Origin of the sequence: Photorhabdus thracensis, from assembly GCF_001010285.1 — a bacterium.
GTDB lineage: Bacteria > Pseudomonadota > Gammaproteobacteria > Enterobacterales > Enterobacteriaceae > Photorhabdus > Photorhabdus temperata.
In genome coordinates, this window is the sequence record NZ_CP011104.1 from 57672 (window position 1) to 115342 (window position 57671).

At 51.4% G+C, this 57671-nt stretch carries 16 protein-coding genes and 5 pseudogenes (2 of these 21 cut by a window edge); 5 read left to right on the top strand and 16 right to left on the bottom strand.

Annotated features, from left to right (window positions below; all coding sequences use genetic code 11):
• A protein-coding gene (locus VY86_RS00165) for an MFS transporter (RefSeq protein ID WP_082111290.1) crosses the window boundary here: on the bottom strand, nucleotides 1–324 show its 5' end (the start). Its footprint begins 819 nt before the window's first position; 324 of the gene's 1143 nt are visible here — the first part of the coding sequence; it begins with the start codon at nucleotides 322–324; its stop codon lies off the left edge, out of view.
• A gap of 249 nt (nucleotides 325–573) precedes the next feature.
• Here VY86_RS00165 and VY86_RS00170 point away from each other — a divergent pair, with 249 nt between their 5' ends.
• The gene (locus VY86_RS00170; RefSeq protein WP_046973484.1) at nucleotides 574–1485 is read left to right on the top strand and encodes a LysR family transcriptional regulator; all 912 of its coding nucleotides are present in this window, start codon (nucleotides 574–576) and stop codon (nucleotides 1483–1485) included.
• Nucleotides 1486–1789: 304 nt separating this feature from the next.
• Here the strand turns inward: VY86_RS00170 and VY86_RS00175 are convergent, their stop codons facing one another.
• The 9 genes and pseudogenes from VY86_RS00175 to VY86_RS23880 form a co-directional block, all read right to left on the bottom strand.
• Nucleotides 1790–2965, bottom strand: coding sequence for a MalY/PatB family protein (locus VY86_RS00175; RefSeq protein ID WP_046973485.1), 1176 nt, complete (start codon nucleotides 2963–2965; stop codon nucleotides 1790–1792).
• Nucleotides 2952–4407, bottom strand: a pseudogene (gene nhaC / locus VY86_RS00180) (Na+/H+ antiporter NhaC). Before nhaC ends, VY86_RS00175 begins: the two are co-directional and overlap by 14 nt.
• Before the next feature lie 125 nt (nucleotides 4408–4532).
• Complete coding sequence (locus tag VY86_RS00185) at nucleotides 4533–5534, bottom strand: LacI family DNA-binding transcriptional regulator (RefSeq protein ID WP_046973486.1); 1002 nt, start codon at nucleotides 5532–5534, stop codon at nucleotides 4533–4535.
• Nucleotides 5535–5769: 235 nt separating this feature from the next.
• Nucleotides 5770–6216, bottom strand: a complete 447-nt coding sequence (locus VY86_RS00190; protein WP_238591545.1) for a helix-turn-helix transcriptional regulator — start codon at nucleotides 6214–6216, stop codon at nucleotides 5770–5772.
• Nucleotides 6217–6339: 123 nt separating this feature from the next.
• On the bottom strand, nucleotides 6340–7371 hold the full coding sequence (locus tag VY86_RS00195) for an IS630 family transposase (protein WP_046976622.1): 1032 nt from the start codon (nucleotides 7369–7371) through the stop codon (nucleotides 6340–6342).
• 311 nt (nucleotides 7372–7682) lie between these two features.
• Nucleotides 7683–7946: a hypothetical protein gene (locus VY86_RS00200; RefSeq protein WP_046973487.1), complete on the bottom strand. Its 264-nt coding sequence runs from the start codon at nucleotides 7944–7946 to the stop codon at nucleotides 7683–7685.
• Nucleotides 7943–8557 carry a hypothetical protein gene (locus VY86_RS00205; RefSeq protein WP_238591546.1) on the bottom strand — a complete coding sequence of 205 codons (615 nt, stop codon included), beginning with the start codon at nucleotides 8555–8557 and terminating at the stop codon, nucleotides 7943–7945. The genes VY86_RS00200 and VY86_RS00205 overlap by 4 nt, the downstream gene beginning before the upstream one ends.
• Nucleotides 8550–8963, bottom strand: a complete 414-nt coding sequence (locus VY86_RS00210; RefSeq protein WP_052760743.1) for an Imm63 family immunity protein — start codon at nucleotides 8961–8963, stop codon at nucleotides 8550–8552. Before VY86_RS00210 ends, VY86_RS00205 begins: the two co-directional genes overlap by 8 nt.
• On the bottom strand, nucleotides 8947–9351 hold the full coding sequence (locus tag VY86_RS23880; protein WP_082111152.1) for a TNT domain-containing protein: 405 nt from the start codon (nucleotides 9349–9351) through the stop codon (nucleotides 8947–8949). The genes VY86_RS00210 and VY86_RS23880 overlap by 17 nt, the downstream gene beginning before the upstream one ends.
• Nucleotides 9352–9410: 59 nt before the next feature.
• On the opposite strand from VY86_RS23880, the gene VY86_RS00220 reads away from it, so the two are divergent.
• Nucleotides 9411–10442 (top strand): IS630 family transposase, encoded by a 1032-nt coding sequence (locus VY86_RS00220; protein ID WP_046976622.1) that lies wholly within the window; start codon nucleotides 9411–9413, stop codon nucleotides 10440–10442.
• A gap of 8 nt (nucleotides 10443–10450) precedes the next feature.
• Here the strand turns inward: VY86_RS00220 and VY86_RS00225 are convergent.
• Together VY86_RS00225 and VY86_RS00230 are read right to left on the bottom strand one after the other, a co-directional pair.
• Nucleotides 10451–11060: pseudogene (locus VY86_RS00225) on the bottom strand (transposase domain-containing protein); the annotation flags it as partial.
• 153 nt (nucleotides 11061–11213) lie between these two features.
• A pseudogene (locus VY86_RS00230) lies at nucleotides 11214–11417 on the bottom strand (IS630 family transposase); the annotation flags it as partial.
• 1172 nt (nucleotides 11418–12589) lie between these two features.
• Here VY86_RS00230 and VY86_RS00235 point away from each other — a divergent pair.
• From VY86_RS00235 to VY86_RS00245, 3 genes and pseudogenes are all read left to right on the top strand, one after another.
• Complete coding sequence (locus VY86_RS00235; protein WP_046973491.1) at nucleotides 12590–22531, top strand: non-ribosomal peptide synthetase; 9942 nt, start codon at nucleotides 12590–12592, stop codon at nucleotides 22529–22531.
• Nucleotides 22532–23138: 607 nt separating this feature from the next.
• Nucleotides 23139–24815, top strand: a complete 1677-nt coding sequence (locus VY86_RS00240; protein ID WP_046973492.1) for a ShlB/FhaC/HecB family hemolysin secretion/activation protein — start codon at nucleotides 23139–23141, stop codon at nucleotides 24813–24815.
• A 49-nt stretch (nucleotides 24816–24864) separates the two neighbouring features.
• A pseudogene (locus tag VY86_RS00245) lies at nucleotides 24865–30108 on the top strand (two-partner secretion domain-containing protein); the annotation flags it as partial.
• 12 nt (nucleotides 30109–30120) lie between these two features.
• Here VY86_RS00245 and VY86_RS00250 read toward each other — a convergent pair.
• From VY86_RS00250 to VY86_RS23885, 4 genes and pseudogenes are all read right to left on the bottom strand, one after another.
• Complete coding sequence (locus VY86_RS00250; protein WP_046973493.1) at nucleotides 30121–31503, bottom strand: IS4 family transposase; 1383 nt, start codon at nucleotides 31501–31503, stop codon at nucleotides 30121–30123.
• A 100-nt stretch (nucleotides 31504–31603) separates the two neighbouring features.
• Nucleotides 31604–36100: pseudogene (locus tag VY86_RS00255) on the bottom strand (two-partner secretion domain-containing protein); the annotation flags it as partial.
• A 49-nt stretch (nucleotides 36101–36149) separates the two neighbouring features.
• Entirely contained in the window at nucleotides 36150–37826 is a 1677-nt protein-coding gene (locus VY86_RS00260) for a ShlB/FhaC/HecB family hemolysin secretion/activation protein (RefSeq protein WP_046973494.1), read from the bottom strand.
• A 1040-nt stretch (nucleotides 37827–38866) separates the two neighbouring features.
• Nucleotides 38867–57671, bottom strand: partial view of a non-ribosomal peptide synthase/polyketide synthase gene (locus VY86_RS23885; protein ID WP_162200368.1) — the 3' portion only. The gene runs 13343 nt beyond the window's last position; the window shows 18805 of its 32148 coding nt (coding positions 13344–32148); the start codon falls outside the window, past its right edge; the stop codon is at nucleotides 38867–38869.

Genomic DNA, 57671 nt, shown 5'->3' on the forward strand with positions numbered 1-57671 from the left:
AGCAAAAGGAATCAGTACTTGCGCGACAACCGACAAGCCACCAACAACAACAGTGCCCAAGATGACAAAAGAGAGGCTGGGTGCAAACGCGGTGATCAACAAACCGAAGGCGGACAGAGCAGTCATAAGAACGATCAGACTGCGCCGCTCAATGATATCACCCAGCGGCACCAGCAAGATAAGCCCGGCGGCATAGCTTAATTGGGCTACAGTGACCACACTTCCAGCCGCAGCAGTAGACAAATTGAACTGTGAACCAATGCTGTGTAACAAAGGTTGAGCATAGTAATTGCTAGCCACAGAAAGACCGACTGCCACCGACATAAGCAGCACGATGAACGAAGTCAAACGTGGAGGCGCACTGTCCGGGGAAAACGAGAATTTCACAGGTTTTCCCCAGGAAAAAGCATTCATAATAATTTCTCATTTCTTTGAAATACTACTAACTTATTTTATTAGAGCCATGCTGGCAATTCATAATATTGGATTTTCATTATCTGGAAATCCTTATAATGCTGCCTTGAAATCCTTATAATGCCTTTTGTTTTTTAGGTAGTTTTATTAGGGGGAAAAGTGAAACGACATATTTCTCTTGATCAGCTCGACTTCCGGCTACTCAATGTTTTTATCACCATCTTTCGTGAACGACACGTGGGACGTGCCGCTGATACATTGGGGATGTCACAGCCGACTGTTTCAACACTGCTGGCCCGATTACGTCGAATTTCCGGTGATCCACTGTTTATTCGCAGTGCGCAAGGTATGCAACCTACTGTGCTGGCGCGTAATTGGGCTGAGCCAGTTGCATCAGCGCTGACCATGTTGGAATCAGCGCTCAATGCCCCATCAGATTTTGATGCTGCAACATCCCAGCGTACTTTCAGTGTATACATGACAGATGTCGGCCAAATGCTCATGCTTAACCGACTAATATCCCGGATTGAGACAACAGCTCCCGGTATACGCATCCGGACGATCGGTACCTGGGAAGGTACCCTGGCAGATCAGCTTGATGACAGAAGCATTGATATTGCCTTTGGCTGGATCCCTCAACTTAAGGCACGTAAAACCAGTTCACTGTTATTTAAGGATAGATATGTGGGAGTACATGATGCTGCCACTGCGCCTGCGCTACACCGTTATGCAGTGGCTTATGTTCCCAATTCAGCTCATCAGATTGTGCCTGAACGTTTTCAATTGCACGGCATCAAACCTGTGATCACCGTGCCAAACTTCTTTATGTTGCCGGAAGTGCTTACAGGGACGTCTATCACAGCGGTTGTTCCAGAACGGCTGGTTCGTCTTCTATCCCAACAAAGGAGCACAGCATTGCGCATTGTCGAACTCCCTTTCAAGTTGCCAATGATTAGCATCCGGGTACATTGGTCTGCTGGAACATGGCGAGATGAAGGTATTGACTGGCTGCGAAACCAAATAATAGCAAGCGTCAATGACTATCCTCCTATTAAGGACTTTCCGCCTTGATAAAATTATTTCGAAAAGATATTAAATATTTATAAAGATAAATTAATTTTCAATTATCAAAAAGTTCACTTTGATAATTACCTGTGAAATAAGCTTTCTATTCTAATAATGAAAGGATGTCTCAATCTCAAATGTAACTTCTCATATAAAAATCAATGAGAGGAAATGCATTACCTGAAACTTTTATTATGGAAAGCTTCAGGTATGATAATAGAATTAAAGCAGGGCTATTAACGCCCTACTTTGTTATCGAGTTTTGGCTAAAATATATAATCAGACCAAATTTCGTGGATACTTTTTTATTTTATGGCATTAGCTGAACTAAACCATTGATTGCTTTTTCAAGATATTGACGAGGGCAACCCAGATTTATCCGGATAAATCCTTTTCCCCTGTCGCCAAAACTCCATCCCATTGAAACGACTATTTTGGCTTTTTGTAGTAAGACCCGTTGCAAGGTGTCATCATCCAAATCTAAATCGCGACAATCCAGCCAGGCCAGGTATGTACCTTCTGCTTTTGTCATTCGGCACCAAGGAACCGCAGACAAAGCCTGCTCGAACCAGCAACGGTTTTCCGCCAGGTAATGTTGTAGCTCATCAAGCCATACATCTCCGTGTTGATATGCTGCTGTAGCCGCAGTCATAGATAGCGCATTGAATACATCCAGCCCATGCGCATTCAACCGATTGATAAAGGCACGTCGAAGTTCAGGATTGGGAATGATAAAATTTGATATACGGAGTGATGAAAGTCCAAATGCCTTACTTGTTGAGGTGGCGGCAATGACATTGCTATGCCATTCACTCCCCAGATGCAGTATTGAGGTAAATTTCCCCCACGGTAAAATTAAATCAGCCCAAATTTCATCAGAAATTACGGTCGTACCGTACCCTTTGCAGAGTGTCAATAGTCGGAGTAGTTCGTCACTATTCCAGCACCTACCCGTAGGGTTGTGTGGATTACATAACAATAGCAGAGGCGGTTTATGTTGCTCCAACATGTGTTCCAGATGATTATAATCAATCTTATAACCTTCCATACTTTCAAGAAGCGGGTTTTCAATCATCACCCTGCCATTCATAGTGATAATTTTGGCGAATGAACCATAATAGGGCCCTTGTACAATGACACCTTCCCCCGGTTTACTGAGCGTTTGTATCAGTAAAGCTAATCCAGGTATGACACCTTCTATCGACGTAAACCAATCACGGCATAAGGTCAATTTATGACGTCTTGAAAACCAGTCTATTGCGGCCTGGTAATAATGATCGTCACGTTCGCTATAACCAAAAATACCGTGGTCAGCCCGGGAGTGGAGTGCTTGAAGGACTTCTTTTGAGCATTGAAAATCGAAATCAGACACCCACATTGGAAGCAGGTCAGTCTTATCTAAGCGCAAGGAACGACCTAAAAAGTCCCACTTAATGGAGCTTGTATTGTGGCGATCGATTATCTGGTTGAAATCAGGCGATTTCACGTTGGGTTTCCTTTTTATTCAGGGAATTTTCCGGTGTGATCCTTGCAATACCAAAACCGGTAAAGCCGTAGATAAGAGCCAGGAAGACGGCAGCATAGCACTGGATAGCCCAGGGCAGTAGCTCAAGCGTGCTGACACCTAATGTAGTCGCCATATAAATGCCGGCAGCAGTCCAAGGGATCAACGGCTCTATGACGGTACAGCCATCTTCTATCGTTCGTGACAGGTTTTTATTATCCAGTCCCATGCGACAATAAGCCCCTTTGAACAGCTCCGCCGGGATAAGGAGAGCCAACTTTCCGTTGCAGGTGGCGCCCGTTACCAGAATAGTTGTTGCCAAAGTTGCAGCGATAAGTTGCCCGGTTGTGTGAACAACCTGTAGAAGCCGGTTAATGATGCAGGTCAAGGCGCCAGTGAGTGCTAAAGCGCCGGCGAACGCGAATGCACAAAATGCAAGCAGGATAGTACTCATCATCGATAACATCCCCCCCCCCGATTGAGCAGACGGGGAACATCGCTAACGGCTCCGACGATGTTATGTCCCTGATCAAAGAACATTGAGAGATTGAAGCCGTCTATCAACGCATTAAGGCCCTGTTTAAGGGTGAGCCCCTGGAAACCTATACCAAGTACAATAGCCAATGCACAAGCAGCCAGCATGACCGGAATCACCGGACGTTTTGTTATTGCTCCCCACAAAACCAGTATCGGTGGCAAAATTAACAATAAATTGAAGTGATACAGGCTTTCAAGTGATTGAATAATTTCTGTGACTTTTTCAGGTGTTGCCACGCTACCTGTTAAGCTTGTATGACCCGCAATAAAATAAACAATAGCGGCTAAAACAAAACCCGGAATAGTGGTATACATCAAATGTTGCACATGGCTGTAAAGATCAGTATCAGCAACGATGGCAGCGAAGTTAGTCGAGTCAGATAACGGTGAAATTTTATCACCGAAATATGCGCCTGAAACCACCGCGCCCGCCGCTGCCGCCAAAGACACATCAAGGCCAGCGGCGACTCCCATCAGAGCAACGCCCGCTGTTCCGGCTGCCCCCATGACGTACCGGTACAAACTGAGATAACGCTTGTGATAAAGAAAGCCGCAATCAGTATGTATTGAGGGCTAATCAGTTTTAACCCCCAATACATCATATAAGGTATGGTTCCGCTGAACATCCAGGTCCCAATTAACCCACCTACGCAAATCAGTATCATCATCACCGGCATCGCCTTGGCGAGCTTTGCTACAATCGCATCAATGATGTCATTCCAACGATAACCTTGCCAATATGCCAAGGCTGCTGTTATTCCTGCTGATATGAGCAATAAAGATTCAATGCGTAAATTCAGTTGACCATACCCAATCACCAACAGTAAAAGCATTGCGGCGATTGGCAGTATAGCGAGTCCCAAATTAAGCTTTTTCTTATCATCCATATAAAAACTCCAGTTTCAGATAGATTGTTGAAATAGAATAATGAATTTATTTCGAATGAGATGTAACAGAGATTACTTTTTTATGTAACTGGTTTCATGAGATGTGAAATATGAAATGCTTTTTATTACCTTATCGGAAAAACGGAATCTCTGATGACAAGTTCGGCTGAAAACATATTCATTTGTGGCGTTATTTCTTTTTGGGCACTGAGCTGTAACGCCAGATTAGCCGCCTGCTGAGCCATTCGTTCTATTGGGTTATGTACGGTGGTTAAGGGGGGATAAAGATATCGGGCCGGGACAATATCATCAAACCCAACAATCGACAGTTGTTCCGGTAATTTGATTTTCCGTTGATGTAAAGATCGCACCATACCGGCAGCCGTGACATCGTTAAATGTGACTGCCGCAGTAAAGTTGATGCCGCTGTCTAAGAGCTTTTCTGCTGCCAATTCCCCACCTTTTTCGTTGAATGGAACACTAATAACCCAATCGCCTGGTACGGTGATACCCGCATGAGTCATTGCAGCATGATATCCCTCCAGACGGAGCCTTCTATTATCAATCGGTAGATCTGCTGTTACACAAGCAATTTTTCGATGACCGTTTTGCAGAAGATAGTGGGTAGCAGCCTGAGAAGCACTGACATTATCTAACCAAATGCACCGGTTGGCGATGGCAGGGAAATATCGATTGATAATCACCAATCCTGGTGTATGCGCCGCATAACGTAATACGTCTACATCACTCATCGTACTAACATGCGCGACTATGGCTTCACATCCCTGGTTAATTAAAAAATCTAAGGCAGATTTCTCAAGTTCAGCTTGATATCCTCCACTACAAACCATCAACTTTACTTCTTCCTGCCTGGCAATTTTTTCAACCCCGCGTGCCAAAAGGGAAAAAAAAGGATCCGCCAGATTGCCAGTGAGTAAACCCAACATATTCCCGCATCGTTTTGCCAGGGCAAGTGCAGCAAAATTACGGCGATAATTGAGTTCACGCATAGCTTTTTCTACACGCTCACGAGTGCCTGGTTCGACATAAGCCGTGTTGTTGATAACGCGGCTGACAGTGGCTACCGATACTCCAGCTTGATACGCTACGTCTTTCATAGTGGTCATGCTCCCTCCTCAGCAGTTATATAAAATAAATCATATCTCAATGAATAGAATAAGAGCAGTTGGGAATACGAATTGGGTTTTCAATATACCCACGATAAAACGCTTAACAACCCAATCTACGACCTGGTTTTGAAAACCAGCTATGAAGCTGATTTACGTCACGGATTTATTCAGTGTCATATTCTGTCACCTACCCTGATTAAGTGACAGAACATATGGAACACAAGGATCATTCTTAATCCAACAAGAAATGGTTCATAGATTTAAAGTATTTTGGTGGAATATAGAGATCATAATTATTTTCTTCGAAAAATAGTTTCAATTCAATAATTGATCTGATTGATAATTTCTCATAGATACTTTCGAAATACTTTTCCACGGTACGGCATGAAATTTTCATTTCATTAGCAATGCATTGACTACTGATGCCACGGCAGAATAAAAAGATTACTGTCCATTCTTTTTCTGTCAATATATTATTAGGCGGTCTAAGCTTAACAGATATAATTGTATCATTTTTAATATAATGATGTACTGAAAAATGATTGATTTCTTTAATGTGACAAATTATGCCAATACATTGATTATTTTCATTCATTAACGGGTATTTTTCACAAAAATAGGGTTTAAGTTGTTGACTATTGCTTTGAAGATGAGCCCCAATAGATGATATTCGTTGCATAGTCTGTAAAACCTTACGCTCATGTTCTTCAAAAAGGTGAACAAGATGATTAAACGGTATCGGTAATTCTTTGGCCGTATATCCCGTGACATTAACGTGTTCAGGTAACTTATTTATACCCGCTTAACTTGAAGATGCAGTATTCATAACCTGGAAGTTGTCATTAATACGGCACGACAGGTTCCCGGCCAGTTCCGGTAATATTTCCGTAAAAAAGCGATGTATTGCCTGCTTGAACAAGGTCGTCGAGGCGAAATAATGGTTATTCCTGACTTGTTCATTCATCACCTTCCACAGCCTTTCTATCGGGTTCAGATTCGGGCTGTACGGTGGCAGGTAATGAAGCTCAATATTCATCACATAAGCCCAGTCTTTCACCAGCCTGCTTCGGTGGTAACCAGCTCCGTCAAGGATAATATGAACCTTCTGACTGACCGGATAGGTTTCACGCAGAGCAATGAAAAACTCTGCGATGTGATAACTGTCGATACGGTCATACTCACGTACTACCGTTTTACTAATATCAGCCAGATTAAGGGCCCCCATCAGGTTCAGACGGGTACGGCTTCCCGTGGTTTTCACCGCGGTTTTCTGGCCTTTTCGCATCCAGCCATAAGCCAGTTTCGTCCCCTGCGTGGGATGGACGCCATCAATGAACAGGATGGGCTCATGGTCTCCGGCTTCCTGCTTGAGTTTCCCGTAGGTTTCTATAAAGGCCCGCTGCTGTTCCGCGTTGAACTTGTGTGGCACGCCGGTCGGCTTTTTATAACTGAATCCCTGGTGGTGCAGCCATTTATTCATGCCGGGAACGGTGTAACGGATATCCCACGCTTCTTTGACAAGGCGGATAACCGCCTGTGTGGTGGGCAGAAGATTTGCGGTCAGATAGGCGATAAGTTCCTGAGTCTGTGTTTCGCTGAGATGGCTCTGAGAGCCGCCATTTTCGGGCTTGATTTTACGGTGATTAAGGTAATCGCTGATATGACGATGAACGGTCGTTTCATGAAGACGCAGGGCCTGAGCGATCATGACAGAACTCCAGCCCTCAGAGGCCAGGAGGACCGCTTTGATGCGATCACACTCTCTCTTATCACGGCAGGTGTGATGGAGATGTTCAAGTTCGGCTTTTTGTTCATCGGTAATGAATATTTTCATGACAGATACCATGAACCTCATTTGGGCGAAAATCAAGCAGTTTCAATGATTACGGGTATAGTTTAATAAATGCGTTATTTGCATATATTAAACGAAGTTTCTTATCTTTTACAAACCATGATTCATGACTTCTATCCCACATATTTGTTAACTGAGGGGTAATTTGACTCATATAGGACCTTCAATAATTATTGAATATGAAAGAGAAAAATATTTCAACAATCAGCAAAAGCAGCTATTCGTTCTATCGGGAACGATCCCCTTATAATTAGAAGTTATAGTATTGCTATAATCTCCAGAATTCTTACTTATTAAGAATCAGAAGGGGGAAATTTCTCTTTGCTTTCTTTTAGGTTAGCTAAAATCGATGCTCCAATACCTAAAGGTATCCCTCCTGCAATACCCACTTTAACCGCGTATATAACATCATTAAGACTAAAGTCTATTTCGCCAAATTGATAATACGCAATCATGCCGACGACAAATCTTATAAGTAAGGTTATAATAAATAACGATGCAATAGTCGATAGAGTCAGAAAAAACAATAAATATGGAAAAATAATCGTAGATTTCATTTCTTACTCCAGTTTTTATTTAACTTATCTTCTATTGTACTTCCCGCAACTTCAGAACTTATTGCACCAGAACCCGCACCAATGACTTCAGCAACAGCTCCTGATACTACAGGTTTAAATTTATCAGTAACTACTTTACCGGTCCCTGCACCAATTACAGGGGACAAAGGATCTTTCCCTTGCAATTTAGCGCCTACATACGCACCGGTAATACTCGCTATTTCTGTGAACCAGAATCCCTTGCCTTGCGTTACCGCCCCTGTTCCCGTGGCTATCAGTGCATCAGTCATGTTCACAGAACCATTTGTAAGCTGATTACTAATATTGGCTGTTCCACTGATTAGACCTCCAGCAAAAATACTTCCCACAGTTGCTCCTGATGGTAACAACAGTGGTGCTGCTACCGTGGACATTCCCGCTCCCCATGCTGTTATCAATCCTCTTACCGGATCTTGTCCTTCCGGGTGATCACCTTTGACATGTTTTGACAATGCCGCTGAAATCTCTTGAGAGGATTTACCTTCATTTAACATAGCGGTAGCCAGACTGGATGCTGACCGACCGTAATCCATCATTCCTTTGGGTAAGCTCAGGGCATTATTGTCAGCCACTATTGTCTATGTACGGCGATCTTTCTAATATTTCCTCAATTTTTTTCTTGGCTCTTAATTCCCATCTTTTATCTAATACACCTAATATTTCTAGTTCTTTTTCAAAGTAAGCCCTGCGAAAATCTTTACTTTCATCATTCCTGTTTTTTAATTCATATTCAGATGCCATTTGGCTAGCTACATTTTCCATTATCCAATATAGAAGCTCATTTAAATCTTCAGTTGTTTGCCTAAATATCTCATATCCTCTTTCAGAGTAAACAATATGATATTGATTATTATCAATAATGATATATGCAGAACCATCACCAACAGGCCCTGAATAAACTATTAACATTGATTTAGGTGCATTAATCTTAGCACCTAAAGACCATACTTTTTCCTGTATTTCATTTATGGTTAGCATTATTTACTTCCTTTACATATCCATTTTTTATAAGCCAGTCAACATTCACTCTCTCAGGAAAATTCGGTAATATCTGAATTCCTCCTCCAGGTTGATCAAATGCTGGCGCAATTTTACCTTGCAGTACCGGAAGTGGTTTAATCACTTCATATTCATGATATTTTTCTGCTTTAGAACCTGGAGACAATGCTCGTTTTTCATAAGGAACTCCTTTAGGAGATAAAAATGCGCCATTTGCACTACCATACCTATCTAGTCTAGTACCTACAGCTAAAACATCTTCTTTCGGAGGTTCAGCAAATCCTAATTTAGGTGGCCAATTCCATTCAGTATTAGACTTTCTAAATTTATCATAGGATGAGTATCCTCCCGATTCATTATCTGTTATATACCCGTAATCATTGAAACTGCTTGATTTTCGCCCAAATGAGGTTCATGGTATCTGTCATGAAAATATTCATTACCGATGAACAAAAAGCCGAACTTGAACATCTCCATCACACCTGCCGTGATAAGAGAGAGTGTGATCGCATCAAAGCGGTCCTCCTGGCCTCTGAGGGCTGGAGTTCTGTCATGATCGCTCAGGCCCTGCGTCTTCATGAAACGACCGTTCATCGTCATATCAGCGATTACCTTAATCACCGTAAAATCAAGCCCGAAAATGGCGGCTCTCAGAGCCATCTCAGCGAAACACAGACTCAGGAACTTATCGCCTATCTGACCGCAAATCTTCTGCCCACCACACAGGCGGTTATCCGCCTTGTCAAAGAAGCGTGGGATATCCGTTACACCGTTCCCGGCATGAATAAATGGCTGCACCACCAGGGATTCAGTTATAAAAAGCCGACCGGCGTGCCACACAAGTTCAACGCGGAACAGCAGCGGGCCTTTATAGAAACCTACGGGAAACTCAAGCAGGAAGCCGGAGACCATGAGCCCATCCTGTTCATTGATGGCGTCCATCCCACGCAGGGGACGAAACTGGCTTATGGCTGGATGCGAAAAGGCCAGAAAACCGCGGTGAAAACCACGGGAAGCCGTACCCGTCTGAACCTGATGGGGGCCCTTAATCTGGCTGATATTAGTAAAACGGTAGTACGCGAGTATGACCGTATCGACAGTTATCACATCGCAGAGTTTTTCATTGCTCTGCGTGAAACCTATCCGGTCAGTCAGAAGGTTCATATTATCCTTGACGGAGCTGGTTACCACCGAAGCAGGCTGGTGAAAGACTGGGCTTATGTGATGAATATTGAGCTTCATTACCTGCCACCGTACAGCCCGAATCTGAACCCGATAGAAAGGCTGTGGAAGGTGATGAATGAACAAGTCAGGAATAACCATTATTTCGCCTCGACGACCTTGTTCAAGCAGGCAATACATCGCTTTTTTACGGAAATATTACCGGAACTGGCCGGGAACCTGTCGTGCCGTATTAATGACAACTTCCAGGTTATGAATACTGCATCTTCAAGTTAAGCGGGTATATACAGTTCCCGGATACCTTCCAGCGCCTGTTTCGCTACCGGACTTTGGCTCGCTTTGTATTGGTCAAAGAATTTGCGGCGGGCGGCGGCCCAGCAACCCGCTTCGGTGATATCCGCCCGGGCATGGCAGGTGGTCACAATATTTGGCCACCACCACCTGAGCCAGCAACCCCGGCTCCGGAAGGCCCTTTTCAATCAGCCGGGCCGGCTGGGCTTGGGCATGAATTCGCTGGCAGGCTGCACAGCTGTACTGCGGACAGACATAACGCCGAACGACAAACGTCGCGGGGCGATATTCCAGCCGCTCACTGACTTCATCACGCAAAAAGCGCAGGGCATGACCGCAATCCGGGCAGCTCTTCGTCTCCGGCACCAGCCGGATATCTTCACGGGGTAAAATCGCCGGTAAAGGCTGACGTTTGGGGTGGGCCGGGGGCGCGTTTTCCTTGATATGCAGGCGTGACAGCTGGGTTTCCAGCACGGCGATATCGGTATCGGCATCTTCCTCAAACTGACTGCGTTTGGGACCGGCAGGCAGGGTTTCGCTGTGCGCGCCAAAACACCAGCGTTGCGCCTGTTTCAGGGCCTCTTCCAGCTGGCGAAGATAATCACATTCAGGCTACTGTGGCGCCATTGGGTCACATGTTGCTGTTTTTGTTCCGGGGTATATCGGCTACGGCTCATGGTTCCTCACAAGGTTAAGACAAAAACCTGGCGTGCACGAACCGAATGAGAGGAGCAAGGTGAGTTCACCGGACGTTTACGGTGTCACGATACGTTTTTGCTGTCCTTTTAAATACCCGTCAGCACCGATTTTTGGATTTAGCTCAATATCGGCTTCATCTTCATAAAAAATGGGATGTTTTGCCGAGCACGTTGACAACGCCTCGGTAATTTTCGCCATTTTTTCAGGGTATTCGGGATCGAGTAATTTAAGCGTCGGCGCTGCCCTTCGCCAAACGATCCCCATTTATCCAGCGATTGACGGAAGAACGACCGGCACAAAGGGTTCTGGCGACCTGTGACTGTGAGACAGACATCGTCCGTTTAGTGGTTTGGGATTTTTTGCATATTGATCAGATCGCAAAAATTGGACTGAGTTCCCTCCAAGTGATCTACTATTTTGAAAAATTATTTATAATAATAGCAATATATTTATTGATAGTAATGTATTTAAATTATCTTGATTCAATAATATCTTATTTTTATTGGGATAATGAGTGTTAATAAATATGAAAAACAGGTTAATATAATCGTTTATTTATTTTTAGGTATTTTTGAATTAATAAATGTTAAATGAATTGTTTATTTATACGATGCGAAATTAAATATCCATGAGTATCAGATAAATCACATTGTTTATTGATATAAAATAATCAACAATGAAGTTATTTAAATTTAAAATTGTTTTGCTGCGGTATGTGATATAATGGGATTTATATTTTATCATGATCTGATTATTACAAGGCAATATGTAATCAAGTTATTTTTAATTTTTTATTCCCTATTTTTTGGTATTTACGTTGCCGGCATTTTTTACTATTGAAAAATAATGTGTTATAAATTATTTTAATCTGATGTTATATTTTGTAAATATTTAATAAGTCTGATTTGGTATTGAAATATACGTTCATTATTAGATTGAAGGAGCTGTTTTTTAGGTGATAATTTGTTTAACTTGTTGATATTATTCTGGTAATTTCATGGTTTGTTTTTGTGATTACTTAATTTTTTTGAAATTATTTTAATTTGGTATTAATGGGAAAGGGATAGAGTATAACATTGATTGGGCATTTATGCATAATTGATGTAGTTGATGGTTCCATTTTAAATTATGGAGTTCAGCGTCAGACAATAAAAATTGCATAAAATTAATCGAATTTATCTAAAAACAGGGACGGAAATGGGATGTTTTATTCCGACTCATAAGATGAATTATTTATTCCTTTATCAGGGAAATTAGCGTCGAAGAATTGCTGATTATAGGGTTATTAGCCGGGCTATGGCATACCGCATCTGAGTGTTTTGAATTAATGTCAGACGTATCGGCTTCTATTTCTTGGGGGCAAAAACATGGGTGATGACTGTCAGAAATGACAGTTTTCAAAAATCTAACAGATTCGTTGAGGTATATGATAGATGAAAGATAACATTGCTAAAGTGGGAAATGTTCTTAAATCTGAATTCCTTTCTCAGACGTCAGAAAACATAATCGACTCAAATTATGCGTCACCACAGACTCAAAATACAAAGAATATCCTCCAGACCCTCACACCCAGTGAATTATTCTGGTATGAGCGCCTGACTGTTTTGCAACCATTCCAGTTACCCTTCGAAACCGCAGGAGAACAAGCGGAACCCAGATGGGCAATGAGTCTTTGGCAGCCCCCGTTACCAAAAAATGGGGAAGAGGATTCATTGCGGACACTGTTGCAGGCATTTGTGATCTATCTTGCGCGCTTGACTCAGCAGACTGAATTTCAAATCGGTTGGTGCGTGGATGAGGTAAAAGATAAATCAGCAGATTTGGCACCGGTGGTGCCTATGATCATCGAGGTGGCGTTTGATAAGCCGTGGGGGGCGATAGCTGGCTGGATTGATGACGAGCTTACCCTGCTGGCGCGGCACCGGACATTTAGTCGTGATCTCCTCGCCCGTGTTCCTTCATTGCAGGCTATTCCGGCGTTGGTAACCCGCCGGCCGTGGCAGATAGCTGTCTCGGTGATACAGGATGACAGAGAGGGCGATCAGGAGGCGCCCGGCGAATTGCTGACCCTCCAGGTGAATGCGCAGGGCGGTTTTCGCTGGATATACGATGCAAATCGTCTGAGCGGGGAAGTGGTTCAGCGAATGGGTGAGCACTTACAGATGTTGGTATTATCGAAAAGGGGGGATGATGAAATCCCTGTTTGGCAACTGAATTTACTGCCCGAGGCTGAACGTACATTATTGCTAGAGACCTGGAACGCCACGGAAAACCCGTATCCTGACCCGTTATGTATTCATCAGTTGTTTGAACAACAGGCAGAACAAACTCCGCAGGCGACGGCGCTGGTGTATCAGGAACACCCCCTCAGTTATGCGGAGCTGAACGCTCATGCCAATCGGTTAGCTCATCAACTGATTATGTTAGGTGTCACACCAGACCAACGGGTGGCGATTTGTGTGGCACGCTCCCCGGCGATGGTGGTGGGATTGTTAGCGGTGCTGAAAGCCGGTGGCGCTTATGTGCCGTTGGACCCAACCTACCCGGGGGAACGTCTGGCGTATATCCTGAATGATACCGCCCCGGCAGTGGTATTGGCTGATGCGACCGGCCGGGCGGCGCTGGGTGAAGAGGCGCTGGCGGAATTGACGGTACTTGACCCAAATACTCTGCCGGATCAGCCGGACAGTAATCCGCTGGTCCCGGCGTTGACGCCACAGCATCTGGCGTATGTGATTTACACTTCCGGCTCAACCGGGCAGCCGAAAGGCGTGATGGTAGAGCATCAGGCAATGTATCAGCGTCATCGGGGTTTTAATGATCTCTTTGCCGTCACGGCGCAAGACCGGGTGTTGCAATTTGCCTCTTTCGCTTTTGATGTTTCAATAGAAGAATTATTCTCGTCATTATGCAACGGCGCCACACTGGTGATGCGGGATGATAGCTGGCTGGCGTCGGTGCCGGAATTTATTGCCTTAGTCCGGCAAAGCCGTATCTCAGTGATGTCTCTGCCTGCGTTGTTCTGGTCAGAACTGATAGCCGGAGGCCATGAATTATCGCTGCCGGATTGCCTCAGGCTCGTCATCATTGGGGGAGAAGCGGTCAAAAAGAGCGCCATTCAGGATTGGTTTACGCGGGAAATCCATCGACCCCAACTATTGAACGCTTATGGTCCGACGGAAAATACCGTGACGGCGACTTGTAAGGAAATATTATCCCAGGCAGATGATAATTCTATCGGTCGGCCGGTTAAGAATACCTGCGTTTACCTGCTGGACAGATATGGTCAACCGGTCCCATTAGGCTGCATTGGTGAAATGTATATTGGCGGCGTTGGGGTGGCACGGGGTTATCTTAACCGGCCGGAATTGAGCGCGGAACGTTTTATAGCGGATCCCTTTAGCCCGGTAGCGGGTGCGCGGATGTATCGCTCTGGGGATTTGGCCCGTTACTTGCCGAACGGTGATCTGGAATTCCTGGGCCGTAACGACGAGCAGGTTAAAATCCGCGGCTTCCGGATTGAGCCGGGGGAGATTGAAACCCGTTTGATGGAACACCCGGCAGTGCAAGAGGCAGTGGTGTTGGCGCTGGATGGTGGGCAGGACAAACGTTTGGTCGCCTATGTGGCAGCGCAGGCACATGAGGGGTTGGCTGTCAGTTTGCGTGAACATCTGAGTGCGGTTTTACCTGACTATATGGTCCCGGCAGCTTTTGTGCGTCTGGATACCTTCCCACAGACCCCTAGTGGTAAGTTGGATCGCCGGGCATTACCGGCACCGGGGGAGGATGATTTTGCCCGGCAGATTTACGAAGCGCCACAAGGGGAGGCAGAGATCGCCCTTGCCGCCCTTTGGCGTGAGTTATTGGGCATTGAGCAGATAAGCCGGCATGATAGCTTCTTTGCGTTGGGCGGTCATTCACTGCTTGGCGTGCAGATGATTGAACGCCTGCGTCACCAGGGGTTGACACTGACGGCGCGTGATCTGTTCCAATCGCCAGTGTTGTCAAAACTGGCTCAAACGTTGGGGCAGCACCAGGCCATAATGATACCTGCTAATGTCATTACGCCAGCGACGACGACACTCACGCCGGCGATGTTGCCGCTGATCGATCTGACTCAGGCTGATATTGATCATATTGTCAGGCAGGTGCCGGGCGGGATGGAAAATATTCAGGATATCTATGGGTTGTCGCCATTGCAGGACGGTATCCTGTTCCATCATTTGTTGACAAAGGAAGGCGATCCATACTTATTGCTCTATCCGGTGGCCTTTGCTAACCGCGCTCTGCTGGACCGCTATCTGGACGCAGTGCAACAGGCGGTTAATCGCCATGACATCCTGCGCACTTCTTTTCTCTGGGAAGGATTGTCAGTGCCGGCGCAGGTGGTCTGGCGCCGGGCGCAGTTGTCAGTGACTGAACTGACGCTGGACCCGGCTAACGGTCCGGTCATTGATCAATTAACCCGGCGTTTTGACCCAAGTCAGCATCGTCTTGACCTGAGTCAGGCCCCGCTATTGCGTTTTGTGATCGCCCAGGAAACCGATGGCCGCTGGTTTTTATTGGAGTTGCTGCATCACTTGATCGGCGACCACGAAACAATGGAAGTGATGAACCGTGAAGTGCAGGCGCATTTTTCCGGACAGGAGGATCGCCTGCCTGATCCGGTGCCGTTCCGCAATTTGGTGGCTGAGGCACGGTTGGGAGTGAGTCAGGAAGCGCATACCCGTTTCTTTACCGACATGTTAGCGGAGGTGGATGAGCCGACGCTGCCGTTCGGATTGGCGGACGTGCATCTTGATGGATCTCAAGAGGTAGGTTCCTATCGGCTGCTGACGGCTGAGTTGAATGACAGTCTGCGCAGTTTGGCCCGGCGCTTGAGCGTCAGTCTGGCAGCGTTGTGTCATCTGGCCTGGGCGCAGGTATTGTCGCGTACCAGCGGACAGGAGAAAGCGGTGTTCGGTACCGTGCTGTTTGGCCGTATGGCGGTGGGGGAAGGGGCTGACAGTGGCATGGGGCTGTTTATTAATACCCTGCCGTTACGGTTGGATATTGATGAAACCCCGGTACGGGACAGTGTGCGGGCGGTGCATCTGAGGTTGGCTGGGTTGCTGGAACATGAACATGCGTCACTGGCGTTGGCCCAGCGGTGCAGTGGGGTTGTCAGCGGTACGCCCCTCTTTAGCGCTCTGTTGAACTACCGGCATAATTACCAGCCGGATCCTTTGGATGAAACGATGGCCGGGATTGAATTCTTAGGTGAACAGGAGCAGACCAACTACCCGTTTGAGCTGTCGGTGGAGGATGGGGGCACCACGCTAGGACTGACGGCTAATGTGGTGCAACCGTTTGATCCGGACAGGATATGCGGTTATATGCAGCAGGCGTTGGAGAGTTTGGTTGAGACACTTGAGCGGGCTCCCGAAACTCCAGTACGGGCGTTGAACATCTTGCCTGAAACAGAACGCACGTTGTTGCTGGAAACCTGGAATACCACAGAAACTTCCTATCCTGAGGCGTTATGCATTCATCAGTTGTTTGAACAACGGACAGAGCAAACCCCGCAGGCGACGGCGCTGGTGTATCAAGAACAGACTCTGAGTTATGCCGAATTAAATGTTTGCGCTAACCGTTTGGCCCATCAACTGATTGCGCTGGGTGTTACACCCGACCAGCCGGTAGCAATTTGCGTGGCCCGCTCCCCAGCGATGGTGGTGGCGTTATTAGCCGTGTTGAAAGCCGGCGGCGCTTATGTGCCGCTGGACTCAACTTATCCGGGGGAACGTCTGGTGTATATCCTGAATGATACGGCGCCGTCAGTGGTGTTGGCTGATGCGACCGGCTGGGCGGCGCTGGGTGAGGAGGCGCTGGCGGGGTTGACGGTACTTGACCCGAATACGTTGCCGGACCAGCCGGACAGTAACCCGCAGGTCCCGGCGTTGACGCCTCAGCACCTGGCGTATGTGATTTACACCTCCGGCTCAACCGGGCAGCCGAAGGGGGTGATGGTAGAACATCAGGCGATTTATCAACGGTATCTGGGCTTTAATGACACCTATGCTGTCACGGCACAAGACCGGGTGTTGCAATTTGCCGCTTTTGCCTTTGATGTTTCCGTTGAAGAATTTTTCTCGTCATTATGCAACGGTGCCACGCTGGTGCTGCGGGATGATAGCTGGCTGGCTTCGGTGCCGGAGTTTATTGCCTTAATCCGGCAATATCGTATTACGATTGCTTCTCTGCCGACCTTATTCTGGTCTGAACTGGCGGCCAGAGATGCTGGGTTACCGCTACCGGATTGCCTCCGGCTCATTATCATTGGCGGTGAAGCGGTCAAAAAGAACGCCATTCAGGACTGGTTCAGGCAGGAAGGCCACCGACCCCGGCTATTGAATGGTTATGGTCCGACTGAAAATACCGTGACGGTGACCTATAAAGAGGTGTTATCCCCAGAGGATGACCGTTCTATCGGCCGGCCAGCTAAAAATTCTTGTATTTACCTGTTGGACTCATATGACCAACCTGTGCCATTAGGCTGTGTTGGCGAGATGTATATTGGTGGCGTGGGTGTGGCGCGGGGTTATCTTAATCGCCCTGACTTGACCGCTGAACGTTTCCTTATGGATCCGTTTAACGATAAACCGGATGCACGCATGTACCGTACCGGGGATTTGGCCCGTTACCTGCCGGACGGTGACCTGGAATTCCTGGGACGCAACGACCAACAGGTCAAAATCCGTGGTTTCCGGGTTGAGCTGGGGGAAATTGAAACCCGACTGGTGGAACATCCAGAGGTGCATGAGGCGGCAGTGTTGGCGTTGGATAATGGACAGGGTAAACGGTTGGTTGCCTATGTCGCCGCGGAGGAGCAAGAAGGGTTGACAGTCCTTTTGAGCGAACACTTGAGGGGAGTTTTACCCGACTATATGATCCCGGTGGCCTTTGTGCGTCTGGATACCTTCCCGGAGACCCCGAATGGCAAGTTGGATCGCCGTGCGTTACCGGCGCCGGGGGAGGAAGCGTTTGCCCGTCAGGTCTATGAAGCCCCGCAAGGGGAGACTGAGATCACTCTGGCAGCTATTTGGCGTGAATTATTGGGCATTGAGCAGATAAGCCGGCATGACAGCTTTTTTGCGTTGGGCGGCCATTCACTGCTCGCTGTGCGGATGATTGAACGCCTGCGTCGCCAGGGGTTGACATTGGTGGCGCGTGATCTGTTCCAGTCGCCGGTGCTGTCAGAATTGGCTCAAACGTTGGGGCGGCATCAAGCTATGAGGGTACCGCCCAATATCATTACGCCAGCGACAACGAAACTTACGCCGGCGATGTTGCCACTGATTGATCTGACTCAGCCTGAGATTGATCGCATTGTTGGGCAGGTGCCTGGCGGGATGGCGAATATTCAGGATATCTATGCGCTGTCGCCGTTACAGGACGGTATTCTGTTCCACCATCTGTTGGAAAAGGAAGGCGACCCGTACCTGCTGCTCTATCCGGTGGTCTTTGCTAACCGCGCTCTGCTGGACCGTTATCTGGCGGCAGTGCAACAGGCGATTGATCGCCATGATATCCTGCGTACGGCTTTCATCTGGGAAGGATTATCAGTGCCAGCTCAGGTGGTTTGGCGTCAGGCGACCTTGCCGGTAACTGAACTGACACTAGACCCGGCTGATGGCCCGGTCATTGACCAGTTAACCCAGCGTTTTGATCCGGGTCACTATCGTCTCGACCTGAGTCAGGCTCCGCTCCTGCGTTTTGTTATCGCCCAGGAAACTGATGGTCGCTGGTTCTTATTGGAATTGCAGCATCACTTGATCGGCGACCATGAAACGATGGAAGTGATGAACCGTGAGGTTCAGGCCTATTTTTCCGGGCAGGAGGACCCTCTGCCTGACCCGGTCCCGTTCCGCAATCTGGTGGCTGAAGCCCGGTTGGGAGTGAGTCAGGCCGAGCATACCCGCTTCTTTACCGACATGTTGGCGGAGGTGGATGAGCCAACGTTGCCGCTCGGGCTGACGGAGGTATATCGTGATGGATCTCAGATGACGGAAGCCCATCGGATGCTGACCACTGGGTTAAATAACCGCCTGCGTAGTCAGGCCCGGCGTTTGGGCATCAGTTTGGCGGCGTTGTGCCATCTGGCCTGGGCGCAGGTATTGTCGCACACCAGCGGGCAGGAGAAAGTCGTGTTCGGTACCGTCCTGTTTGGGCGGATGCAGGCAGGTGAAGGTGCCGACAACGGTATGGGGTTGTTTATCAATACCCTGCCGTTACGCCTGGATATTGATGAGACCCCGGTACAGGACAGTGTACAGGCAGCTCATAGCCGGCTGGCCGGATTATTGGGGCATGAGCATGCTTCACTGGCGCTGGCTCAGCGGTGCAGTGGGGTTGCCAGCGGTACGTCGCTCTTTAATACCTTGTTCAACTATCGACATAATTCTCAGCTGGTGACTCCGGATGAAACGATGGACGGGATTGAGTTCCTGGACACACAGGAGCGGACTAACTACCCATTAGGACTGTCGGTGGAGGATGATGGTTCTACTTTGGGGCTAACTGCTCTGGTGGTGCAACCGTTTGATCCGGACCGGATATGCGGTTATATGCAGCAAGCGCTGGAAAGTTTGATCGAGGCGCTTGAACAAGCTCCGGAAACACCGGTACGGTCACTGAACATCCTGCCGGAAACGGAACGCACGCTGTTGCTGGAAACCTGGAACGCCACGGAAACCCCGTATCCTGACGCGTTATGTATTCATCAGTTGTTTGAACAACAGGTAGAGCAAACCCCTCAGGCGACGGCACTGGTGTATCAGGAGCAGATCCTCAGTTATGCTGAATTAAATGCCCGCGCCAACCGTCTGGCTCATCAACTGATTGCGCAGGGCGTCGTACCCGACCAGCGGGTGGCGATTTGCGTGGCTCGCTCCCCGGCGATAGTGGTGGCGCTGCTGGCGGTGCTGAAAGCTGGCGGTGCTTATGTACCACTGGATCCAACCTATCCGGAAGAGCGTCTGGCGTATATCCTGAATGATACGGCCCCGGCAGTGGTCTTGGCTGATGAAACCGGACGAGTCGCGCTGGGCGAAGAAGCGCTGGCCGGGCTGACGGTACTTGATCCAAATACTTTGCCTGACCAGCCGGACAGCAACCCGCAGGTTCCTGCGTTGACGCCACAGCATCTGATTTATGTCATCTATACTTCTGGCTCAACTGGGCAGCCGAAAGGGGTGATGGTGGAACATCAGGCGGTGTATCAACGTCATCTGGGTTTTAATGATCTCTATGCTGTCACGGCGCAAGACCGGATGCTGCAATTCGCCTCTTTTGCTTTTGATGTTTCAGTGGAAGAACTTTTCTCGTCATTATGCAACGGCGCGACGCTGGTGATGCGTGATGATAGCTGGTTAGGCTCTGCACAGGAGTTTATTGCTTTAGCCTGGCAAAACCATATTACGGTGATATCTCTGCCTGCGTTATTTTGGTCCGAACTGATTGCCAGAGACAATCCATCACCGCTGCCGGATTGCCTCCGGCTCATCATTATTGGTGGTGAGGAGGTCAAAAAGAGCGCCATTCAGGACTGGTTTACGCGGGAAACCCATCGACCCCGGTTATTGAACGCTTATGGTCCGACGGAAAATACCGTGACTGCGACCTGTAAGGCGGTGTTATCCCCTGTGGATGATAGCTCTATTGGTCGGCCGGTTAAAAATACCTGCGTCTATTTGTTGGACAGAGACGGTCAACCGGTGCCATTAGGCTGCATTGGAGAAATGTATATTGGTGGCGTCGGTGTAGCGCGCGGTTATCTTAACCAGCCGGAATTGAGCGCGGAACATTTTATACCTGATCCTTTTAGTCCGATATCCGGTGCGCGGATGTATCGCACTGGGGATTTGGCCCGCTATCTGCCGGACGGTAACCTGGAATTCCTCGGCCGTAATGACCATCAGGTGAAAATCCGCGGCTTCCGTATTGAACTGGGAGAGATTGAAACCCGGCTGGTGGAACACCCGGCGGTACAAGAGGCGGCGGTGCTGGTGCGGGAAGATGGGCAGGACAAGCATCTGGTCGCTTATGTGGTGGCGGAAAAGGCGGAAAAGAGTGATGGGTTGGCAGCCCGTTTGCGTGAACATTTGAGTGCGATTTTACCTGATTATATGGTGCCGTCGGCTTTTGTGCGTTTGGATGCCTTTCCGTTGACGCCAAACGGCAAACTGGACCGTCAGGGCTTACCCGCACCGGACGAAGAGGCGTTTGTCCGTCAGGCTTACGCAGCGCCACAAGGCGAAACAGAAACCGTATTGGCGGCGATTTGGTGTGAATTGCTGGGGATTGAGCAGGTCAGCCGGCATGACAACTTCTTCGCGCTGGGGGGCCACTCACTGCTCGCCATGCGAATGACCAATCTTGCCGTAGGCCGGGGTTTGATTTGTACATTGAATGCCTTGTTCCAATTTCCGGTGCTGGCCGAATTGGCAGCGAAAATCACCTCAGATTTGCTGTCTCAGCCGCAATGTGTTGCCATCACAGTGCGACCTGCCGGGACAGGTCTGCCACTGTTCTTTGTTCCCAGTGGGATGGGTGACTATTCCTATGTCTTCGGGTTGGCTCAACATATCCAGTCAGGTTATCCGATTTATGCGCTACCCTGGCCGTTCATCAGTGAAGAACCGATGTCGACAGTGGAAGAGCAGGCGGTCAGAATGATCAGCTTGATGAAAGCGGTTCAACCGACAGGTCCGTACCGGATAAGTGGTTACTCTTCCGGCGGTATATTGGCTTACGCCATTGTCCAGCGGCTTTTGCATGCCGGTGAGACGGTGAACTTCCTGGGGCTGATTGATACTCCGGCTCCTCATTATTTTGGGGAGCAGCCTGTACAACCCAAACATCAGTTCTTGACTGAGCTAGTCAGGCAGTCAGGGGAGGAACACTCAGAAGAAGTTGCAGCATTGTACCGGCGAATTGATGAGCTGAGTTTGGTGCAATTTATTGAAGCGGCACAGGAATTGGCGTTATACCCTGCCAATCTGCGCCCTGATTTAATTGCCAAACGTTGGGAGCAGATAGAGTGTTATGCGCAAATAGTCAGAGAGTATGAACCGCAGGTATTAGCGTTAACGTTGCATCAGTTTTATGCGATAGAACCTTACCCCTCCAGTTTTTTTGTCACGGATGAAAAACCGGACCTCTTAAGTGCAGACCTATCATTAGGCTGGGCAAAGGTCATGCCTGACTCTTCACTGCAGTTGATTGCTATTTCGGGTGATCATTTTAGTTTGTTGGAGGATAAGGAACATAGAATCGCTTTAGCTCATGCTCTGAATAAGGCATTGGCAATGCATTGTGATGAGGAGATGCCGTAATACTGATATATTAATCAATATAGAATAATTTAATATTAATATGATAATCCGGTATATATTGTTTATGCCGGATTTTTTATAGTGCGCCGGCATGGCGCGCAGCACTGTGACAGGCGCTATCTGTTGACTGTGGTAGTCAGGCAGATGATAAAAAACCGGATGTTGCTCTGAGGCGTTGGATAAGGCTTCCGTGATTTTTGCCATAGCAAGAACGTAGGTAGCCAAATTGTTGTAGCGAATGTTGGTAAACCAGTTTATCTATTCAACGAGTTACAGGGATAAAAAAGCCATAGTTTTTCCGATGGTTTTTTCCGCAGTCAAATTAAATTATGTGATTTAAATCACAAAAATAAACAAAAAACAAAACTATTTTGAAATTATTACCATTAATTATTAAATGATTAATATTAATCTATTTTTTATATGATTAGTAACATTTTAATAACATGGGTTTATTTTTTGTATAAAAATATAATGCCTTGTTTTTGTTATTATCTTATTTAATCAACCCCCAATTTAGTTGCCCAGTTGATTATTAGCCACAAATATTGATCACTAAGTGCAATGGGTGGTTAATACTGCTTCGAAATGGTGGGATAGAAAGACAATGAAAAGCAGTAGTTGGGTGTTTACGGTTTTTTGTAGCGTGATTACAGGCAACCAAGCCGCAGACCGGTTAGAACAACAGTCAGAACAACAACTGATCCATCAACAGGCACGTCAGCAAGCGCTGGAGGCTCAATTAGCCCCACCCCCTGCGGATGTTCGCCTGTCTGTACCCGAAAAAGCGGTGTCATCCACATTCCCAATGGAAACACCGTGTTTTCCCATCACCCATGTTGTATTGGCAGGCACCGAAAATTTCCCGCATTGGTTACCGTTCAGGCATGTTGCCCAACAGAGCGAAAACCATTGCCTCGGTGATAAAGGCATTAGCCGGCTGATGACCCAATTGCAAGATCAGCTCATCAATCATGGCTATGTCACCAGCCGGGTTCTGGCTCCTCGTCAGGATCTGCATACCCAAACCTTAAAATTGGTAGTGACACCGGGCAGAATCCGGCATATCCGCTATACCCCGGACAGCGGCCATTACATTCAACGCTTCACGCCATTCCCCGCCCGTGAAGGCAAGCTGCTGGATTTACGGGATATTGAGCAGGGATTGGAAAATCTGCAACGTTTTCCAACTGTTCAGGCAGAGATGAACATTGTCCCGGCAGAGCAACCGGGGGAAAGCGATATTGTGCTGGACTGGCGTCAGTCACGGCACTGGCGAGTCGCCACTTATCTGGATGATACCGGTTCCAAAAGCACCGGGCGTTATCAAGGCGGATTCACCTTTTTTCTGGATAACCCGCTGGCGCTAAGCGACCTGTTCTACCTCTCCGGGGGACGCGATATTCACGCGTCTGCCGGGAAAGGCAGCCAAAACGACACGCTCTATTACTCCCTGCCCTTTGGCTACTGGATGGCGAGCGTGACGGCCAGTCATTACGATTATACCCAGACGATAGCCGGGCTGAATCAGGCGATTCAATACCGGGGCAAAAGCAAAAACCTGTCTGTCCAGTTCAGCCGGGTTCTGCACCGTAACGCGGACCAGAAAACCGGGCTTAACGGTGAAATTTATCGTCGGGCATCCCGCCATTTTATTGATAACACGGAAATCGACGTTCAGCGCCGGGAAACGGCGGGCTGGAAGCTCGGGCTATCCCATCATCACGTTATTGGCAGTGCGACGCTGGATGCCAGGGTGACTTACCAACAGGGTATGCGTTGGTTTGGCGCGCAACCTGCGCCGGAAGAGTATCGCAATGAAGGGACCGCTTTACCCAAAATCACCCAATTCTCGGCGACGCTTGCCGGGCCGTTAACGCTGTTTTCCCAGCCCTTTTCTTATCAGACCCAGTATCTGCGCCAGATAAGCGCCAGCCCATTGACGCCCCAGGATCGATTTTCAATCGGCGGCCGCTGGACGGTACGCGGCTTTGATGGCGAGTTGACCTTATCCGCTGATCGGGGTTGGTACAGCCGTAATGAACTGGACTGGCAAACCCCGCTGAAAGGGCAATCGCTGTATCTGGCAATGGATTATGGCGAAGTGGGCGGTCGGGGCAGTGACGCTCTGCTCGGAAAACACCTGGCGGGGAGTGCCCTGGGCTGGCGCGGCAGCCTGAAAGGCGTGAGCTACGACTTGTTTGTCGGTGTCCCGCTGTCCAAACCCGCCGGTTTCCAAACTTCCCCCGTCACGGCCGGATTCAACCTGTATTGGCAGTACTAATCAGAATAACAACGCTGCCAGCGTGTAGCGTGTGAGTGGAGCAAACGTCATGAACAAGCAGTTGTATCGTATTATCTTTAATCAGGCCCGCCAGATGTGGATGGTGGTAGCAGAGATTGCACGTGCCGGACGGGGACAAACAGCACACCGCGCTCGTCGCCCGTCTTCACCACGGTGTCGTTGCCGGCTTACTGTGCTACGATTCAATCTTTTGTTAGCCCTTGGCGGAATTTCGCTCACCGCACAGGCGAACATTGTGGCGGATGGGCAGGCACCGGGCCATCAGCAACCGACGATTATCCACAGCGCCAACGGCACGCCGCAGGTCAATATCCAGACGCCCAGTGCTGATGGCGTTTCCCACAATACCTACCGCCAGTTTGATGTGGATAAACAAGGCGTTATCCTCAATAACAGCGCTAACACCACTCAGACGCAACTCGGTGGGATGGTGGCCGGTAACCCGTGGCTGGCGAAAGGGGAAGCCAACATTATCCTCAATGAAGTCAACAGTCATGACCCCAGTCATTTGAATGGCTGGATTGAAGTGGCTGGCCGCAAAGCGGAGGTGGTTATCGCTAACCCCGCCGGTATCACCTGCAACGGCTGTGGGTTTATCAACGCGCATCGCACCACGCTGACCACCGGTGAGGCGCTGATGGAACAGGGCCGGTTAAAAGGCTTTGATGTCAATCAGGGGGAAGTGCGGATTGACGGGCATGGCATGGACAGCACACAGCAAAGTTACACCGATATTATTGCCCGCTCCGTCGCGATTAACGCCAAATTACATGCGCAAGACCTGAAAGTGACCACCGGACGCAATATTGTGGATGCCGCGCACCAGCAGATTGAAAAAAAATCGGCTGACACTGAAAAGTCCCCGGAGTTTGCGTTGGATGTGGCGGCCCTGGGCGGCATGTATGCCCATAAAATTAGGTTGATAGGCACTGAAGCGGGTGTGGGGGTGCATAACGCCGGTAACATCGGTGCGACGGCGGGTGAAGTGCATATTACCGCGGAGGGCCTGATTGAGAACCGCGGCACCCTCAGCAGCCGGGATGCGTTGCAATTGACTTCTTCCTCCGATGTCACTAACGCAGGCAAATTGCTGTCACAATCGACGGTGAATTTACACACCAAAGGGGGGCTGGATAATCAGGGCCGGGTAGAGGCGCGTAGTGATGCCACTGTCACCGCGGGCACGATACACAGCAGCCATGACAGTGTATGGGCGGCGGGGTTGGATGATAACGGCAACACCACCCGGCCCGGTTCACTGACGTTGACCGCGCAGCACGTTCAGGCTAATGGTAAAAATCTGGCAACCGATACGCTGGCTATCCACAGTCAACAGATTGACCTGAGCGACAGCCAGACTGCGGCCGGACAGATTCAACTCACCGCCGATCAATCGGGGATAAGTACCGCTCATGCTACCGTCAACGCCAACCGTCTGACGGCGAAAACCCCCGGCCAGTTTAACAACGACGGCGGCCAGTTAGTGGCGCGGGAAATCCACCTCACGGCGCCTGATATCTCTAACTTGAAGGGAAAAATTAACCAGACCGGTAGTGGTGAACTAGCGCTCAATACCCGCACTCTGAATAACCGTGAGGGGATGGTATTCAATCAGGGGAAACTGACTCTCACCACTGACCGGCTCGACAACCATCAGGGCACTATTGCCAGTCAGGGCGAGGACCTGCATCTCACAGCACATCAGGCAGATAACACTCAGGGCACCGTGCAACTGGCGGGCAACGGGAAACTGTCACTCAATACCCAACGGTGGCTTGGCAATCAGGGCAAGCTGCTCACCCATGGCGCCCTGACGATACAGGCCGGTGAACTGCAACTGAACGAGGCCGAAACTCAGGCCGGGCAGATTACCGTCAACGCTGACACCCTGAGCCATCAACGCGGTGTGATGCAACAACAGGGCAAAGACACCCTGTCCCTTACCACCCGGCGACTGGATAACCAAAGCGGCACTATTGCGGGTAATGGTAACCTGAACCTGAAGGCAACGACCGTCGATAATCGTCACGGCCACCTTGTGGCCGCCGACCAAGGCTCGCTGGCACTGACCGTCAAAAACACGCTGGACAATCAGTGGGGCAAACTGGCAGCGGGCAACGCGCTCAGGCTCAGCGCTGCCGAACTGAATAATGGTCAGGGGAGCATGGTTGCCGCCGGGGACAGCGCCACCCTCACCATCGGCAAAGCCATTCAAAACGCTAACGGTCATCTTGAAGCCAAAACCCGCCTGACCACCACCAGCCAGACATTAGATAACACCCAGGGCGTGTTGCTGGCACAGCATATCAACAGCCAGACGACCGGACATCCCTTCACCAATACCGCCGGACAGGTGATAGCCGAAGACACCCTGACGGTCAACAGTGGGGAACTGGATAATACGGCGGGGTTGTTACAATCTGGGCGCGAGATGTCCATTGATACTCACGGCCATGGGCTCGCTAATACCCGCAATGCCGACCAAAAAGCAGGCCGGTTGTTAAGCGGCGGGCACTTAACCCTGCGCACCGGCGATGTTGATAACACCGGCGGGATAATCGCGGCGGACGGCAAAACCACCCTGACCAGCACCGCGCTCAATAATACGCAGGGCCAGATAGCCGGAAATGGCGGGCTGGACATTCACAGCCGGCAACTGATAAACCGCGAAGGCACCTTACAATCCGCAGACGCCCTGACTTTGGATACTGACGGGCAGTTACTGGATAACCAGCAGGGGTGTATTCTGAGTGAGGGCACCACCACCGTGACCAGCGGCCCACTGGATAATCGTCAGGGCCACCTTCAGGGCGGGCAACTGGTTATCCATACCGGGCAAGCCGGGGCTGACAATCGGGAGGGTAAACTGTTGTCCGCGGGCCGGTTTGCCCTGACGACCCACGAGCTGGACAATCGTCACGGTCAGGTACAGGCGGTGGGCGACACCACGCTTAACGTGCAGGAAAAAACCGACAACACCGGCGGCCTGATTCGGGGTGGTCAGCAACTCACCCTGAACACCGCTCACCTGATTAACCACGAGACGGCGCAGCCGGATAACGGCGTGGAAGCCCAAAATCTGACGATAAACGCCCAACAGGCCGATAATACCGGGGGCGCTTTACGGGCGGCTCACCACCTGCAAGCGAACATCAGCCAGACGTTGAATAATATCCAGGGACGGGTCTCTGCGGGCAAACAGCTCACGGTCAACAGTGAGGCTCAGCAACCGCATCTGGTGATTCACAATCGACAGGGAACCCTGATTGCCGGGAAACAGGCTGACATTAGCGCCGGGGCCCTGAGCGGGGACGGCCAACTGTTATCGCAGGGCGATATGGCCGTCACGTTAACTGAGGATTTTTACCACACCGGCAACACGGCGGCCAATGGCAATCTGACCCTGAAAACGACCGGCAATATTCTCAATGACCGCCAGATAAAAGCCGGTCAGGCGCTGCATCTTGACGCACAAAATCTTACCAATAGCGCGTCAGGCGAAATCAGCGCCGGACAAACGCAAATCAAGGTTCACGATACCCTGAACAATACCGGATTGATTGACGGTGATCTGACTCATCTCACGGCCAACACCCTGAATAATACGGGCACCGGACGGATTTACGGGGACCAGCTCGCCCTCCAGACGGGCACGTTGAATAACACCGCCCAGGACGGCAAAGCCGCCGTCATTGCGGCGCGTGACCGGCTGGATATCGGCACCGGAACGCTCAACAACCAGCATCATGCGCAGATTTACAGCGTGGGCGACATGCGCATCGGCGGCCGGTTGGATAAGACCCTGACCGCGACCGGTCAGGCGCGTGCGCTCAATAACCACGCCGCGACGATGGAAGCCGGGCGCAATTTGACGATTCAGGCTGACCAGATTCACAACACCAACGCCGGGTTGGTCACCCAGGTCGTCGAAACGGAAAAATCGCCGCATCACGACGCGGTATTGAGCGGACAGACTGCCCGCTATGACTGGTCACAGGTGGACACCGCCCACCGCAACAAATATGGCGTGCACGATGCCATCATGCTGGATGGCAGCCGCAGTAATGACTTTTACGAATATCAATACACCCGCACCGTCAAGGAAACCCAGGTCAAACAGAGTGATCCCGGTAAAATTCTGGCCGGGGGCAATCTGACGCTCAACAGTGCGCAGGTCACCAATCACGACAGCCAAATTGTGGCCGGCGGTGCGCTGGCGGGCAATATTGGCGAACTACACAATATCGCCACGCAAGGTGAACGTATCACCACCGATACCGGCAGCCAGACCCGCTGGTACGCCAAAAAGACCAAACGCTGGCACCGACTCGGCGGCACCAAAACCTCGCAGGGGAAAGATACGCGCGATTATAAACGGGGCCCGGTGACAGAAACCATTGACCTGAACACGCTGGCCTGGCAGGACCATACCCGGCCAGAGGCCGCCGGTACTCCAATAGCGGATCGCCAGACCGGGCAAGTGCAACAGGCTCCCACCGCCGTGAAACCGGTTGCCGGGATAAACACCCCGCCCTTAGTGCTGCCCCCCGGCCAGTCGTTTGAACTGACGTTGCCCCCGGAAACTGTCAAAGGACACACGGTTGACCCGGTCATCCGTGTTATCACGCCCGACACCCGCTTGCCGGATAACAGCCTGTATACCGTACAACCGGGCAGTGACAGCCACTATCTGGTCGAGACCGACCCGAAATTTACCCAGTATAAACAGTGGCTCGGCTCGGACTACATGCGGCAACAACTTACTCACGACCCGGCGCTGGTCCACAAACGCCTGGGCGATGGGTTCTACGAACAGCGGTTGGTGCGCGACCAAATCACCCAACTGACCGGCCGGCGCTATCTGCCCGGTTACAACAACGATGAAGCGCAGTTTAAGGCGTTGATGGATGCCGGTATCGTCTTTGGCAAACAGCAACAGTTAACGCCGGGCGTGGCTTTAAGCCCAGCGCAGATGGCGCTGCTGACCTCGGACATTATCTGGCTGACTAACCAAACCGTGACGCTGCCGGATGGCACTACCGAGGTGGTGACTGTGCCACAGGTTTATGCACGCGTCCGTCAGGGCGACCTGAGCAGTGACGGCACCTTGCTGGCCGGGAATACCGTGGCGCTCAACAGTCAGGGCGATATCACTAACAGCGGCACGATTAGCGGGCGTGACGTCACCCAACTGACGGCCAACAACCTGACCAACAGCGGCTTTATTCGCGGCGGCAAAGTGGATTTGACGGCCCAACAAACGCTCACTAACCCTGTCTCTTGATCAGATCTCCAAATCAACTGATTTAGCCAGCAAATAGCCGTCTATCAGGGTTTGCAGCCGAAACCAACCTTCCCAAAGTCGTTCCCATCCGACTCGACCCGTGCGTTTGGAATCGTACCAGCCGGCCAGTTTTCCCAGATTGATGAAGGCCCAATGCAAGCTCGGGGCTTTTTTCGGCACACGGCATTTTTCTTGTTTTGACCACAGTAATTTCCACGCCAGGGGGCTTAATACTGTCTCACAGCTCTCTTTCTCTGCTTCTTCTTTGTTCAGACCCTTAAAACGCAGCTGGTGTATCCGTACCGCAATAAAGGCCAGCAGCACTATCATCCGCTCCAGATTATCTTTGCTTTGCATACGCAGCGCTTCTACCTGCGTGCCGCCCGTTTTCCACGCTTTGTGAAATTCTTCTATCAGCCAGCGGCGCTCGTAATAACTGAATATTTTATGGGCGTCTTCCTGACTGTTGACGGGTTCGGAGGTCAGAAGATGCCAGCAAAGCCCATCCTCCGGACCTTTTTCGTAGCAACCGACATAAAATATCCGCACCGCTTCACCGCTTTTTCCTTCGGGGATTTTCAACGTCACTTCGGCATAACGGATATCACAATGCGCGACACGCGCCTGACGCCCGCCTTTCTGTCTGATCTGAACTAATCGTTCTCCAGCACTCTGTAACTGGCTGATAAAGTCATAAAGTTTATCCTGACTTTCCTCAATACGCCGGTTTTGCATCGAACGGATGACGAAACGGTGTTTTTGGCTCGTTTTATAACGCAGATATTCAATGATATCGGCTTCACGGTCACAGACAGAAATCACGTTGGCCATCTGCTCCCCTAACCGGCTGTCGACGGCTTGTGAGGCCCGTTCCCACTTATAACTCTCTTTCCCTTCATAAGGGCGTGTGTCGCGTTGTCGGCTTTTGCCATAATCACTGACATCTCGACACCAGCGCTGTTGCTCTATCAACCCCACGACCTGTTGTTCTTCAGGCGCAAATAACAACACCGAGTGTACCTGCATGCCCCGGGATTTTTCCGTCGAGGTGGTATAGCCGAGTTCATCGGCGACCGACGCGTGGGAAAATGACAGGGTTGTCGTGTCTTCCAGCGCTAACAGGCAACGATAACGTTGAGCGTGAGCGACGGTGGCGGTAAATCCGGCTTCGGCGATGGCCTGAGGCGCAATGGCGGAATTTCGGGTCAGTCGGTAGGCTGCTTCAACATCGGCAGGAGAGTCAAGAGATTGCACGAGCGATTGTCCTATATGGTTAGCCAACGAACAGGCCACTTTCACCAGGCGGTTGGTACGGCGTTTATCACCTAATTCCGCATGTTGAAACGTGTCATTTGCCCATTGTTCAGCGCAGGTTGAAAACATAAAGATTACCTCAAGTCGTGTTTGTTATTGAGATCAATCTATGAGGAAAAAGTTCAATAACGAGGGGGCAGGTTAAAATATTTGTGTAGGAAAGACAGGTGTTTATCCCGGCAACCGGTTTCACGGCGGTGGGAGCCTGTTGCACTTGCCCGGTCTGGCGATCCGCTATTGGAGTACCGGCGGCCTCTGGCCGGGTATGGTCCTGCCAGGCCAGCGTGTTCAGGTCAATGGTTTCTGTCACCGGGCCCCGTTTATAATCGCGCGTATCTTTCCCCTGCGAGGTTTTGGTGCCGCCGAGTCGGTGCCAGCGTTTGGTCTTTTTGGCGTACCAGCGGGTCTGGCTGCCGGTATCGGTGGTGATACGTTCACCTTGCGTGGCGATATTGTGTAGTTCGCCAATATTGCCCGCCAGCGCACCGCCGGCCACAATTTGGCTGTCGTGATTGGTGACCTGCGCACTGTTGAGCGTCAGATTGCCCCCGGCCAGAATTTTACCGGGATCACTCTGTTTGACCTGGGTTTCCTTGACGGTGCGGGTGTATTGATATTCGTAAAAGTCATTACTGCGGCTGCCATCCAGCATGATGGCATCGTGCACGCCATATTTGTTGCGGTGGGCGGTGTCCACCTGTGACCAGTCATAGCGGGCAGTCTGTCCGCTCAATACCGCGTCGTGATGCGGCGATTTTTCCGTTTCGACGACCTGGGTGACCAACCCGGCGTTGGTGTTGTGAATCTGGTCAGCCTGAATCGTCAAATTGCGCCCGGCTTCCATCGTCGCGGCGTGGTTATTGAGCGCACGCGCCTGACCGGTCGCGGTCAGGGTCTTATCCAACCGGCCGCCGATGCGCATGTCGCCCACGCTGTAAATCTGCGCATGATGCTGGTTGTTGAGCGTTCCGGTGCCGATATCCAGCCGGTCACGCGCCGCAATGACGGCGGCTTTGCCGTCCTGGGCGGTGTTATTCAACGTGCCCGTCTGGAGGGCGAGCTGGTCCCCGTAAATCCGTCCGGTGCCCGTATTATTCAGGGTGTTGGCCGTGAGATGAGTCAGATCACCGTCAATCAATCCGGTATTGTTCAGGGTATCGTGAACCTTGATTTGCGTTTGTCCGGCGCTGATTTCGCCTGACGCGCTATTGGTAAGATTTTGTGCGTCAAGATGCAGCGCCTGACCGGCTTTTATCTGGCGGTCATTGAGAATATTGCCGGTCGTTTTCAGGGTCAGATTGCCATTGGCCGCCGTGTTGCCGGTGTGGTAAAAATCCTCGGTTAACGTGACGGCCATATCGCCCTGCGATAACAGTTGGCCGTCCCCGCTCAGGGCCCCGGCGCTAATGTCAGCCTGTTTCCCGGCAATCAGGGTTCCCTGTCGATTGTGAATCACCAGATGCGGTTGCTGAGCCTCACTGTTGACCGTGAGCTGTTTGCCCGCAGAGACCCGTCCCTGGATATTATTCAACGTCTGGCTGATGTTCGCTTGCAGGTGGTGAGCCGCCCGTAAAGCGCCCCCGGTATTATCGGCCTGTTGGGCGTTTATCGTCAGATTTTGGGCTTCCACGCCGTTATCCGGCTGCGCCGTCTCGTGGTTAATCAGGTGAGCGGTGTTCAGGGTGAGTTGCTGACCACCCCGAATCAGGCCGCCGGTGTTGTCGGTTTTTTCCTGCACGTTAAGCGTGGTGTCGCCCACCGCCTGTACCTGACCGTGACGATTGTCCAGCTCGTGGGTCGTCAGGGCAAACCGGCCCGCGGACAACAGTTTACCCTCCCGATTGTCAGCCCCGGCTTACCCGGTATGGATAACCAGTTGCCCGCCCTGAAGGTGGCCCTGACGATTATCCAGTGGGCCGCTGGTCACGGTGGTGGTGCCCTCACTCAGAATACGCCCCTGCTGGTTATCCAGTAACTGCCCGTCAGTATCCAAAGTCAGGGCGTCTGCGGATTGTAAGGTGCCTTCGCGGTTTATCAGTTGCCGGCTGTGAATGTCCAGCCCGCCATTTCCGGCTATCTGGCCCTGCGTATTGGTGAGCGCGGTGCTGGTCAGGGTGGTTTTGCCGTCCGCCGCGATTATCCCGCCGGTGTTATCAACATCGCCGGTGCGCAGGGTTAAGTGCCCGCCGCTTAACAACCGGCCTGCTTTTTGGTCGGCATTGCGGGTATTAGCGAGCCAATGGCCGTGAGTATCAATGGACATCTCGCGCCCAGATTGTAACAACCCCGCCGTATTATCCAATTGACCACTGTTGACCGTCAGGGTGTCTTCGGCTATCACCTGTCCGGTGGTGTTGATGAAAGGATGACCATGGGTCTGGCTGTTAATGTTTTGCGCCAGCAACACACCCTGCGTGTTATTCAGTGTCTGGCTGGTAGTGATCAGTCGGGTTTTGGCTTCAAGATGACCGTTAGCGTTTTGAATAGTTTTGCCAACAGTGAGGGTCGCGCTGTCCCCGGCGGCAACCATGCTACCCTGACTATTATCCAGTTGGGCAGCCCTGAGCTGGAGCGCATTGCCCGCTTCCAGCCGGCCCGACTGATTGTTCAGGGTGTCTTTGATGGTCAATGCCAGCGAGCCTTGGTCGGCGGCCACAAGGTGGCCGTGACGATTATCGACGGTCGTTGCCTTCAGGTTCAGGTTACCATTACCCGCAATAGTGCCGCTTTGGTTATCCAGTCGCTGGGTGGTAAGGGACAGGGTGTCTTTGCCCTGTTGTTGCATCACACCGTGTTGATGACTCAGGGTGTCAGCGTTGACGGTAATCTGCCCGGCCTGAGTTTCGGCCTCGTTCAGTTGCAGTTCACCGGCCTGTATCGTCAGGGCGCCATGGGTGAGCAGCTTGCCCTGATTGCCAAGCCACCGTTGGGTATTGAGTGACAGTTTCCCGTTGCCCGCCAGTTGCACGGTGCCCTGAGTGTTATCTGCCTGATGTGCTGTGAGATGCAGGTCCTCGCCCTGACTGGCAATAGTGCCCTGATGGTTGTCGAGCCGGTCAGTGGTGAGAGTCAGTTTCCCCTGATTGAATACCATCCCCTCACGGTTATTCAGAGTGCGGGTATTGAGCGCTAGTTCACCACTACCGGTCTGGTTAATTTTTCCCTTCAAGTTAGAGATATCAGGCGCCGTGAGGTGGATTTCCCGCGCCACTAACTGGCCGCCGTCGTTGTTAAACTGGCCGGGGGTTTTCGCCGTCAGACGGTTGGCGTTGACGGTAGCATGAGCGGTACTTATCCCCGATTGATCGGCGGTGAGTTGAATCTGTCCGGCCGCAGTCTGGCTGTCGCTCAGGTCAATCTGTTGACTGTGGATAGCCAGCGTATCGGCGGCCAGATTTTTCCCCTTCGCCTGAACGTGCTGCGCGGTCAACGTCAGTGAACCGGGCCGGGTGGTGTTGCCGTTATCATCCAACCCCGCCGCCCATACACTGTCATGGCTGCTGTGTATCGTGCCCGCGGTGACAGTGGCATCACTACGCGCCTCTACCCGGCCCTGATTATCCAGCCCCCCTTTGGTATGTAAATTCACCGTCGATTGTGACAGCAATTTGCCTGCGTTAGTGACATCGGAGGAAGAAGTCAATTGCAACGCATCCCGGCTGCTGAGGGTGCCGCGGTTCTCAATCAGGCCCTCCGCGGTAATATGCACTTCACCCGCCGTCGCACCGATGTTACCGGCGTTATGCACCCCCACACCCGCTTCAGTGCCTATCAACCTAATTTTATGGGCATACATGCCGCCCAGGGCCGCCACATCCAACGCAAACTCCGGGGACTTTTCAGTGTCAGCCGATTTTTTTTCAATCTGCTGGTGCGCGGCATCCACAATATTGCGTCCGGTGGTCACTTTCAGGTCTTGCGCATGTAATTTGGCGTTAATCGCGACGGAGCGGGCAATAATATCGGTGTAACTTTGCTGTGTGCTGTCCATGCCATGCCCGTCAATCCGCACTTCCCCCTGATTGACATCAAAGCCTTTTAACCGGCCCTGTTCCATCAGCGCCTCACCGGTGGTCAGCGTGGTGCGATGCGCGTTGATAAACCCACAGCCGTTGCAGGTGATACCGGCGGGGTTAGCGATAACCACCTCCGCTTTGCGGCCAGCCACTTCAATCCAGCCATTCAAATGACTGGGGTCATGACTGTTGACTTCATTGAGGATAATGTTGGCTTCCCCTTTCGCCAGCCACGGGTTACCGGCCACCATCCCACCGAGTTGCGTCTGAGTGGTGTTAGCGCTGTTATTGAGGATAACGCCTTGTTTATCCACATCAAACTGACGGTAGGTATTGTGGGAAACGCCATCAGCACTGGGCGTCTGGATATTGACCTGCGGCGTGCCGTTGGCGCTGTGGATAATCGTCGGTTGCTGATGGCCCGGTGCCTGCCCATCCGCCACAATGTTCGCCTGTGCGGTGAGCGAAATTCCGCCAAGAGCTAACAAAAGATTGAATCGTAGCACAGTAAGCCGGCAACGACACCGTGGTGAAGACGGGCAACGAGCGCGGTGTGCTGTTTGTCCCCGTCCGGCACGTGCAATCTCTGCTACCACCATCCACATCTGGCGGGCCTGATTAAAGATAATACGATACAACTGCTTGTTCATGACGTTTGCTCCACTCACACGCTACACACGGGCAGCGTTGTTATTCTGATTAGTACTGCCAATACAGGTTGAATCCGGCCGTGACGGGGGAAGTTTGGAAACCGGCGGGTTTGGGCAGCGGGACACCGACAAACAAGTCGTAGCTCACGCCTTTCAGGCTGCCGCGCCAGCCCAGGGCACTCCCCGCCAGGTGTTTTCCGAGCAGAGCGTCACTGCCCCGACCGCCCACTTCGCCATAATCCATTGCCAGATACAGCGATTGCCCTTTCAGCGGGGTTTGCCAGTCCAGTTCATTACGGCTGTACCAACCCCGATCAGCGGATAAGGTCAACTCGCCATCAAAGCCGCGTACCGTCCAGCGGCCGCCGATTGAAAATCGATCCTGGGGCGTCAATGGGCTGGCGCTTATCTGGCGCAGATACTGGGTCTGATAAGAAAAGGGCTGGGAAAACAGCGTTAACGGCCCGGCAAGCGTCGCCGAGAATTGGGTGATTTTGGGTAAAGCGGTCCCTTCATTGCGATACTCTTCCGGCGCAGGTTGCGCGCCAAACCAACGCATACCCTGTTGGTAAGTCACCCTGGCATCCAGCGTCGCACTGCCAATAACGTGATGATGGGATAGCCCGAGCTTCCAGCCCGCCGTTTCCCGGCGCTGAACGTCGATTTCCGTGTTATCAATAAAATGGCGGGATGCCCGACGATAAATTTCACCGTTAAGCCCGGTTTTCTGGTCCGCGTTACGGTGCAGAACCCGGCTGAACTGGACAGACAGGTTTTTGCTTTTGCCCCGGTATTGAATCGCCTGATTCAGCCCGGCTATCGTCTGGGTATAATCGTAATGACTGGCCGTCACGCTCGCCATCCAGTAGCCAAAGGGCAGGGAGTAATAGAGCGTGTCGTTTTGGCTGCCTTTCCCGGCAGACGCGTGAATATCGCGTCCAGCGGAGAGATAGAACAGGTCGCTTAACGCCAGGGGGTTATCCAGAAAAAAGGTTAACCCACCTTGATAACGTCCGGTGCTTTTGGAACCGGTATCATCCAGATACGTGGCGACTCGCCAGTGCCGTGACTGACGCCAGTCCAGCACAATATCGCTTTCCCCCGGTTGCTCTGCCGGGACAATGTTCATCTCTGCCTGAACAGTTGGAAAACGTTGCAGATTTTCCAATCCCTGCTCAATATCCCGTAAATCCAGCAGCTTGCCTTCACGCGCGGGGAATGGCGTGAAGCGTTGAATGTAATGGCCGCTGTCCGGGGTATAGCGGATATGCCGGATTCGGCCCGGTATCATCACCAGTTTTAAGGTTTGGGTATGCAGATCCTGACGAGGAGCCAGAACTCGGCTGGTGACATAGCCATGATTGATGAGCTGATCTTGCAATTGGGTCATCAGCCGGCTAATGCCTTTATCGCCAAGGCAATGGTTTTCGCCCTGTTGAGCGACACGCCTGAACGGTAACCAGTGCGGGAAATTTTCGGTGCCTGCCAGTCTGACGTGGGAGAGAGGAAAACACGGGGTTTCCACCGGAAAGGCGGATGACACCGCTTTTTCGGGTACAGACAAGCGAACATCCGCAGGGGGTGGGGCTAATTGAGCCTCCAGCGCTTGCTGACGTGCCTGTTGATGGATCAGTTGTTGTTCTGACTGTTGTTCTAACCGGTCTGCGGCTTGGCTGCCTGTAATCACGCTACAAAAAACCGTAAACACCCAAATACTGCTTTTCATTGTCTTTCTATCCCACCATTTCGGAGCAGTATTAACCACGAATTTAATTTAGCGATCAATATTCAGGGTTTATTATTAGCCAGGTAACTAAAATGGGGGGGTGGTTAAGATAGCAGCAAAAACAAGGTGTTATATTATATTGCAAAAAATAGGCCAATGTTATCATTGCGTTGCAAATTGTATAAAAAACAGATTAATATTAATCATTTAATAACCAACACTAATAATTTCAAAATAATTTCATTTTTTGTTTTAATTATGTGATGTATATCACATTTATAATGTTTTATTTCAGTATGAAATCACTTTTAATGTGATGATTGTCGTTAATCAGTGATGAAATATAACCTTTTCTGATTATGTTTGATGATGACTTTTAGCTCAGTTGGCAGAGCTGGCATTATACTATTAAAAGCTATTGTTCGGCGGATTCGACTAATAAGTGCAACTTTTTAAAGGGATGTTAATTCAGTTTAATCGCAGTCCATTAACCATTAACTGAAAATTGAAAAGAAATCAGCAAAAAAGATATTATCCGGAAAAACATAAAGGTGTGTCTTTATGCCATAAGGATATTTACTCGTTGATTTATAAAGATAAAAAAGGAGTATGACTTATAAAAACCGCATAATATTGTCAGTAAAACAGAGTCAGTAAAGATAAAGCGAATATGATTAAATTTAATAAAAAGCAAGTGTTAAAATCAGTAAAAACAACGACTAAAACCTTTTTATACAAGTTAAAACCAGAGGTTAAAAAAATAACTTTTAATAACAGTTTAAACCTGCCTATCATAAACCTATCAGTAAAAATAATAAAAAGCATTGGCTTTATTAATGCTTATATATCCCGTAAAAAAGACAAATAAGAATATGGAATAGGTTAATCAGATAATATATTAAAAAAACAACCGACTTTAATCACGTTTTCAACCGGGGGAATACATTTTTTCATAAACCAGTTAAATAATTTCTCATGAAAAATCCGGTATATACCGGATTATCAAACCAACGTTAAATTATCCAATACTCCTTAATATATCAGTATGATAGCGCCTCCCCATTACAACTGATTGCCAGCGCCCTATTCAGAGCCTGAGCTAAAGCAGTTTTATGTTCATTATCCTCTAATACACTAAAATGGTTACCCGGTATCGCAATCAGTTGAAGCAAAGTATCAGGTATTATCTGCTCCCAGCCCAGCGATGGCTCTATATTTAAACGTTCCGTCTCTTCATCCGCCATAAAAGAGATAGAGGGTGAAGGTTCCATTGCATAAAACTGATGCAGCGTTACCGCCAATGCCTGCGGATCATAATCTCTAACCATCTGCGCATAATTCTCTATCTGCTCCCAACGTTTTGCGATTAAATCAGCGCGCAGATTTGCCGGATATAACGCTAATTCTTGTGCCGCTTCAATAAACTGCACTAAATTCAATTCATCAATTTGCCGAAACAATTCCGCCATCTCTTGGGTACGCTCTTCCCCTGATTGCCTTGCTAATTCGACAAAGAACTGATGCTTAGGCGACATTTTCTGCGGCCCAAAATAGTGAGGAGCCGGCGTATCAATCAACCCCAGGAAATTCACCTTCTCACCAGTATGTAACAACCTCTCGGCAATAGCATAAGCCAATATTCCGCCGGAAGAGTAACCGCCCAGCCGGTACGGGCCTTCCGGTTGAACCGCTTTTATCAAGCTGATCATTCTGACAGCTTGCGCCTCCATCATCGACATCGGTTCTTCACTGATGGATGACCAGGGCAGTGCATAAATCGGGTAACCTGGCTGAATCTGTTGAGCCAATCCAAAGACATAAGAATAGTCACCCATTCCGCTAGGCACAAAGAACAGCGGCAGCCCGGTTCCGTCAGATCGCACTGATATAGCACCACTTTGCGGTTGAGACAGCGAATCTGAGATGATTTTTGCTGCCAGTTCAGCCAACACCGGGAATTGGAACAACACATTTAATGTGCAAACCAAACCCCGGCCAGCAGCAAGATTTATCATTCGCATAGCGAGCAGTGAGTGACCGCCCAGCACGAAGAAGTTGTCATGCCGGCTAATCTGCTCAATCCCCAGTAATTCACGCCAAATCGTTGCCAATACGGTTTCCGTTTCGCCTTGTGGTGCTTCATAAATCTGACGGGCAAAGGCTTCATTATCCAGTGCCGGTAGCGCCCGGCGATCCAGTTTACCGTTCGGGGTCAGTGGAAGTGCATCCAGACGCACAAACGCCGCCGGCACCATATAGTCAGGTAACATGGCACTCAGGTGGCTACGCAGGCGATTAGCCAATCCCTCCGCCGCTGGCGCCACCACATAAGCGACCAAATGTTTATCCTGCCCTTCACCCAATGCCAGCACCACCGATTCACTCACCGCAGGATGCTCCGCTAACCGGGCCTCAATTTCACCGGGTTCAATCCGGAAACCGCGAACTTTCACTTGTTGGTCGCTACGGCCTAAGAATTCCAAATTGCCGTCCGGCAGGTAACGGACTAAATCCCCAGTGCGGTACATTCTCGCCTCCGGGTTATCGCTAAAGGGATCGATAAGGAAACGTTCAGCGGTCAAGTCAGGGCGATTGAGATAACCCCGCGCTACACCGGCCCCGCCAATATACAACTCCCCCATCGCGCCTAACGGTACTGGCTGACCATGACCATCCAGCAGATAAACCCGCGTGTTGGCAGTCGGGCGACCGATAGGGATCAACGCCACCGTATAATCTGACGGGCAACGCCAGCTGGTGGCGCACACGGTGATCTCCGTCGGGCCATACGCATTGAACAGGGTTGCTTTTCCCCTCAACGCTTGTATTAGCGCCGCACTGGGGGCTTCACCCCCCAATATTAATGTCGGTTTTATTGTTATCTCTGGTAAATTGGCACCTTCCCGAAGCAGTGCCGGTGTGACACAAGCGTGCGTCACCGCCTGTTCTTCCAGATAATGCCAGAGGCAGCCCGGGTCCTGACGGACAAGATCAGCAGGAATAACTAAAGTCGCCCCACCAGCCAGCACCATCATAATTTCCCAGACACTGGCATCGAAGCCCAATGAGGCAAACTGCAACATCCGGCTATCCGCGCCAATGCCAAACTGGGCTATTTTATCCAGAGTGAGGTTGACCAACCCTTGATGTTCGACCATCACCCCTTTTGGTGTGCCCGTCGAGCCGGAGGTGTAAATCACATACGCCAAGTGCTGTGAGGTTAATCCAGATATCTGTGGGTTACTTTCCGGCTGGTCAGGCAGAATATTCGGATCCAGTACGGTCAACGCAGCCAACGCCTCTGCCCCTAATGCCGCACGCCCGGCATTATCCACCAACAACATCGCAGGCGCGGCATCCGTCAGAATATGGCCCATACGCTCACCCGGGTAAGCGGGATCCAGCGGCACATAGGCGCCACCCGCCTTCAATACCGCCAACACCCCGGCCACCATTGCCGGTGAACGTGACACGCAAATCGCTACCCGCTGATCCGGCGCCACACCCAAGGCAATCAGTTGGTAAGCCAGCCGGTTAGCCCAGGCATTCAGTTCTGCATAACTGAGCGTCTGGTTTTCATACACCAATGCTGTGGCATCCGGGGTTTTCTCCACCTGTTGTTCAAACAACTGATGAATACATAACTGGTCAGGATACGCGGTTTCCGTCGCATTCCAGCTCTTTAACAGCAACGTACACTCCGTTTCAGGCAGAATGTTTAGTGCCCGAACCGGTGTTTCCGGGGCCTGATCCAGTGCCTCTGCCAAACTCTCCAGCGCCTGCTGCATATACCCACATACCCGTTCCGGATCAAACGGCTGCACCACCTGAGCCGTCAGTCCCAGTGCGTCGCCAAAATCCTCCACCGACAGCACAAACGGATAGTTAGTCCGCTCCTGTCCGCCCAGAAATTCAATATCGCTGATGGGTTCATCCGACTCTGTTGGCAATGCATTATGTCGATAGTTCAGCAAGCTGCTAAAGAGTGGGATCTCCCCCTGAACACCACTGCAACGCTGAACTAACGCCAATGAAGCATGTTCATGTTCTAATAATCCAGCAAGTCGGGTATGGGCTGCCTGTACGCTGTCCCGTACCGGCGTATCATTGATATCCAACCGCAGCGGCAAGGTATTGATGAACAATCCCATGCCGCTGTCAGCGCCGTCCCCCGCCTGCATCCGTCCAAACAGCACAGTGCCAAACACCACTTTCTCCTGACCGCTGGTACGCGATAACACCTGTGCCCAGGCCAAATGGCACAAAGCGGCCAAACTCACGCCCAAACTTCTAGCCTGACCACGCAAACGATCATTCAGCGCAGCCGTCAGCATCCGGTGAGATTCCGTCACCTGCGTACCATCACGATGCACCTCCGTCAGCCCAAAGGGCAGTGTGGGTTCATCTACCTCTGCTAACATATTGGTAAAGAAACGAGTATGCGCTTCCTGATTGACATCGAGCCGGGCCTGAGCCACCAGATTGCGGAAAGGAACTGGAGCAGGCAAACTCGCTTCCTGACCGTCAAGATACGCCTGCACCTCTCGATCCATCACATCCAGCGTCGTATGGTCACCAATCAGGTGATGCTGCAATTGCAATACAACCCAACGGCCATCAGTTTCCGGTACCACAATAAAGCGCAACAACGGTGCCTGGCTCAAATCGAGACGATAATGATGTGGATCAAAGCGTTGAACCAATTGCTCGCTGATCGCCCCGTCAGCTGGGTCCAGCGTCAATTCAGTCACTGATAAAAGTACCTGACGCAAAACTACCTGCGCCGGCATAGATAATCCTTGCCAGATAAACGCGGTACGCAGGATATCGTGCCGGTCAACCACTTGTTGAATCGCCGTCAGATAACGATCCAGCAAAACGCGGTCAGCCAAGGCCACTTGACCAGCCAATAGGTACGGATCACCTTCGTTTGTCAGCAGATGGTGGAACAAAATCCCCTCCTGCAACGGTGACAACGCATAGATATCCTGAATATTGGTCACCCCGCCCGGTACTTGCCCAACGATAAGATCGATGTCAGGCTGAGTCAGGTCAATCAACGGCAGCAACTCTGGTGTCAATACCGTCGTATCCGGTGTAATCCGGTTTTCAGGCACCTGAGTTTCACGATGTTGAGCCACAGACTGAGCCAAGACACAGAGTGTTTGATGCCGGAATAGCGTTTGCACCGAGACAGCCAAACCAATACGCCTCAAGCATTCAATCATTCGGACAACCAGCAACGAGTGGCCTCCCAACGCAAAGAAATTGTCATGCCGGCTAATTTGTTCAATCCCCAGTAATTCACGCCAAATCGCCGCCAGGGCAGTTTCTATCTCACCTTGCGGGGCCTCATAGACCTGACGGGCAAAAGCTTCCTGCCCGGGCGCAGGCAACGCCTGGCGATCCAATTTACCGTTCGGCGTTAACGGGAAGGCGTCCAGACGCACAAACGCCGCCGGCACCATATAATCAGGTAAAACGGCACTCAAGTGGCTGCGCAGGTGATTAGCCAGTCCCTCCTCCGCTGGCGCCACCACATAAGCGACCAAACGTTTATCCTGCCCTTCCCCCAACCCCAGCACAACAGATTCACTCACCGCCGGATATTCCATCAACCGAACCTCAATTTCACCGGGTTCAATCCGGAAACCCCGAATTTTCACCTGTTGGTCGTTACGCCCCAGGAATTCCAAATTGCCGTCTGGCCGGTAACGGGCCAAATCCCCGGTTCGATACATGCGCGCATCCGGTTTATTGCTAAAAGGATCAGCCAGAAAGCGGTCAGTGGTCAACTCAGGACGATTGAGATAGCCTCGCGCTACACCCGCCCCTCCGATATACAGTTCTCCCACGGCCCCCAACGGTACGGGCTGACCATAGGTGTCCAGCAGATAAACCCGCGTATTAACCATCGGCTGCCCAATCGGTACCCATTCATCCATATAGTCTGACGGGCAACGCCAAGTCGTAGCGCAGACCGTCGTTTCCGTCGGCCCATACGCATTGAACAGCGTTACCTTCCCCTTCAGAGCCTGAAGCAACACGGTACTCAGGACTTCACCCGCCAGAACCAACGTGGGTTTTATCGTTATTGCCGGCAAATCAATCCCCTCCCGCAGCAACGCGGGCGTCAAACAGGCGTGCGTCACCGCCTGCTCTTCCAGATAATGCCAAAGACGGCATGGATCCTGACGAACCGCGTCGGCAGGGATAATTAAGCTTGCTCCCCCACTCAGCGCTATCATGATTTCCCAAACACTGGCATCAAAGCCAAAGGAAGCAAACTGCAACATCCGGCTGGTTACACGCATGTCAAGCCGGCTAACTTGTGCCAGCGCCAGATTACTCATACCACGATGCTCCACCATCACCCCTTTTGGCATACCGGTAGAACCGGAAGTGTAAATCACATACGCCAAATGCTGTGAAGTCAATGCAGGTACCTGCGGGTTACTATCCGGCTGATCAGGCAGGATATTCGGGTCGAGTACGGTCAGCACAGCCAATCCCTCCGCCCCCAACACCGCACACCCAACACTATCCGCCAGCAAAATAATCGGCGCGGCATCATTCAGGATATGCGCCAGACGTTCACCCGGGTAAGTTGGGTCCAACGGCACATAGGCCCCACCCGCTTTCAGCACCGCCAGTAATCCCGCTACCATTGCCGGTGAACGCGCCACGCAAATTGCCACCCGTTGATCCGGTACGACACCCAGTGCAATCAGCTGATACGCCAATCGGTTAGCCCAAGAGTTCAATTCGGTATAACTGAGGTTCTGCCCTTCATACACTAACGCTATCGCGTCAGGGTTTTTCTCCACCTGTTGTTCAAACAATTGATGAAAACATAACTGCTCAGGATACGCGGTTTCCGCGGCATTCCAGGTCTCCAGCAACAGTTTTCGTTCTGCTTGCGGTAAAATGTTCAGTGTCCGCACCGGGGTCTCCGGGGCTTGTTCAAGCGCTTCTGCCAGACTTTCCAACGCTTGCTGCATGTATCCACATATCCTGTCCGGATCAAACGGCTGCACCACCTGAGCCGTCAGCCCCAGCGCTTCACCAAAATCTTCCACCGACAGTGCCAGTGGGTAGTTGGTCCGCTCCTGTCCGCCAAAGGCTTCAATATCACTAATGATTTCGTCCGACGTTTCCGGCAAGGCATTATGCCGATAGTTCAACAAGCTGTTAAACAGTGGGATCTCCCCCTGTATACCGCCGCAACGCTGGGCCAGCGCCAGTGAAGCATGTTCATAATCCAGCAATCCCGCTAACCGGCTATGGGCTGTCAGTACACTGTCCCGCACTGGGGTATCATCCATATCCAGCCGCAACGGCAAGGTATTGATAAACAGCCCCATGCCGCTGTCAGCACCGTCCCCCACCCGCATCCGTCCAAATAGCACAGTGCCGAACACCACTTTTTCCTGATCACAGGTACGCGATAGGACCTGCGCCCAAGCCAGATGGCACAAGGCGGCCAAACTCACGCCCAAATGCCGGGCCTGACCGCGCAAACGGTCATTCAGTTCGGTTGTCAGCATCCGATGCGATTCCGTCACCTGTGAACCATCACGATGCACCTCCGTCAGCCCGAACGGCAGTGTCGGTTCATCAACCTCAGCTAACATATTGGTAAAGAAACGGATGTGTTCTTCCTGATTGACACCAAGCCGGGCCTGAGCCACCAAATTGCGGAAAGGAACCGGCGCAGGTAAACGTGCTTCCTGACCGGCAAGATACGCCTGCACTTCCCGATCCATCACTTCCATCGTCGAATGGTCACCAATCAGATGATGCTGCTGTTCCAGCAAGAGCCAACGGCCCCCTTCTTCCTGTGCCATCATAAAGCGCAACAGCGGCACCTGCCCCAAATCCATACGATGATGACGTGGGTCAAAACGCCGGGCCAGTTGATCACTGATCGGCCCGTCAGAGGGGGTTAACTTCAGTTCAGTGACTAACAGAGGCGCCTGACGCAAAACCACCTGCGCCGGTGCAGATAATCCTTGCCAGATAAACGCGGTCCGTAAGATATCGTGCCGGTCAACCACCTGTTGAACCGCCGCCAGATAATTATCCAGCAAAGAGCGATCAGCAAAGGCCATCTGATCAGTCAACAGGTACGGATCACCTTCATCTGCCAGCAGATGGTGGAACAAAATCCCCTCCTGCAACGGCGATAACGCATAGATATCCTGAATATTTTCCATCCCGCCCGGCACTTGCCCGACGATTAAATCAATTTCAGGCTGGGTCAGATTAATCAACGGCAGCAGATCCGGTGTCAGCACCGTAGTATCCGCTGTAATGCGGTTTTCAGGTACCTGGATTTCACGATGCTGATCCAGAGACTGAGCCAAAACATGGAGTGTCTGATGCTGGAATAGCGTTTGTACCGAGACGCCCAGACCAATACGCCGCAGGGATTCAATCATCCGGACAACCAGTAACGAATGCCCGCCCAAGGCAAAGAAATTGTCATACCGGCTAATCTGTTCAACCCCCAGCAATTCACGCCAAATCGCCGCCAGAGCCGTTTCCATCTCGCCTTGCGGCGCTTGGTAAACCTGACGGGCAAACGCGTCCTCGCCCGGTGCCGGCAACGCCCGGCGATCCAATTTACTATTCGGCGTTAATGGCAAAGCATCCAAGCGCACAAAGGCGGACGGTACCATGTAATCAGGCAACAACGCGCTCAGATGTTCACGCAGACGGTTAACCAATCCGTCATTCGCTGGCGCCGCCACATAGGCGACCAGACGCTTATCCTGCCCTTCTCCCAACGCCAGCACGACAGATTCACTCACCGCAGGGTGTTCCAATAACCGGGTTTCAATTTCACCCAGTTCAATGCGAAAACCGCGGATCTTCACCTGATGGTCATTACGGCCCAGGAATTCCAGATTACCGTCCGGCAAGTAACGGGCCAGATCCCCGCTTCGGTACATGCGCGCATCCGGGTTGTCACTGAACGGATCAATCAGGAAACGTTCTGCGGTCAATTCCGGCCGGTTCAGATAACCCCGCGCCACACCCGCCCCGCCAATATATAATTCCCCTACCATGCCCAACGGCACAGGACAGCCAAATTTATCCAGTAAATAAAGCCGGGTATTGGCAAGCGGACGACCAATCGTCGGGTAAGGATGCGCCGGTTCTATGCAGGCCAGCGTCGCATCTACGGTGCATTCGGTTGGACCGTAGACGTTATAAGCCGTCAGTTGCGGTATATCGGCTACCGCCTGCCAGGTTTGTACTGATATAGGCTCACCGCCAATCAGCAGCGTCAACGCTTTTTGATGCTGATGCAAACCCGCTGCCAACAACATCTCTAATTGCATTGGCGTACAATCCAACACATCAAGATTTGTCCTGACTAAAAATTGCAATAAGGCCGCACTATCGGCGCGCACATCTTGTGGAACAATCACCAGCGTGTAGCCATTCAACAGGCCAAGTATGTTTTGCAATGCCGCATCAAAAGAAATACTGGCATTCAGGCTAACCCGGTAAGGGGCCGGTGAAGACGCAAATGCACGCTCTGTCAGCGTTCCATGTAAATTTAACAAAGAGCCATGCTCAACCATGACACCCTTCGGTGTACCGGTCGAGCCGGAAGTGTAAATCACATAGGCCAAATGACGGGAAGTCAGCGCAGGTATCTGTAGATTACGGTCTGACTGGTCAGGTAAAAGATTGGGGTCAAGTACCGTCAGTCCGGCCAGCGCCTCCCTGCCCAGTACCGCACATCCCGCCTCATCCGCCAGTATCACTGACGGTGCAATATCATTCAAGATATGCACCAGACGTTCACCCGGATAAGCTGGATCTAACGGCACATAGGCGCCACCCGCTTTCAACACCGCCAGCAATCCCACCACCATTGCCAATGAACGCGACACGCAAATCGCCACCGGTTGATCCGGTGCTACGCCCAGTGCAATCAGCTGATGCGCCAGCCGGTTAGCGCGGATGTTCAATTCGGTATAACTGAGCGTCTGCCCTTCATACACTAATGCTGTCGCGTCAGGGGTTTTCGCCGCCTGTTGTTCAAACAACTGATGGATGCACAAAGCTTCAGGATACGGCGTTTCCGTTGCATTCCAGGTTCTTAGTAACAAGGTCCGCTCCGCTTCCGGCAGGATGTCCAATGCCCGAACCGGCATGTCCGGAGTATGCTCCAGCGCTTCCGCCAGGCTTTCCAGCGCCTGCTGCATGTAGCCACATATCTTTTCCGGATCAAACGGTTGTACCACCTGAGCCGTCAGCCCCAGTGCGTTGCCAAAATCTTCCACTGACAGAGAAAACGGATAGTTGGTTCGCTCCTGCGCGTCAAGGAATTCAATACCGCTGATGAGTTCATCCGAGGCCGCCAGCGGCGTATTATGCCGGTAGTTCAGCAACGCATTGAACAGTGGTGTGCCACTGGCTACCCCACTGCAACGTTGAGCCAGCACCAGTGAGGCATGTTCATGCGCCAGCAACCCCGATAACCGGGTATGAGCGGCCTGTACGCTGTCCCGTACCGGGGTTTCATCCATATCCAACCGCAACGGTAAGGTATTAATAAACAGCCCCATGCCATTATCGGCACCTTCGCCGGCCTGCATCCGGCCAAACAGCACGGTGCCAAACACCACTTTCTCCTGACCGCTGGTGCGCGATAGCACCTGCGCCCAGGCCAGATGGCACAGGGTTGCCAAACTCACGTCCAAACGTCTGGCTTGACCACGCAAACGATCATTCAACGCCGCCTTCAGCATCCGGTGAGATTCCGTCACCTGCGAACCATCACGATGCACCTCCGTCAGTCCGAATGGCAGTGTCGGTTCATCGACCTCAGCTAACATCTCGGTAAAAAAACGGGTATGCTCTGCCTGACTGATACCAAGCCGGGCCTGAGCCACCAGATTGCGGAAAGGAACCGGGGCAGGCAAACTGTCCTCCTGACCGGTAAGATACGCCTGTACTTCACTATTCAGCACTTCCAGTGTGGTGTGGTCACCAATCAGGTGATGCTGCTGCTCCAGTAAGATCCAACGTCCTCCTTCTTCCTGTGCAATGATAAAGCGCAGCAGCGGTGCCTGATCCAGATCTATACGATGATGACACGGGTCAAAACGCCGGGTTAACTGGCCACTGATCGCGCCGTCAGCCGGATCCAGTGTCAGTTCAGTCACCGACAAGGTTGCCTGACGCCAGACTACCTGTGCCGGTACGGGTAATCCTTGCCAGATAAAAGCCGTACGCAAGATATCGTGCCGATTAACCACCTGTTGAACCGCTGCCAAATAACTGTTCAGTAGAGCGCGGTCAGCAAAGGCCATCTGACTGGTCAACAGATAGGGATCACCTTCGTCTGCCAGCAGGTGGTGGAACAAAATCCCCTCCTGCAACGGCGATAACCCATAGATATCCTGAATATTGACTATCCCGCCCGGCACTTGCCCGACGATCAGATCAATTTCAGGCTGGGTCAGGTCAATCAACGGCAGCAGATCTGGTGTCAGCTCCGTCATATCTGCTGTAATGCGGTTTTCAGGTATTTGGATTTCACGCTGTTGAGCCACAGACTGAGCCAGAACACGCAGTGTCTGATGTCGGAACAGCGTTTGTACCGATACGCCCAAACCAATACGCCGCAGGGATTCAATCATCCGGACAACCAACAACGAATGACCACCCAGCGCAAAGAAATTGTCATGCCGGCTAATCTGCTCAACCCCCAGCAATTCACGCCAAATAGACGCCAGTGCAGTTTCTATCTCACCTTGTGGCGCTTGGTAAACCTGACGGGCAAAAGCCTCCTCTCCCGGTGCAGGTAACGCCCGGCGATCCAGTTTGCCATTCGACGTCAGCGGGAAAACATCCAACTGGACAAAGGCCGCCGGGACCATATAGTCAGGCAATAACACGCTCAGATGCTCTCGCAGACGGTTAATCAATCCGTCATCCGCTTCGGCCACCACATAAGCCACCAGACGCTTATCCGGTCCCTCTCCCAACGCCAGCACCGCTGCTTCTTGCACCGCAGGATATTCCACCAGCCGGGCCTCAATTTCACCCGGTTCAATCCGGAAACCCCGAATTTTGACCTGTTGATCATTACGGCCCAGAAATTCCAGATTACCGTTCGGCAGGTAACGGGCCAAATCCCCGGTCCGATACATGCGCGCATCCGATTGTTTACTAAACGGATCAACTAGGAAACGTTCCGCAGTCAACTCAGGGCGATTGAGATAACCACAGGCAACCCCATCTCCGCCGACATAAATCTCACCGGTCGCACCCAATGGCACCGGTTGACCGTCAGCATCCAACAGATAAATTTGCGTGTTGGCTATTGGCCGGCCAATCGGGATCCTCGTCACTCCCGGTGGTAATGCCGTAATACGGTAGGTGGTGGTAAAGGTGGCGCCTTCACTCGGGCCATAGCCATTCAATAATTGTTGTGGCGGGCTATCACGCAGAACCTGAGCAATGACATGCGGATCAAGTACATCTCCGCCGACAATCAGGATCCTGAGCTGCGGGAAAACCGGGGACAACGCTGTCGCCAGCCGGTTAAACAGCCCGACACTCAGCCACAACACCGTAATGCAATGAACCTGCAATGCCTGAACAAACTCTTTGGGCGTCAGCACAGTCGCGTGATCAATCACCACCAGCGCACCGCCGTTGAGCAACGGCGCCCAGACTTCAAACGTGCTGGCATCGAAAGCCGGATTAGCTGCAAAAGCAACCCGATCATTCCGTCCAATTTCGGCATAATCATTATTGATAACCAGCCGGACTACCGCACGATGAGGCACGACCACGCCTTTGGGTATGCCGGTCGAGCCGGAGGTGTACATGATATATGCTGACCCGGCGCTGGAACACGGTAAGTCAGGATTGCGGCTATCTTCCGCTTTAATGGTATCGGTCTCACCGGAGAGGCGACACAGAGGAACAGACAGGCCAAGCGGAATCTCAGATTGTGCATCGGTGATCAACAACTTAGCGGAGCAATCGTTCATCAACCAGACTTTCCGCTCGTCCGGTACACGGGGATCGACAGGAACGTAAACGGCGCCAACTTTAAGAATAGCCAACTGGGCCACTACCAGTTCAGTAGAGCGTTCTAACAGAACCGCCACGTGCTCATTCCGGTTAATTCCCTGCTCAATCAGTTGGCGGGTCAGTTGGTTAGCACAGGCATTCAATTCTGTATAGCTAAGTGTCTTATCTCCCGCGATCAACGCTGGCGCCGTTGGCGTTTTCTCCACCTGTTGTTCAAACAATTGATGAATGCATAACTGGTCAGGATACACGGTTTCAGTCGCATTCCAGCTTTTCAGCAACAGTGTACGCTCCGCTTCCGGCAGAATTTCCAACCGCCGTACCGGTGTTTCCGGAGCCTGTTCAAGTGTCTCCACCAAACTTTCCAGCGCCTGTTGCATGTATCCACATATTCTTTCCGGATCAAGCGGCTGCACCACCTGAGCCGTCAGACCCAGAGCTTCACCAAAATCCTCTACCGACAGCACTAACGGATAGTTAGTCCGCTCCTGTCCATCCAAAAATTCAATACCGCCGATGAATTCATCCGACGTTGCCGACAGGGCATTATGCCGATAATTCAACAAGCTACTAAAGAGGGGGATCTCGCCCTGTACACCGCTACAACGCTGGGCCAGTGCCAATGAAGCGTGCTCATGCGCTAATAATCCGGCGAGTCGGGTATGGGCGGCCAGTACGCTGTCCCGTACCGGCGTATCATCCATATCCAGACGCAGCGGCAATGTATTGATAAATAACCCCATACCGCTATCCACACCGTCCCCCGCCTGCATCCGGCCAAACAGCACAGTGCCGAACACCACTTTCTGCTGACCGCTGGTACGCGACAATACCTGCGCCCAGGCCAGATGACACAGCGCCGCCAAACTGACACCCAAACGCCGGGCCTGCCTACGTAAACGGTCATTCAGTGAAGTCATCAACATCCGATATGATTCCGTCACCTGTGAACCATCACGATGCACCTCCGACAGCCCGAACGGCAGTGTCGGTTCATCTATCTCAGCTAACATCCCGGTAAAGAAACGGGTGTGCTCTGCCTGACTGACACCGAGCCGGGCCTGCGCCACCAGATTGCGGAAAGGAACCGAAACAGGCAAACGCGCTTCCTGACCGGCAAGATACACCTGCACTTCGCGATCCATGACTTCCATCGTCGAGTGGTCACCAATCAGATGATGCTGATGCTCCAGCAGGATCCAGCGTCCTCCTTCTTCCTGTGCCATCATAAAACGCAGCAGCGGCGCCTGCCCCAGATCCATACGATGCTGACGTGGATCAAAACACTGAGTTAACTGATCACTGATCGGCCCATCAGCAGACGTTAACTTCAGTTCAATCACCGATAAGGTCGCTTGACGCAAAACCACCTGCGCCGGTACGGATAATCCTCGCCAGATAAACGCAGTCCGCAGGATATCGTGCCGGTCAACCACCCGTTGAACCGCCGCCAGATAACGGTCTAACAGAGCACGGTCAGCAAAGGTCATTTTACCGGTCAACAGGTATGGATCACCTTCGTTTACCAGCAGATGGTGGAACAAAATCCCCTCCTGCAACGGCGACAACCCATAGATATCCTGAATATTGGCGGCCCCACCTGGCACTTGCCCGACAATCAGATCGATGTCAGGCTGAGTCAGGTTAATCAGCGGCAACAGAGCCGGTGTCAACACCGTAGTATCCGGTGTAATCCGGTTTTCCGGTATTTGGATTTCATGATGTTGCGCCAGAGACTGAGCCAGAGCATGGAGTGTCTGATGTCGGAACAGCGTTTGCACCGAGACGCCCAGACCAATACGCCGCAGAGATTCAATCATCCGAACAACCAACAGTGAATGGCCGCCCAGAGCAAAGAAATTATCATGCCGGCTAATCTGTTCAACCCCCAACAACTGGCCCCAAATCACCGCCAGCGCAGTTTCTATCTCGCCTTGCGGCGCTTCGTAGATCTGACGGGCAAAAGCGTCATCTCCCGGCGCCGGCAGCGCCCGGCGATCCAGTTTGCCATTTGGCGTCAGCGGGAAAGCATCCAACTGAACAAAGGCCGCCGGGACCATATAATCAGGCAACATGGCGCTCAAGTGGCTGCGCAAGCTATTAGCCAGTTCGTCATCCGTTTCCGCGACCACATAAGCCACCAAACGCTTATCCTGTCCCTCACCCAACGCCAACACCACCGCCTCTTGCACCGCCGGATGTTCCACCAGCCGGGTTTCAATTTCCCTCGGCTCAATGCGGAAACCGCGGATTTTCACCTGATGGTCATTACGGCCCAGGAATTCCAGATTGCCGTCCGGCAGATAGCGGGCTAAATCCCCGGAACGATACATCCGGGCACCGGATACCACACTAAAGGGATCCGACATAAAATGCCCGGCGCTCAGTTCTGGCCGGTTAAGATAACCGCGTGCCACCCCGACGCCGCCAATATACATTTCGCCGGTGCAGCCCAATGGTACCGGTTGACCATAGGGGTCCAGCAGGTAAATGCAGGTATTTTTCACTGGCCGACCGATAGAACGCGTATCTTCCGGCGATAATAGCGCCTTACAGCTGGCAATCACGGTATTTTCAGTCGGACCATAGGTATTTAACAGCTGTGGACGATAGGCTTTCTGGGCAAACCACACCTGAACCGCGCTCTTCTGTACCGCCTCCCCCCCAATAATGATTAATCTGAGGCACTCCGGTAGCGGTAATGCCGCCAGTTCAGACCAAAACAGCGTCGGCAGAGATATCACCGTAATACGATGTTGCCGGATTAAGGCAATAAATTCTTGTACCGAAGCCAGCCAGTTATCATCACGCATCACCAGCGTCGCGCCATGAGATAATGACGAGAAAAATTCTTCGATCGACGCATCAAAAGCAAAAGAGGAGAATTGCAACACTCGGTCTTGCGCCGTCACCGCGTAGGTTTCATTAAAACCTAAACTGCGCTGATAAATCGCCTGATGTTCTATCATCACCCCTTTTGGCTGCCCGGTTGAGCCGGAGGTGTAAATCACATAGGCCAGATGCTGTGGCGTCAACGCCGGCACCAGAGGATTACTGCCCGGCTGGTCAGGCTGAACATTCGGATCCAATACTATCAATTCTGCCAGTACTTGCTCGCCTAATACTGCCCGTCCGGTTTTATCCGCCAGTACTATCACCGGTTTGGCATCATTCAGGATATGCGTCAGACGTTCAACCGGATAGGCGGTATCCAGTGGCACATAGGCCCCACCCGCTTTCAGCACTGCCAGCAACCCTACCACCATTGCCGGGGAACGAGACACGCAAATCGCCACCCGTTGATCCGGTGCAACCCCCAGCGCTATCAGTTGATGGGCCAGACGGTTAGCATGGGCATTCAGTTCCGCATAACTGAACGTCTGCTCTTGATACACCAGCGCCGCAGCATCCGGCGTTTTCTCTGCCTGTTGTTCAAATAACTGATGAATGCACAACGGGTCAGGGTACACGGTTTCCGGCGTGTTCCCGATTGCCAGCAACAATTTACGCTCTGCCGGCGCCAGGATATCGATTTCCCCGATCCGCTGCTGAACGTTAGCAGCCATCGCTTGCAGCACCGTATGCAGATATCCGATGTGTCGTTCGATTGTCGGTTGATCAAACAGGGCGGTTGCATAATCGAGATAACCGATAATCCGGCCCGCTACTTCTGACAAGATCAGTTCCAGATCAAACTTAACGATATCAAAATCTTGATCGACCGGTGACATTGTCAGCCCCGGCAATTCCCACTCGGCATTCTCATTGTTATGCCAGGCAAACATCACCTGAAACAACGGCGTATGTGCCAGTCGGCGCGGCGGTTGCACGATTTCCACCACCTGTTCAAACGGTAAATCCTGATGCTCCTGTGCCATCAGGGCGACTTGTCGCGCCCGTGCCAGCAACTCAGCCACATTTGGCTCACCCGATAAATCAATACGCAACGCCAGCGTATTGACAAAGAAACCGATCAACGGCTCTACCTCCTGGCAACCGCGGCCAGCACTCGGTGTGCCAATCACCACATTATCCTGACCTGACAGGCGCGACAGAACCGCCGCCCAGGCTGATAAAATCGTCATGAACAATGTGACACCCTGCTGTTCACTCAGGCGTTTAAGGGCTTGGGTTAACTCCGCATCCAGATTAACCGGCAAGGTACTCCCCACAAACGACTGTTCAGGTGGTCGTGGCCGGTCAGTCGGTAAATCCAGCAGAACCGGTGCGTCAGCCAGCATGGTGCGCCAATAGTCGGATTGAGTTTGGGTATGTTCGGCAGACAACCACTGACGCTGCCAGGCAGCATAATCAGGGTATTGAATCGCCAGCGGGGGCAATGGATCCGCTTGTTCCGCCAGAAACGCCGTATAGAGGGTACTGAGTTCACGTATCAGCACATTGACAGACCAGCCATCGGAAACAATGTGATGCTGGGTGAGCAAAAACTGATATTCATCATCTGCGAGCCGGATGAGAGAAGCGCGGATGAGCGGGCCTCTCATGAGATCAAATGGCGTATAAGCTTCCTCTGTGCTTAAGCGTTCAAGTACCGTTTCAACATCCGGGATACCACGCAGATCACGTTGAGACAAAGTTAACCCACTGTCCGGCGCCAATAGTCGTACCTGAGGCTGACCATCAACAGCAATAAATACCGAACGTAACGCTTCATGACGGGCAAATAAGGCATTCAGCGCCTGCTGCCAGACAGCGATATCAAACTGCCCACGTAAACGCAGGGCGACCGGGATATGATAGATATCACTGACGCCATCAAGCTGCGCCAGGAACCACAAACGCTGTTGCGCGAATGATAGCGGCAGCTTACCCTCACGGGATATCGGCAGGATGGCAGGCAATCCCCGGTCTTGTTTATCAAACCGGGCACGGATCTTCTCAGCAAAACCCATCAAAGAGGGGAACTTAAACAACGTGGTTAGCGGCAATTCAACACCTAAAGCCGTAACACGGTTCGTTACTCGCACCGCCAACAATGAATGACCACCGAGCGCAAAGAAATTGTCATGCCGGCTAATCTGCTCAATCCCCAGCAGTTCACGCCAAATCGCCGCCAGTGCTGTTTCGATCTCCCCTTGCGGCGCTTGGTAAACTTGACGGGCAAAGGCTTCCTCCCCCGGCGCCGGCAGCGCCCGGCGATCCAGTTTGCCATTCGGCGTCGATGGAAAAGCATCCAAACACACAAAGGCCGACGGCACCATGTAGTCAGGTAAAATAGCACTCAGGTAATGACGCAGGCTATTAGCCAATCCCTCATCCGCTGGTGCCACCACATAGGCCACCAGACGTTTATCCTGCCCCTCGCCCAACGCCAGCACCACCGCTTCTTGCACCACCGGATACGCCGTCAGCCGGGCCTCAATTTCACCCGGTTCAATGCGGAAACCACGGATTTTCACCTGATGGTCATTACGGCCCAGAAATTCCAGGTCACCGTCCGGCAGGTAGCGGGCCAAATCCCCGGAACGATACATCCGGCCATCCGATACACGACTAAACGGATCAATCAGGAAACGTTCAGCGGTCAGCTCAGGACGATTCAGATAACCACGCGCCACGCCCACACCACCAATATACATTTCACCGACGCAGCCTAATGGTACCGGTTGACCATATTTATCCAGCAGGTAGATACAGGCATTTTTCGCTGGTCGGCCAATAGAACGGTCATCTTCCGGCGATAATACATCCTTGTAGGTCACCGTCACGGTGTTTTCAGTCGGACCATAACCGTTCAATAACCGGGGACGGTGGGTTTCATGGGTAAACCAGTCTTGAATAGCGTTCTTTTTGACTGACTCGCCCCCAATGATGATCAACCTGAGGCAATCCGGCAACGGTAATCCATGATCTCTGGCCGCCAGTTCAGACCAGAATAGAGTCGGCAATGACACCACCGTGATACCACTTTGCCGGGTTAGTCTGATGAATTCCTTTACAGAGGCCAACCAACGATCATTACGTATCACCAGCGTGGCGCCGTTACATAATGACGAGAAGAAATCTTCTACCGACACATCAAAAGAAAAAGAGGCGAATTGCAGCAGCCGATCTTGTGGCGTGACGGCATAAGTCTCATTAAAACCCAGATAACGCTGATAAATGGCCTGATGTTCTACCATGACGCCTTTCGGCTGCCCGGTTGAGCCGGAGGTGTAAATGACATAGGCCAGATGCTGTGGCGTCAACCCAAGTCGCTGCGGGTTGCTGTCCGGCTGATCAGGTTGAACATTCGGATCCAGTACTGTCAGCCCAGCCAGTGCCAACTCGCCTAATGCTGCCCGGCCGGTTTCATCCGCCAGTACCACCACCGGTGCCGCATCATTCAGGATATGGGCTAAACGCTCACCCGGATAGGCGGTATCCAACGGTACATAAGCCCCACCTGCTTTCAACACCGCCAGCAATCCCACCACCATTGCCGGTGAACGCGCCACACAAATCGCCACCCGCTGGTCCGGCTCTACGCCCAACGTAATCAGTTGATACGCCAGCCGGTTAGCACAGGCATTCAGTTCGGCATAGCTGAGAACCTGCTCTTGATACTCCAGCGCTGTCGCACCCGGGTTTTTCTCCACCTGTTGTTCAAATAACTGATGAATACACAGCGGGTCAGGATACGCGGTTTCTGTCGCGTTCCCGATTTCCAGCAACAATTTATGTTCTGCCGGCGCCAAAATACCAATTTCCCCAATCCGCTGCTGAACGCTAGCAACCATCGCTTGCAGCACCGTATGCAAATATCCGATATGTCGT

What these genes read in the sequence shown, in the direction of transcription:
- VY86_RS00185 (WP_046973486.1), bottom strand. Translation starts at nt 5,534, where the DNA reads ATGACCACTATGAAAGACGTAGCGTATCAAGCTGGAGTATCGGTAGCC.
- VY86_RS00190 (WP_238591545.1), bottom strand. Translation starts at nt 6,216, where the DNA reads ATGCAACGAATATCATCTATTGGGGCTCATCTTCAAAGCAATAGTCAA.
- VY86_RS00195 (WP_046976622.1), bottom strand. Translation starts at nt 7,371, where the DNA reads ATGAAAATATTCATTACCGATGAACAAAAAGCCGAACTTGAACATCTC.
- VY86_RS00200 (WP_046973487.1), bottom strand. Translation starts at nt 7,946, where the DNA reads ATGAAATCTACGATTATTTTTCCATATTTATTGTTTTTTCTGACTCTA.
- VY86_RS00210 (WP_052760743.1), bottom strand. Translation starts at nt 8,963, where the DNA reads ATGCTAACCATAAATGAAATACAGGAAAAAGTATGGTCTTTAGGTGCT.
- VY86_RS00220 (WP_046976622.1), top strand. Translation starts at nt 9,411, where the DNA reads ATGAAAATATTCATTACCGATGAACAAAAAGCCGAACTTGAACATCTC.
- VY86_RS00235 (WP_046973491.1), top strand. Translation starts at nt 12,590, where the DNA reads ATGAAAGATAACATTGCTAAAGTGGGAAATGTTCTTAAATCTGAATTC.
- VY86_RS00240 (WP_046973492.1), top strand. Translation starts at nt 23,139, where the DNA reads ATGAAAAGCAGTAGTTGGGTGTTTACGGTTTTTTGTAGCGTGATTACA.
- VY86_RS00250 (WP_046973493.1), bottom strand. Translation starts at nt 31,503, where the DNA reads ATGTTTTCAACCTGCGCTGAACAATGGGCAAATGACACGTTTCAACAT.
- VY86_RS00260 (WP_046973494.1), bottom strand. Translation starts at nt 37,826, where the DNA reads ATGAAAAGCAGTATTTGGGTGTTTACGGTTTTTTGTAGCGTGATTACA.